44 protein-coding genes are annotated in these 55,625 nt (G+C 51.9%); 20 read left to right on the top strand and 24 right to left on the bottom strand.

Annotation, left to right across the window (positions count from 1 at the left end):
- Positions 1–127 precede the first annotated feature (127 nt).
- Both ACS5NO_RS13490 and ACS5NO_RS13495 read right to left on the bottom strand, forming a co-directional pair.
- On the bottom strand, positions 128–1,840 hold the full coding sequence (locus tag ACS5NO_RS13490; RefSeq protein WP_439415635.1) for an RICIN domain-containing protein: 1,713 nt from the start codon (positions 1,838–1,840) through the stop codon (positions 128–130).
- A 66-nt stretch (positions 1,841–1,906) separates the two neighbouring features.
- Positions 1,907–3,571, bottom strand: coding sequence for a hypothetical protein (locus ACS5NO_RS13495; protein WP_439415636.1), 1,665 nt, complete (start codon positions 3,569–3,571; stop codon positions 1,907–1,909).
- Positions 3,572–3,800: 229 nt separating this feature from the next.
- On the opposite strand from ACS5NO_RS13495, the gene ACS5NO_RS13500 reads away from it, so the two are divergent.
- Entirely contained in the window at positions 3,801–4,169 is a 369-nt protein-coding gene (locus ACS5NO_RS13500; protein WP_439415637.1) for a hypothetical protein, read from the top strand.
- Here the strand turns inward: ACS5NO_RS13500 and ACS5NO_RS13505 are convergent.
- The 4 genes from ACS5NO_RS13505 to ACS5NO_RS13520 all read right to left on the bottom strand — a co-directional run bounded on the left by ACS5NO_RS13505 (position 4,166) and on the right by ACS5NO_RS13520 (position 11,592).
- Positions 4,166–4,594 carry a hypothetical protein gene (locus ACS5NO_RS13505; protein WP_439415638.1) on the bottom strand — a complete coding sequence of 143 codons (429 nt, stop codon included), beginning with the start codon at positions 4,592–4,594 and terminating at the stop codon, positions 4,166–4,168. The two genes, ACS5NO_RS13500 and ACS5NO_RS13505, sit on opposite strands and share 4 nt — an antisense overlap.
- Positions 4,591–5,892 (bottom strand): caspase family protein, encoded by a 1,302-nt coding sequence (locus ACS5NO_RS13510; RefSeq protein WP_439415639.1) that lies wholly within the window; start codon positions 5,890–5,892, stop codon positions 4,591–4,593. Before ACS5NO_RS13510 ends, ACS5NO_RS13505 begins: the two co-directional genes overlap by 4 nt.
- 144 nt (positions 5,893–6,036) lie before the next feature.
- Complete coding sequence (locus tag ACS5NO_RS13515; RefSeq protein WP_439415640.1) at positions 6,037–9,726, bottom strand: WD40 repeat domain-containing protein; 3,690 nt, start codon at positions 9,724–9,726, stop codon at positions 6,037–6,039.
- 3 nt (positions 9,727–9,729) lie between these two features.
- Positions 9,730–11,592, bottom strand: a complete 1,863-nt coding sequence (locus ACS5NO_RS13520; protein WP_439415641.1) for a CHAT domain-containing protein — start codon at positions 11,590–11,592, stop codon at positions 9,730–9,732.
- Positions 11,593–12,100: 508 nt separating this feature from the next.
- On the opposite strand from ACS5NO_RS13520, the gene ACS5NO_RS13525 reads away from it, so the two are divergent.
- Positions 12,101–17,551: a family 78 glycoside hydrolase catalytic domain gene (locus tag ACS5NO_RS13525; protein WP_439415642.1), complete on the top strand. Its 5,451-nt coding sequence runs from the start codon at positions 12,101–12,103 to the stop codon at positions 17,549–17,551.
- Here ACS5NO_RS13525 and ACS5NO_RS13530 read toward each other — a convergent pair.
- Positions 17,540–17,746, bottom strand: a complete 207-nt coding sequence (locus tag ACS5NO_RS13530; protein WP_439415643.1) for a hypothetical protein — start codon at positions 17,744–17,746, stop codon at positions 17,540–17,542. The two genes, ACS5NO_RS13525 and ACS5NO_RS13530, sit on opposite strands and share 12 nt — an antisense overlap.
- Before the next feature lie 170 nt (positions 17,747–17,916).
- Between ACS5NO_RS13530 and ACS5NO_RS13535 the strand changes: the two genes are divergently transcribed.
- Complete coding sequence (locus ACS5NO_RS13535) at positions 17,917–18,852, top strand: alpha/beta fold hydrolase (protein ID WP_439415644.1); 936 nt, start codon at positions 17,917–17,919, stop codon at positions 18,850–18,852.
- Position 18,853: 1 nt separating this feature from the next.
- Positions 18,854–19,882, top strand: coding sequence for a glycoside hydrolase family 130 protein (locus ACS5NO_RS13540; RefSeq protein WP_439415645.1), 1,029 nt, complete (start codon positions 18,854–18,856; stop codon positions 19,880–19,882).
- Here ACS5NO_RS13540 and ACS5NO_RS13545 read toward each other — a convergent pair.
- Together ACS5NO_RS13545 and ACS5NO_RS13550 are read right to left on the bottom strand one after the other, a co-directional pair.
- A complete protein-coding gene (locus ACS5NO_RS13545; protein ID WP_439415646.1) occupies positions 19,879–21,162 on the bottom strand; it encodes an MFS transporter in 1,284 nt (427 codons plus the stop codon). The two genes, ACS5NO_RS13540 and ACS5NO_RS13545, sit on opposite strands and share 4 nt — an antisense overlap.
- Before the next feature lie 92 nt (positions 21,163–21,254).
- Positions 21,255–21,848, bottom strand: a complete 594-nt coding sequence (locus tag ACS5NO_RS13550) for a TetR/AcrR family transcriptional regulator (protein ID WP_439415647.1) — start codon at positions 21,846–21,848, stop codon at positions 21,255–21,257.
- Positions 21,849–22,265: 417 nt separating this feature from the next.
- Between ACS5NO_RS13550 and ACS5NO_RS13555 the strand changes: the two genes are divergently transcribed.
- Positions 22,266–25,262, top strand: a complete 2,997-nt coding sequence (locus ACS5NO_RS13555) for a S9 family peptidase (RefSeq protein ID WP_439415648.1) — start codon at positions 22,266–22,268, stop codon at positions 25,260–25,262.
- 87 nt (positions 25,263–25,349) lie between these two features.
- On the opposite strand, the gene ACS5NO_RS13560 is transcribed toward ACS5NO_RS13555, so the two are convergent.
- Entirely contained in the window at positions 25,350–25,730 is a 381-nt protein-coding gene (locus ACS5NO_RS13560; protein ID WP_439415649.1) for a DUF1573 domain-containing protein, read from the bottom strand.
- A 184-nt stretch (positions 25,731–25,914) separates the two neighbouring features.
- Between ACS5NO_RS13560 and ACS5NO_RS13565 the strand changes: the two genes are divergently transcribed.
- Entirely contained in the window at positions 25,915–27,198 is a 1,284-nt protein-coding gene (locus ACS5NO_RS13565) for a sensor histidine kinase (protein WP_439415650.1), read from the top strand.
- On the top strand, positions 27,195–27,884 hold the full coding sequence (locus ACS5NO_RS13570) for a response regulator transcription factor (RefSeq protein WP_439415651.1): 690 nt from the start codon (positions 27,195–27,197) through the stop codon (positions 27,882–27,884). The genes ACS5NO_RS13565 and ACS5NO_RS13570 overlap by 4 nt, the downstream gene beginning before the upstream one ends.
- 9 nt (positions 27,885–27,893) lie before the next feature.
- On the opposite strand, the gene ACS5NO_RS13575 is transcribed toward ACS5NO_RS13570, so the two are convergent.
- Positions 27,894–31,265 carry a chemotaxis protein CheB gene (locus ACS5NO_RS13575; RefSeq protein ID WP_439415652.1) on the bottom strand — a complete coding sequence of 1,124 codons (3,372 nt, stop codon included), beginning with the start codon at positions 31,263–31,265 and terminating at the stop codon, positions 27,894–27,896.
- Between the two features lie 130 nt (positions 31,266–31,395).
- Here ACS5NO_RS13575 and ACS5NO_RS13580 point away from each other — a divergent pair, with 130 nt between their 5' ends.
- On the top strand, positions 31,396–31,818 hold the full coding sequence (locus tag ACS5NO_RS13580) for a response regulator (RefSeq protein WP_439415653.1): 423 nt from the start codon (positions 31,396–31,398) through the stop codon (positions 31,816–31,818).
- Between the two features lie 78 nt (positions 31,819–31,896).
- Entirely contained in the window at positions 31,897–33,168 is a 1,272-nt protein-coding gene (locus ACS5NO_RS13585) for a lactonase family protein (protein WP_138992369.1), read from the top strand.
- Positions 33,169–33,257: 89 nt separating this feature from the next.
- Here ACS5NO_RS13585 and ACS5NO_RS13590 read toward each other — a convergent pair whose 3' ends face one another.
- Positions 33,258–33,554, bottom strand: coding sequence for a hypothetical protein (locus ACS5NO_RS13590; RefSeq protein ID WP_439415654.1), 297 nt, complete (start codon positions 33,552–33,554; stop codon positions 33,258–33,260).
- Between the two features lie 762 nt (positions 33,555–34,316).
- On the opposite strand from ACS5NO_RS13590, the gene ACS5NO_RS13595 reads away from it, so the two are divergent.
- From ACS5NO_RS13595 to glgX, 3 genes are all read left to right on the top strand, one after another.
- Positions 34,317–35,048, top strand: a complete 732-nt coding sequence (locus tag ACS5NO_RS13595) for a YiaD family glycine zipper/OmpA-like lipoprotein (RefSeq protein ID WP_500684147.1) — start codon at positions 34,317–34,319, stop codon at positions 35,046–35,048.
- Positions 35,049–35,109: 61 nt separating this feature from the next.
- The gene (locus ACS5NO_RS13600) at positions 35,110–35,565 is read left to right on the top strand and encodes a ferritin-like domain-containing protein (RefSeq protein ID WP_114405012.1); all 456 of its coding nucleotides are present in this window, start codon (positions 35,110–35,112) and stop codon (positions 35,563–35,565) included.
- Positions 35,566–35,762: 197 nt separating this feature from the next.
- Positions 35,763–37,865 (top strand): glycogen debranching protein GlgX, encoded by a 2,103-nt coding sequence (glgX, locus tag ACS5NO_RS13605; protein WP_439415656.1) that lies wholly within the window; start codon positions 35,763–35,765, stop codon positions 37,863–37,865.
- Positions 37,866–37,957: 92 nt separating this feature from the next.
- Here the strand turns inward: glgX and ACS5NO_RS13610 are convergent, their stop codons facing one another.
- The 6 genes from ACS5NO_RS13610 to ACS5NO_RS13635 form a co-directional block, all read right to left on the bottom strand.
- Positions 37,958–38,686, bottom strand: a complete 729-nt coding sequence (locus tag ACS5NO_RS13610; RefSeq protein WP_439415657.1) for a DUF3891 family protein — start codon at positions 38,684–38,686, stop codon at positions 37,958–37,960.
- A gap of 81 nt (positions 38,687–38,767) precedes the next feature.
- Positions 38,768–39,271 carry a pyridoxamine 5'-phosphate oxidase family protein gene (locus ACS5NO_RS13615; protein ID WP_439415658.1) on the bottom strand — a complete coding sequence of 168 codons (504 nt, stop codon included), beginning with the start codon at positions 39,269–39,271 and terminating at the stop codon, positions 38,768–38,770.
- A 370-nt stretch (positions 39,272–39,641) separates the two neighbouring features.
- Positions 39,642–40,046 carry a four-helix bundle copper-binding protein gene (locus tag ACS5NO_RS13620; protein WP_138992375.1) on the bottom strand — a complete coding sequence of 135 codons (405 nt, stop codon included), beginning with the start codon at positions 40,044–40,046 and terminating at the stop codon, positions 39,642–39,644.
- A gap of 86 nt (positions 40,047–40,132) precedes the next feature.
- A complete protein-coding gene (locus ACS5NO_RS13625; RefSeq protein ID WP_229312076.1) occupies positions 40,133–40,294 on the bottom strand; it encodes a DUF2188 domain-containing protein in 162 nt (53 codons plus the stop codon).
- Positions 40,295–40,604: 310 nt separating this feature from the next.
- Positions 40,605–42,068 (bottom strand): two-component system sensor histidine kinase NtrB, encoded by a 1,464-nt coding sequence (locus ACS5NO_RS13630; RefSeq protein WP_439415659.1) that lies wholly within the window; start codon positions 42,066–42,068, stop codon positions 40,605–40,607.
- A complete protein-coding gene (locus tag ACS5NO_RS13635) occupies positions 42,052–42,501 on the bottom strand; it encodes a response regulator (RefSeq protein WP_439415660.1) in 450 nt (149 codons plus the stop codon). The genes ACS5NO_RS13630 and ACS5NO_RS13635 overlap by 17 nt, the downstream gene beginning before the upstream one ends.
- Positions 42,502–42,819: 318 nt before the next feature.
- Between ACS5NO_RS13635 and ACS5NO_RS13640 the strand changes: the two genes are divergently transcribed.
- Positions 42,820–43,446 (top strand): porin family protein, encoded by a 627-nt coding sequence (locus tag ACS5NO_RS13640; protein WP_439415661.1) that lies wholly within the window; start codon positions 42,820–42,822, stop codon positions 43,444–43,446.
- A 59-nt stretch (positions 43,447–43,505) separates the two neighbouring features.
- Here ACS5NO_RS13640 and ACS5NO_RS13645 read toward each other — a convergent pair whose 3' ends face one another.
- A complete protein-coding gene (locus ACS5NO_RS13645; protein ID WP_439415662.1) occupies positions 43,506–44,954 on the bottom strand; it encodes a sigma-54-dependent transcriptional regulator in 1,449 nt (482 codons plus the stop codon).
- Positions 44,955–45,002: 48 nt separating this feature from the next.
- Positions 45,003–45,368 (bottom strand): response regulator, encoded by a 366-nt coding sequence (locus tag ACS5NO_RS13650; RefSeq protein WP_114405021.1) that lies wholly within the window; start codon positions 45,366–45,368, stop codon positions 45,003–45,005.
- 491 nt (positions 45,369–45,859) lie between these two features.
- Here ACS5NO_RS13650 and ACS5NO_RS13655 point away from each other — a divergent pair, with 491 nt between their 5' ends.
- The 6 genes from ACS5NO_RS13655 (at position 45,860) to ACS5NO_RS13680 (ending at position 51,834) form a co-directional block, all read left to right on the top strand.
- Positions 45,860–46,027 (top strand): lmo0937 family membrane protein, encoded by a 168-nt coding sequence (locus ACS5NO_RS13655; protein WP_114405022.1) that lies wholly within the window; start codon positions 45,860–45,862, stop codon positions 46,025–46,027.
- Between the two features lie 484 nt (positions 46,028–46,511).
- Positions 46,512–46,799 carry a YtxH domain-containing protein gene (locus ACS5NO_RS13660; RefSeq protein ID WP_114405023.1) on the top strand — a complete coding sequence of 96 codons (288 nt, stop codon included), beginning with the start codon at positions 46,512–46,514 and terminating at the stop codon, positions 46,797–46,799.
- 50 nt (positions 46,800–46,849) lie between these two features.
- Positions 46,850–47,179 carry a YtxH domain-containing protein gene (locus ACS5NO_RS13665; RefSeq protein ID WP_138992381.1) on the top strand — a complete coding sequence of 110 codons (330 nt, stop codon included), beginning with the start codon at positions 46,850–46,852 and terminating at the stop codon, positions 47,177–47,179.
- 748 nt (positions 47,180–47,927) lie between these two features.
- Positions 47,928–48,605, top strand: a complete 678-nt coding sequence (locus ACS5NO_RS13670) for a response regulator (RefSeq protein ID WP_439415663.1) — start codon at positions 47,928–47,930, stop codon at positions 48,603–48,605.
- 30 nt (positions 48,606–48,635) lie between these two features.
- Positions 48,636–50,051 (top strand): HAMP domain-containing sensor histidine kinase, encoded by a 1,416-nt coding sequence (locus tag ACS5NO_RS13675; RefSeq protein ID WP_439415664.1) that lies wholly within the window; start codon positions 48,636–48,638, stop codon positions 50,049–50,051.
- A gap of 97 nt (positions 50,052–50,148) precedes the next feature.
- A complete protein-coding gene (locus tag ACS5NO_RS13680) occupies positions 50,149–51,834 on the top strand; it encodes a proton-conducting transporter transmembrane domain-containing protein (protein ID WP_439415665.1) in 1,686 nt (561 codons plus the stop codon).
- A 73-nt stretch (positions 51,835–51,907) separates the two neighbouring features.
- Here ACS5NO_RS13680 and ACS5NO_RS13685 read toward each other — a convergent pair whose 3' ends face one another.
- Genes ACS5NO_RS13685 through aroQ form a run of 4 tightly spaced genes read right to left on the bottom strand, consistent with a single transcriptional unit; the run spans position 51,908 to position 54,409 of the window.
- Entirely contained in the window at positions 51,908–52,372 is a 465-nt protein-coding gene (locus tag ACS5NO_RS13685; RefSeq protein ID WP_439415666.1) for a pyrophosphohydrolase domain-containing protein, read from the bottom strand.
- Positions 52,373–52,390: 18 nt separating this feature from the next.
- Positions 52,391–52,954 (bottom strand): MarC family protein, encoded by a 564-nt coding sequence (locus tag ACS5NO_RS13690; RefSeq protein ID WP_138992385.1) that lies wholly within the window; start codon positions 52,952–52,954, stop codon positions 52,391–52,393.
- Positions 52,948–53,955 carry an aminotransferase class V-fold PLP-dependent enzyme gene (locus ACS5NO_RS13695; RefSeq protein WP_439415667.1) on the bottom strand — a complete coding sequence of 336 codons (1,008 nt, stop codon included), beginning with the start codon at positions 53,953–53,955 and terminating at the stop codon, positions 52,948–52,950. Before ACS5NO_RS13695 ends, ACS5NO_RS13690 begins: the two co-directional genes overlap by 7 nt.
- A gap of 25 nt (positions 53,956–53,980) precedes the next feature.
- Entirely contained in the window at positions 53,981–54,409 is a 429-nt protein-coding gene (gene aroQ / locus ACS5NO_RS13700; protein ID WP_114405031.1) for a type II 3-dehydroquinate dehydratase, read from the bottom strand.
- A 109-nt stretch (positions 54,410–54,518) separates the two neighbouring features.
- Here aroQ and xerD point away from each other — a divergent pair, with 109 nt between their 5' ends.
- A complete protein-coding gene (gene xerD / locus ACS5NO_RS13705; RefSeq protein WP_439415668.1) occupies positions 54,519–55,415 on the top strand; it encodes a site-specific tyrosine recombinase XerD in 897 nt (298 codons plus the stop codon).
- The last annotated feature ends 210 nt before the right edge of the window (positions 55,416–55,625 follow it).

Genomic DNA, 55,625 nt, shown 5'->3' on the forward strand with positions numbered 1-55,625 from the left:
GTGCCGGAGGTACGCAACTAAGCCTATATCGCGTACCTCCGGCACGCCTGGAGTGCTCAGAATACGCATTTGCTATTAACATCAGACCCCTCCGGGGTCAATAATCTCATAGTTCAAGTTAACTTAGTTATTTCTTCATAAACTTCATAACCCGCTGCGGTTTATTTTTCGACTGCACCCGTAGCAGATACATACCCGTTGGCAATTGCCGCACATCGATTAACCGCTTATTCTGCTGGATTTGAATCGGTAGAGTCAGGCTTGCTCCGTTAATGGTCGAAATGCTGATTTCGCTCTGTTCATAACCGGATGGCAGGTTCAGTTGCACCTGATCGGTTGCCGGATTGGGTTGTAAAGTTGGTAAAATACCTTCCTCAACCCTTTTAACCTGCGCAAGCTGCGAGGTCACACGAGCACCGTTAGGTTTTACCGGCTCAATCAGCCAGTCCTGATCGAGCTGATTATTGGCGGCATACGAGAACGCCCGCAAGATACTGTTTTTCGACGTTATTCGTTTGGGCGGTTTGGTTGCCATCATGGAAGTAAATGTAGACCAGCCATCCCCGCTGGGTGAAGCTTGAATCTTCCAGGATTGATTTAGGGCATCGAGTGGCTTGAAGAGGATCAATGGTGTGTCGTCAGCAGTTGAAGCACCATTTACATCAATATAGCGATTCGAAGGCACCGATTTTATCCGATAACTGCCATCGCCATTGAGCAGAAACTGCCAATAAGAATAGATGTTTAGAGGAGGCTCCATCTGATTTAAGCCGGTTCCATCGGCGGTCAGATACCGCAGATTTTGGCGGGACTTAATAGTATAGTATTTCCCTTCTTCTACTGGTGCATGAATGGCAAGATTAAAACTCCACCGAGTTTTTTCATCAAGTCTGACTTCATAGTTGAGCCTCACATTATTATACGCCCAGGTTTTCAATGCCAGCACATTATCGCCAATCGCGGGATTACCCGAAGAGAGAGAGGGGCCATTCTCGGTACTTCTTGTTTCTACTGGTCCTGTAGTAACATACTCTATAAGGCTACTTTCTTTTTTCCAAACATCCACGTAGGATTTGAGGTAAAGCAGCGTCGGTGGCGATGTCATCTCAAACTGGACAGCCTCATTGGGAGACCCGGCTAACTGGCTATATTCCGGAGCCAGCTGGGTAGTAGTTTCAGTATAGTAGTCAAACCGGTATTGATCGTCCGTGATCAGGGCACCTGGATAGGGCACCTTGCTACTGTTAAACACATAGGTGAAAGTCGCCGGTGAAATTTGTTGAGCATTTAAATTCCCCGATCGCGACAGGTAGATACGATTGGCGTTCAGATAAGCTTCAAAAAAAGGGTGGTAGGTATGCTGAATGGTGGACAAAGGTAAAATTCCATTCACTTTAAACCGGGTCGAATACCAACTTAAATTCGGCGTTTTCGATACAGTTAGAAGCCATTGATTAACTGGCACCGTTTCCTTCCCTTCAATCGTCACCGATGAAATCCCCAGGTGGTCATAAAAAGGCTCGTTTTTTATTTGATCCAAGTCTACAGAAATTAGGTTATCGTAGGTTAATTGGGATGGATCTATCGAGGTAGGCAACGCTACTTCAGTGGTATTTACATACTTATCAAAATAAGAAAAATCCGGGGTAATGGGTTTGACAGTTAAAAAGCTCTGCGGATAATTCTTGTCCCGCAAGGCCTTTAGCGCAGCAATACCCTGATTATTGGACTGGATCAACCGATCATAACAAAGCTGCACGTCTTTGTTGTACGGTTTGGGCACATTTCTGAGAATAACTCCTAAATCGGTCTGGATTGCTTTCTGAACCAACGCGGCCAAATCGTATTCTTCTTGATAATAGTCACTCAGTAGATAACGGTTGGAGCGCTTCGGAAGAGCCTGGTATTAATAGTCTAGACCCCGGTAAAAGTCCACGTATTTACGGTCTGCATTTTTGTAATAATACAACAATTGCCCCATGAGCTGAGCCGCTCGATTTACCCGGTCATGCAAGGTGTCGAGTTCGGCAGGAGCCTGCATGAAGTTGGTTTGATAAGCCAAATCCCTTTTACCACGGCCATTTCCCAATTCGTCCTCTGCAGCATAATACAACAGCGTTTGGGTGAAGGCTGACACTTCCGAACTGATGAGCTGAAAAGCGATCGGACCCAGGGATTTGATTATTTCTTTGATGGCGAAGTTGTAATCATTGGCCAGAGGCTTGGAATTAAAGTAAGCGAATTTACCAATACTGTTGATGGCATCGAGTAAAATTTGCCTGGTGTCCGGAAGATTAAAATTGGGATAGGAATCCGTCAGCGTCATCTGTTCCAATTGCCGGGCCAAAACCTCACTCTGAAAGGCAACTTTTTCAATGTCTGATTTGATAATCTCGTCCGATTTTTTAGCAAACACATCCTTGGTAAGCAATGTATCAAGTCGTAGACAAGTTTCGACTGTGGCAATGACTTCTGTAGGCTGAACAGGTGAATTGGACTTAATCCGGTTAGCAGAAGAACCAAGCTCCGTTCTGAGGGTCGTTAACATGGAATTCATCGCATTAGACGTATTCACAAGTGCTTTTCGGGCTTGTTCGGTGAGCGGAACAATAATCTTGCCCTTTTCCCATTCCTCTTTTTTAAGTTTACCCAGACAATTGTTGATTAATGAAGGAGTGATCTTATTTAATTTCTGAAAGACCTGATCTACAGGGATTCTTACATCTCCATTATAAATACCGATGGCCGTTCCCAGCACTCCACTGTTGCCAACGGGTAAGACCAGTGGTGCCCCTGAAGCACCCGGATATAATCCGGGGAATCTGTTTATTGCAAATTGTTGAGGATACTTCCAAGCTCCATTTTGATATTGCTCGGTCGACCGGGTCGAAATCTGCTGTGGCTTCGCATTAGCATGATGGATTACGTAGAGCGATTTGTAAGGATCAGCATTGAGTCGGGAGGTGGGAATTTCATCCAGGAATTGAACGGCATGCTGTAAAAATGGAATACCGATCATCCCCTCTTTCGGAACTTTAATGATGGCATAATCTTGCCAGTTGACTTCGCCTACCTTCGACGTCTTTTGGGAAACCGCTTCAGCTACAGTTACCGATAGCGGTCTGGAAGCACGTATTGTGTATTGAGTAGGATTCGTGCGGGCGCTGGCCTCACTGTTAAATGTTGTTCGAAAGTTAAAATCAAGATCCGTTAGTTCATTGGTTAAGGACCAGGGGAGATCGGTATAATCCAAAACATGCGCTGAAGTCAGCAGACAATAATGGTTCAGACTTGGATCTGTTATGATAAAAAAAGCAGAACCATGTGTGGGTCGGTATCGATTCAGGATGTCATCGTGCCTTCTAATAGCGGCTACACTTGAACTAGTCCAGTTGTGCATCGGTAAGGAAGGGCTGGCATCATTGATGTAAGGAACTTCGTTGCGCGCCAACGGAGTAGTATCTAAAACATATTGCCCCATGGAAGAGGTCGCGCTAATGAAAATGTAAAAAATAACCGTCAACAATAGCCGTCCAATACCGATCGGAAGCCGGTTGTAAATGAATTTCATGATGGTAGAAATAGAGATTTGTGCGATATGATGAGAATGCTGTTTGGACGGTACCCGATTGGGAAAGTCACTTTTGACAGGTAGAATGTCTGCCGACTTTTTCTTTTCTAAATTCTGCCGTGGATTAGCCGTTCTAACGTTCGGCAAATAGCACTCAAGTAAAAGTTGACTAAAACCGGTATCTGCGCTCTCAACCGGTCTTTGGTCTCAAACAGCAAACCCGTCCCTGATGCCACAGCAATACGCCCCAAACATCGAAAAACTAATCTGGAATGAGACTTTCCGGAAGTGGGTGTTGCAACCCACGCCGGAGAGCGATGCGTTCTGGTACATCTGGCAGGTCTCCAACCCCGACCGGGTTTCGGATCTGAAGCTGGCCCATACGGTGGTTGCGGCTTTGCAGGTCAACGATGCTTATTTGGCCGAATCTGAACTTCAGCAACTGATTTCGGAGACCATGACGCTCGCCAAAAAGACATCATCAACCTCCTTGCCGAACCCGATTTTCCGCTGGTTTCGGTGGCAGCCGCCGGGGTGGGCTGCTCTCGCACGGTTTTTCGTCCGTAAAGGACATTGGAGAAAAAAACGGCAGGTTTAGTCCTCCGGGTTGAGCGCCAGTTTTCCATCCGAGCCGAGGTAAATCCGGTAGCGCGATCCCCGGCGGACGGTGTATTTATTGCTCCGAACCGGGTCGGTTTTCAGCCGGACAAAAAGCTGGGTGCTGTTGGTGGGGTAAATGCTCACGTTGTTGGCCCTGATCGTAAAAGCCGTCCACTGCTTCATGTCCCGGCTGATTTCGAGCATCGCCGGTTTACCGTAATCATTCACCAGAATAATGCTTTTCTGGCTGTAGCTGATCGTCACTTTGCGGCTCGAATCGGGCACGGGGGCGTCGATAAAAAACACCTTGATGTAGCTCACTTCCAGCGTATCGCCCCTGGCCCGGCTGGAATCCGCCCAAACGCGGCTTCCCACCACCGGAAGGCTGCACCCCAAAAAGCCGATGAGCAAAAGCAGCTTCATTCCGATTTGACGGCTAACCGCAGTTTGCGTTTGAACATAAAATCCCCCGCTCCCGGCGTCGAGCCTTTGATGTGTCCATAAGTCGGTTTTTGCCGGATCTGGGTTCGGTTGTGAACCTCATTTTTCAGGCTGTCGAACAATTCCTCCGATGGCAGATACTCCTCCCCGTTCGTGGCCAGCCGTTTGATGAAATAATCCAGAAAGACACTGTTGTCGGGCACTTCTTCTAACGAGCTGCAACTCATGGCTTTGCGGCTTTTCTGGGTGTACTTTTCCTCCCAGGTCTGCAGTTTCTGGTTGGTCATCACCTGATACGACACCACCGTGGCTCCGTAACACGCGTCGACCACCAGCAACAGGTGCTGCGTGCGCATTTCGTTCAGAATTGACACCAGCGCGGCATTCGACAAATAGCTATCCAAATCTTCTTGTTGCGTATCCTGCAACGCCCAGAAACCGGTATTTTCGTCGGTACTGACACTGTGTCCCGCAAAGAAAATCAGCAGGTTATCATCGCTCAACAGCCGGTAAGATAGCGCCGTTAGCGTGTCTTTCACCATTTTTTTGGTGGCATTGGGCAGGTTGGTGATCGACGCAAACTCGTATTTCTGCCGCAACACACTGTCCAGCCGGGCGATGTCGCTGCGGGGGCGGTTGAGTTTGATCCGGGCATCGCTGTAATCGTTGACACCAATCAAAACTGCGTGGTAGCGGGCGGTTGCCATGGTTGGCCGTTTCACTTTGGCGGGTAGCGGATATTCGTTATTCCGTTCGGATTTTCGAATAATCGAAAGTTCCAGGTCATACTCCGCCAGCGCCATATTCGGGTTTGAAATGTAAACGAAAATGAATTTCAGACCCGCGTTATCCAGCGACAGTTTGTTGCCGGTGTTGTCGGTAAACGCAACGGTTGGGGTGATCGGCACTTTCAACGTTAACTCCTTGAGGGTGTCGACATTAGCAGATAAAACGGAGTAGGCCGTCGTCTTCGATCCGCTGGTGGCCCGCTCGTCGATGGTGCAATTTCCGTAACAATTTCGGATGGAAATAATCAGGTTGCGGTTGGATTTGATGGGGGTCACTTTCACCTGCAGCGTGTCGCCGATCCGTAGTTTGACGTTATCGACATCAATGGGATAAAACCGGTTGAAATGCCGCCCGGAACCCGTCACACTAAACGCCATCGCCGGAATCGAATCTTTCCTGAACTGAACGAGCGGCTCCACCACCGACTGCCCGCGCGTTGGCAAACATGCCACCCAAAGGCAAATCAAAACCAGGCCAACGAAGGGTTTCATAGGAATAGACAGATTTTCTGCGAATTAAGGTACGGAATCAGGCATTCGGATACAATGACTTTTGTGTAATTGGGCAATTTAGACCCGATCAAAGCGAAAGACGTTTACCCGGATTGCTCCCGAGAGATAGCAAGCTCACCGGTTTTACTCCCGGAATGATTGCCAGATGGCCTCCCAAAACGAGGTTTGCAGCCGGTATTGTTTTTTCGCACCGGCCAAAATCGTCTGCCGTTCCGCTTTCGGAATATGCTGGTCAAGCCATGCGGTGATAAAATTCGGGCCGGGCCAAACCAAAACCCGATGCCCCTGAATGGCGGAATAAAGAACCCCACTTTTTGAAAAACTGAACTGGTCCACGGTGCCTCGCCAGTCGAGTAGCCGCTGCCCGTCTGTACCCCACCAGAACGATTTGCCGTCGCCCTGAAACGTGGCGATGAGGGCCCCGTCCGGTGAAAATCCGGCGTTTTCCACTTCCTTGCTGTGCGTCAGCAAACTGAACGATTTCGCTTTTACATTCCACAAAAAGGCCTGATTTTCACCCGCCTGTGTAATCAGCGCCAGTTGACCGGAGGGCGACAGGGCAAAAGACCGGATTTCATACCCGGCGGTAAACCGCCCGGATTGCAGCGATTGTGACAGAAAGGACTGCCCCTGCTGATTCCAGCCCGACAGGGTGTCATTGTTGCCTTTGGTCAGGGCATAAACCGACGTTCCATCCGGTGAAATCGTGGCCTGCAGGTGGTTACCCGGCAACGCCATCAGCCGCCGGTCTTTGCGACTCCAGACGTGCATCTTGCCGCCCGTCGACCGCAGCGACCGGATCACCGCTTCCTGTCCATTTTCCGACAAATAAATGAGTTGCCCGATTAGATTCATCGGCAGGCTGTCGATTCGCTCGCCCTCGAAATTCCATAGATAGCCCTTCCCGGTTTTCGTGCGCGTCAGAAACGTAGTCCGGTCGGCCGAAGCCGTGACGAACTCACCAGTCAATGGCTTCATCCGCCTTTGGGTGCGGTTCCAGACCACGGCATTCGTGTCCGGAATGTCGAGCAACAGGTGCCGGGCGTCGACGGACGCCAAAACACTTACGGTTCCGGATGGGGCCAGCACCGAATCGATCGGCTGACCAGCCCGGTTCCAGAAAACCACCTGATCCGCAAAGGTTAGGGTTACCAGCGTCTGATCATCGGCCGAAACCGAAACGTCCAGAACGATCTCCTCGTGGGGCAATTCCAGCAACCGGTCATCCTGCCAATTCCAGAGAAACGCTTTACCGTCTTCCGTTCGGGTCAGAATCGATTTTCCATCGGGCGCAAAGGCCACCGTCGAAACGGCCGCTGAATGCGATAAAACGCCTTTAGATTGCTTCTCCCGATCCCACAGTTCGACCTCGGTCCCGGCAACAGTCAGCATCATCCGGCCATCCGGGGAGATTTCGATCGACTGCAATAGTTGGTCCACTTTCAACTTATCCACCAGTTTTCCTTCCGAATTCCACCAGTAAATGGCCTGACCGACACCCGCGGCCAGGGTATGACCGTCGCGCGAAAGTTTGAGATTGGGAAATTGAAAATCCCCGCCGGGTTGCTGCAGAGGGCGAATCTGTCGGGTTTTCCGGTCCCAGCGAAACACCCGGCCATCCTCGGTTCCGACGAGCAACAAGCGTCCGTCTTCAATCGTTTCGGCCCAAAAAATCCCATTCGGTAACCGAATCGAATCCAGCAGTCGTTTTCCCAGCGGGTCCCACAGCAGAATCTGGTTGCTCAGTTCCTTGTTTTCCTGCGCAACTTTCGGTTTCGGAAAACCCAGGATCATCGAACCATCCGGCGAATAAGCCGCCAGGGCCATCGGCGGAAGGGCCGTCAGCACCTCGGCCTTGCTGCCATTCTGCCTCCAGAGCGTCACCGTCCCTTCGCCGTTAACGGTCAAAATCGTCTGGCCATCCTTCGAAAATTCAGCAAAAAATACCGTGGAGTCCGCGCCGATCGGTTTGAGCGTTTTATCCCCGAAGTCGGCCAGAAAGACGTTCCCCGGCTCGGTCAGGGCCAGCACACGCCGGTTATCGGGAGCCAGTTCGACCGACAAATAAACACCGGGAATTTCTAACGCATCGACTTTCAGATCCTTCTGGCTCCGGTCCCAGCGGTGAACGAGGTTGCTCTCGGTGGTGGTCAGCACATACCGGCCATCCTCCGAAAAATCAGCATCCCGGATCGGCATGGCCTCCAGTTCCAGTTTCGACGCATACAGCCGGTGGTTGTAGAAATGGTTGTAGAGGGCTTTCCGGTTCAATTCGTTCGGATCCTGCTCATACGCGCCAGCCACTGTTACCAAAGCCTGCACGGGGTCCATCCCTTCGGCCTGCAAGACGATGCGGGTGCGGTTGGTTTTGTCCCACTGATTGACCGCAAACCAGACCGACGCCAGCGCCACCGCCAGAAACACCGACACAACAGCTACGGTACGTTTCAGCCGGGCATTTTTACGTTGCTGCTCTTCCAGTTCCCGGCGCTGTAGCCGCTTCTGAAAGGCCCGGCTGGCTTCGATATACGCCCATTTGGCATCACTTTCGGGCTTCTCCAGGCTGCGATCCAGTTCGTCGTGTACGGCTTTTTCGTAGAGCCGGATTTCAGAGAGCCGGCGCGAAGAAAGCAGCAAATCCTCCGCCTGGTTTTTCTCCATGTATTCCCGAAAGGCGTCTTTCAGCCGCCGGATGATGTCGTTGATTTGCCGCTGTTCGGCCGAACGCCCCTTGTCGATCACCTTGGCCAGACTGTCGTGGGCCAGTTCGTAGGTCCCTTCGTCCGGGCGAACCAGTCGCGTGCGTTCCAGTTCGGACAAAATTCGGAGGAGCAGCGGAACTGGCAGGCGCGTGGCTTCTTCGAGCGATGCCAGACGGTGTTCCCGGCGGGTGCCTTCGTAGGTCACAAAGGTTTCCAGCACCAGACTCACGGCGGGTTGTTCGTCCGGGGCCAGCAAATCGGTGACAGATTTCTTCTGTTCGGCCAGAAACAGCTCCAGCACATCGTCGATCCGGCCCACTTCTTCCACCAGAGCCGGGGTAATCCAGACCGGCGGTTCGGGTTCCTTTGCGTTTTCCATCCGCCATAGCCGATCCAGATACACCTGTAGATAAGGGAGTTGGAACGAATTGGCCGAACTGCGGTTGTTTTCCAGAATCAGTTTAACCGTTCGGGGTTCTTCCACCAGCCGAACCGCGTCAATCTGGCTGAACGTGCCGACAATTACTTCTTCCAGATTCCGTTCGCTCATCGGCTCCACCCGCATCCGAAAGTCGAACAAACCGGGCAGTTGGTCTTCGTACGTATACAGAAACGCCAAAAAATCTTCGCGCGTGACCAGAATCACTTTGCAGGCAATCGATGAATGTTCGATCGCTTTCAAAAAACCGGCAAACCACTGCTGTTCTTCCGCCGTGCCGCTGATGAAGAGTTCTTCGAGCTGGTCGAAAACCAGAAAAATCGGACGCAACGCATAGCGAATACATTCCGCCACGAGGGCCACCGGATCGGTCAGGGCGGTTTCTTCCAGCATACCGCTCAGGATTGTCACCAGCGTTTGCCGCAAATCGCCCCGACGCCGGATGGACACCAGAAAGTAATCAGTAGCCGGAATCGCTTTCGCCAGGCCACACTGCACCAGGCTGGTTTTTCCGGTGCCCGAAGGCCCGTAGACCAGCACCAGCCGGGACCGGAAGAGAAGTTCGACGAGCCTTTTCTGCTCCGCATGCCGGCCAAAAAACCGGGATTGATCGGCGGCTGTGTAGGCGTCAAGAAATTTAAACGGACTGCTTACGGACGGGTGGGCGGGCATGGTTTAGTCAGACAGAGAAAGCAGATCGATGTTGGTATCGGTATTTGAAGGGTTCGGTTCGTTTTCGGCGGTCGCCAGCGGATCGGGTAACGAGAGCAGCGCCAGCACGGTACTGAACTGTTCGCGCAGGGTCGTAAAATCCTGCTTCTGAAGCAGTTCGGTCTCGCTGGGCTTGAACGACACGCTTAACAGCGGATCTTCGGGCCGGGCGATGTGCTTGAACCGCAGCGTTCCGGGTTGGGACGAATGAAAACTATACGGATCGAAAACGTTGCTTTTGATATAGACATTCTGGTCGATCAGCAGGGGCGAAAGGTTCAGAAAATCAGCGACTTCGGTTTCGCCCGTGGCGATTTCCCGCCGGACTTTCACCAGCAGCACGGATTGCGACGCCCACGGATTGGTCAGGTTGATCTCCTGAAATGATTTGTCTTCGTACGGGTTCTGGGTGGTTCGCAAAACTGCCTTTTCGTGTTTGTATTCTTCCTGACGGTAAAAAAACCGCACGACCCGAATGTTTTTGTATGATTCAAGCTGGTAGTTCGCCCAGAAACCCAGCCGTTTACACAACTCCACCAGTTGATCTTCGCCCACCTGACAAAGCGACGGAATGTTGGCGACCCCGGCCTTGCCCGCCAGCCGTCGGCGCAAGTCATCGAAAAAGAGAAAGCATTCGTAAAACGTCTCCCGTTCATCGAACTGATGGGCGAGGTCCTGCATTTCCGGGACAAAAAGTTTGATTTGACTATCGGCCAGAAACTGGCTCAATTGTTGAAGGGATCGCTCCAGTTGGTGCGGTTCCAGGTTCGACCAGCCTTCCGTCACCAGCCGCTGCAAAAGGGCGGTGGTTTCCGCCGTCATCGGTGGCGCCACTCCTTCTTTCCGATACCGGATCAGCCGGTCGAGCACCTGAGCCAGCAGGGTAATCATCAGTAAATCAAAAGCGGATTCGAACAAGGCCGTGTAGTTCAGCAGCCGTTCTCGCGTACTCGGAATCGGCAACTTCTTGCCTTCCGGGCTAAACGGGGGCGTGAATAACCGGCGGAGCGGTTCGGCAATCGGATACGGCAGACGATTCAGAATGGCATCGTTGATCCAGAGAATCTGCGACTCCGGCGACTGCTTGCTGACCTGCATGAACTTGTCCCGCAAGCCCGGTTCGTATTTATTGAGGGCGTTGAACAGGGCATTGCGCAGGACCGTATTCGGCTTGTATTCGACGGCGGTTTGTTCGGCCGCCGTGGGTAGCTCCCAGCGGGCGGCTTCGTCGGACGGGCGGTGAAAATACCAGAGGTTCCGCGTAACTTCCTCTTCCGACAGGTCAATCATCGCGCGGTCAACCACCTGAATGGTCGTCGCTTCGCTGACCTGCAAGGTCAGTTGGGCCCTGTCCAGCGCTTCTTCCACCGAATGCTGATTGGCCAGCGCGCGGTAGAAAGTGAGGGCAAAAGCCGATGCGGCTTTGTCTTCAATCGGGGTGCTGGTGGCAATGATGGCCGCTTTTACGTTCTGGGCCGCCAGCAACCGGATGTGCTGGAGCGTGGAGCAGCCGTTCAGGAAAACCAGCCTGAGGTTGGGGCAACGGCCGAGCAACTGGGCAATGCCCACGCCCCGCGCCACGGTGTCTTCGAGTTGCAAAACCGTGCTGCCGGCATGACCGCTGAAATGAAACAGACTCAGCGTGTTCTGGTAGGTGACCAATTTATCGGCCACCGAACTGGTGGTCGCAAACGACTCCCGCACTTTTTGAAAGTGGCCTTTGCTACTCCGTAAATCCAGCAGCCGGTCGATGCCGTCGTCTTCATCCCGCAGAGACGGCAGCGGATGATCCCGGTCGTTGGCAAAACAAAAAAGCAGGGTATCCATCTCGGTGGTTACAAATGCGTAGCGAGAAGCGATTGGTCAACCCGCATCGACCCGGCAAGTTCCCGGTTCTGAACGAATTGTCCCCGGCGGAAAAACCGCTTCTATCGATTGGAAGGTAAGTAATAACTGCCTAGATTCAAAATAAGCCCCAAAACGCCCAAAAAGTACGGATTTTTACCGTCTGATAATTTAGTCAACCGAAGAAACGTTTATTCGTTCATTTAACGTATCATTGCCTAAATTAATCCCCTTATTTTCTCTGAAAAATACTACTTTTCAAGCTATAAAACCCGATCCAAGTGGATAGATGCGTGAAATTCAGGTAAATCCATTTGTCTGATAATTTTTGGAATAACTATTGATGTAACTTATATAAATAAAGAATAAACAATAAGTATTTGTCTGGTTAATATTTCAAAATCCGGCCCCTTGCGTGCCGGGTCCCACCCCGGTGGGAGAATTGTACGAACCGAATGCATCACCATCTTACGAATTTAAACGGAAGTCTATGAATTGGATTCTTTACGGACTAGTACTCTGCCTGTCGTTTCCCGCCCTGGCGCAGCGGAGCATCACAATCTCCGATCTCCACACCGAAAACCTGACCGATCCCGAAGGCATCACCGGCTCGTCTCCCCGACTGAGCTGGATTCTGACCAGCAATCAACGAAATCTGAAGCAGGACAAATACCAGATTCTGGTCGCGTCGACGCTGGAAAAACTCAACCGGAACGAGGGTGATTTGTGGAATTCCGGCCTGGTAACCAGCGACCGATCGCAGTGGGTTGCCTACGCGGGCCAGACGCTGAGCAGTCGCCAGAACTGTTTCTGGAAGGTTAAAATCCGGAGCAAAGATGGCGTCGAGTCCAACTGGAGTTCTCCGGCGCGGTGGTCGATGGGCCTGCTGCAAACCGCCGACTGGACGGCGCAGTGGATCGGCCTGGAGCAGGCTTTTGAGTGGGATGCGCCCAAAGCCGTCAACACCCGGCTGTCGGCCCGCTATTTCCGAAAACAGGCTACGCTTTCCAAACCCATCAAACAGGCCACGGCCTACATCAGTGGCGTGGGGCTGTACGAACTCTCGCTGAACGGCCGAAAAGTGGGCGATGCCGTGCTGGCACCGGGGCCAACGGAATACGACAAACGGGTTTTGTATAACACACTGGACGTCACGACCTACCTGCAATCGGGTGATAATGCGTTCGGGGTCACGCTTGGCAACGGCCGCTATTTTGCTATGCGGGTCGGACAACCCAAGGTGCCGGCAACGACCCACTACGGTTATCCGAAGCTGCGGCTACAGATCGAGGTGACGTATACCGACGGTACAACCGAAACAATCGTGAGCGATAACACCTGGAAAGTGACCGCCGATGGCCCCATCCGGGCCAACAACGAATTTGACGGTGAAGAATACGACGCCACCCGTGAATTAACCGGCTGGGATCAAACAGGTTACAATGCAAACAACTGGCTGACGGCGGCAACCGTCAACGCTCCGGCCAGTCGGCTCGAATCGCAAATCAATCCGCCCATCCGCGTGATTCAAACCCTGACGCCGGTTGCGGTTCAGCAACCCGAACCGGGAAAATACGTTTTCGACTTGGGGCAGAACATGGTGGGCTGGGCCCGGCTGAAGGTGCAGGGCACCCGCGGAACGCAGGTAACGCTGCGGTTTGCCGAAAACATCAAAAGCGATGGCACCCTCATGGTCGACAATCTGCGGACAGCCGAAGCGAAGGATATTTATACGCTGAAAGGCGGGGACGAAGAAATCTGGGAGCCCCGGTTTACGTACCACGGTTTTCGCTACGTCGAAGTGAGCGGCTACCCCGGCACGCCAACGGCACAATCGCTGGAGGGCCGGGTGGTACACGACGACCTGCCTCAGACCGGAACGCTGACCACCTCGAACGACCTGCTGAACCGGATTTACAGCAATGCCCTCTGGTCGGTTCGGGGCAACTACCGGGGCATTCCGACCGACTGTCCGCAGCGCGACGAACGGCAGGGCTGGCTCGGTGACCGGGCGACGGTTTCGACCGGCGAAAGCTTCATGTATGGCAACCAGAGTCTGTATGCCAAGTGGCTGGACGACATCGAGAGTGCGCAGAAACCGGACGGCGGTATTCCGGACATTGTGCCCAGCTACTGGAAATACGCAACCCCCAGTGTAACCTGGCCTTCGGCCTATGTCCTAGTCGCCAACATGTTGTATGAGCAATTTGGCGACGATGAACCGATTCGGAAGCACTATGCGTCGATGAAACGCTGGGTTACGTATCTCGAAAAATACAGCACCAATTACATTCAGCAGGCGGATGAATACGGCGACTGGGCCTTGCCGCCGGAGTCGATGTATCTGACCAAAACGGAAGACCCCACCCGCAGAACGGACGGAACATTGATGAATACCGCCTATTATTTTTACGTACTGAAACAAATGGAGCGGTTTGCAGTGATGACCGGCAACGAAGCCGACCGCGCGGCCTTCAGCAGCCGGGCGGCCCTGGTTCGGACGGCTTTCAACCAGAAATTCCTGAATCCCCTCACGAATCAATACGACAACAACACCGTGACGGCCAACCTCGTGGCGCTGGCCTGCGGGCTGGTTCCCGACGAGCTGCGGTCGGCGGTTTTCAATCAGATTACGGCGGTCATCGAAGGGCGATTCAACGGTCACATCAGTACCGGTGTCGTCGGAACCCAGTGGCTGATGCGAACCCTGACGGCCAACGGGCGCGCGGATCTGGCGATGCGGCTGGCAACCAATACCGGTTATCCAAGCTGGGGCTATATGGTGCAAAACGGTGCCACAACAACCTGGGAATTGTGGAACGGCAACAAGGCACCGGCTTTCATGAATTCGGGCAACCACGTCATGCTGTTGGGCGATTTACCCATCTGGATGTATGAAAACCTGGCGGGCATCAAATCCGGGGAAGCCGGCTTCAAATCCATCGTAATGCGCCCTGTTCCATCGGGCGATCTAAACCGGGTCAATTCAACGTTCGCTTCCGCTTACGGCACCATTGCCAGTGACTGGACCGTTACGAATCAGCAATTCCGCTGGAAAATAACCGTACCCGGCAATACAACGGCTCTGGTTTCAATTCCCGCCGACAATCTGGCGTCGGTTCGGGAGGGCAACCAACCGGCCGAAAACGCTACGGGGGTTACATTCCTGCGAATGGAAGAGGGTCGCGCCCTGTTTCAGGTGGGCTCCGGCTCGTATGATTTCCTGTCTTCCCCCGGCAATTATGAAAACCGGCCACCCGTGGCACCTGGCTTTAGCCCGCCTTCCGGCATCGTCAGCAAATCGTATACCTACACGGTTCCGGCGTTTACCGATCCTGAAGGCGGCACGGTGACCCACGCCCTCAGCGGCACCATTGCCGGTCTGAACTTCAACCCCACGACACGGCTGTTGAGTGGAACGCCCACCACGGCGGGGACGTATCCCCTGGTGATCGAAGCGACCGACACGGAAGGAGCTTCTACCACGGCCACGATGTCGATCGTGATTCATAACAACCTGAATGTCTACGACGGTTATCTGGATAAAGTCCGCTGCGACAGCATTACGGGCTGGGCCTGGAACCGGGACCGGCCCAATTATGCGGTAACGATCGAATTTCTGGAAGGGCCGACGGTGGAAACCGCCAGTCTCATAGGAACGGTCGTAGCCGATTATTTCCGGCAGGATTTGAAAAATGCGGGAAAAGGCAACGGCGCACACGGGTACCGGTTCAAGGTTCCGGAGCGTTTGAAAGATAACCAAACACACACGATCTGGGGCCGGGCCGAAGGTATCTATACCCTGAAATGGTCGCCCAAAACCTTGACGTGTGAAGGCACGGAAACACCCCCGCCCGCTAACATGCCCCCGGTTGCGCCCGCGATCGCTTCGCTGGAACTAACCAACGGGCAATCGTTTTCAACCACGCTGGCTCCTTTTACCGACGCTGACAGCGACCCGCTGACCTACAGCCTGACAGGTTCGGTGCCGGGTCTGGGATTCAATGCGACCACCCGCGTGTTGAGCGGCACGCCAACCACCAGCGGCACGTTCAGTCTAACGTATGCCGCCAACGACGGAACCGCATCGGTCGCGACAACGCTCAACGTGGTTGTCGCTAGTCCGCCAGTCGTGAATCAGCCGCCGGTGGCCCCATCGCCCATTTCGGTTTCGGCCACAATCGGGCAACTGTATACCACTACGCTGGCCCCGTTTACAGACCCCGAAAACGGCGCATTGACGTATGCCCTGTCGGGAACTGTACCGGGTTTGGGATTCAATGCTTCCACCCGCGTTTTGAGCGGTACGCCCACCTCGGCCGGGACGTTTAGCCTGATCTATACCGCAACGGACGCCCAAAATCTGGATGAACAAGTCGAGGTGACAGTGACGGTTTCGAATACGGCGACCGCTCCTGCGTTGAGTCTGGCGGGCTACGACGGCTATCTATCGACGGTCAACTGCGATATTTTTTCGGGCTGGGTATGGCACCGGGACAGACCCAATCTGCCGCTTACAGTCGAATTTCTGGACGGTCCGACGCTCGAAACCGCCCGGTTCGTTGACAAAATGGTGGCGGAAACCTTTCGGCAGGATTTAAAAAATGCCGGAAAAGGCAACGGGAATCACGGGTATGTTTTCACGGTTCCTCTAAGTCTGAAAGACAATCAGACCCACAAAATCTGGGCGCGGGTGGAAGGCTCGGCCTATGTGTTGCGGCTGTCACCCAAATCGTTGACCTGTGAAAGCACCACCACGCCCCCTCCCCCAACCAACCAGCCCCCCGTCGCCCCTTCCATCACGGCGCTGGCGTCCACGGTGGGACAAGGATTCACCACCACGCTGGCTCCCTTTACCGACGCCGACAACAACCCGCTGACCTACAGTGTTGCAGGAACGATTCCCGGCCTTGCGTTCAATGCCTCGACCCGCGTCCTGAACGGAACGCCAACGCAGGCCGGTTCTTTCAGTCTGACGTATTCGGCCAATGACGGCACCGTGACCGTTCCGATGACGGTTCGGATGACGGTTAGCAATGCAGCGCCAGCCAACCGTGCTCCGGTAGCCCCCTCTATCGCAGCCTTGACGGCCACGATTGGGCAGGCTTTCACGACGACGCTGGCGGCTTTCTCCGATCCCGAAAATGGGTCGTTGTCCTACGCCGTGACGGGTTTGCCGACCTGGCTCGGTTTCAATCCCGGCACCCGCGTCCTGAGTGGTACTCCCAATGCCACCGGCACCCACACGCTGACCTACTCGGCGACGGATAACAAAAATGCCAAAACCAGTCTTACCGTAACATTAACCGTCAATCCGGTTCCGGTTACCGGCAACTTCGAAGGGTATCTGGATGTGGTCAACTGCTCGACGATCTCCGGCTGGATCTGGAACCGGGATCGGCCCAATGCCGTCGTTACGATTGATTTTCTGGAAGGCAGTACGGTCGCAACGGCGCAGGTTGCCGGGACGGTTTCGGCCGATATCTTCCGGCAGGATTTAAAAAATGCCGGGAAGGGAAATGGCATTCACGGCTACGCGTTTACCGTACCGCAGAACCTGAAAAACAACCAGACCCGCACCATCTGGGGTCGGGTTCAGGGCGGCAGTTACATTCTGATCTGGTCGCCCAAAACCATCAACTGTGCTCCCGGCCAACGGATTGGAGCGGGAGCCGACAGCGAATCGCTTTCGGGATTGTCCCTGACGCCCAACCCCACCACCGGACGGGTAACGGCCCGCTTCCATCTGGCCGAAAATGAAAAAGCCCGGCTGAGTGTGACGGACTTATACGGCCGAACGCTGCACCAGCAGGACGTGTTGGGAACCGGGCAGCCCCAGGAAGAAACCGTCGACCTCAGTCAAAACGCAGTCGGCATGCATTTTATTCACCTCAAAACCGATCAGAAAACGCTGAGCGGCCGGGTGCTTTTACACCGGTAAGGCCTTGGAACCGGCCTGTCCAATCGACACGCCGGTTCCGGGTTCCGTATCGTCATCGTCGGGTTCGAGCGTATCGGTCTCGTCTTCCCGGGGCGAATCGGCGGGGTTCACCAGTTCGGGTTTCATTTCCAGGCCAATGGCGTCCCGGTGGATTTCTTCGTCGGTTTTCGGCAGTGCAGAATCCTGGTTGTTCATGGGGTCAGATTGTGGTGATTGTTCAGGAAGTAACCCTGCCCCGCCCGGAATGTTTGCGCGTCTTTCCCCGGCAGCGCATTTTCTATCCTCTCAAACCCGTTTTGAAACGAATCGTTGCGTAAAAACCGTGCTTCATAAAACCTCTACGCATCGGCGTTCGTTATATAAGCATGAAGTTATTTTTGCGCGTCCTCCGTTGGACATTACTCATCATCGTTATCGTATGTGCCGGCTTATTAACCGCAGCCCATTGGGTCGAATCGCGGGACAGTGACGAGGAACTGGCCGAATCGTTCCGCAATAACCCCGTTCAGACCGCGGTGCATCGGTACAAAATAAAAGACCGAACTATCCGCTATCTGGAAACTGACGAGGCCGGTCAGGACACCCTGCCCGTGGTTCTTTTCGTTCATGGGGCACCGAGTTCGCTGTCTTTTTTTAAGAAATTTTTCAAAGATACGACCCTGCTCAACCGTGCCCACCTGGTAGCCGTCGACCGCCCGGGCTACGGGTATTCCGATTTTGGCCGCGTCGAAACCTCGATTGTCAAACAGGCCCAACTGCTTCAGCCGCTGATCGACCGATACCGGAAAGCGTCTTTTCTAATGCTGGTCGGATCGTCCTACGGCGGTTCGGTGGCGGCACGGCTGGCGATGAACAATCCTGATTTAGTCGATCAGGTGGTGTTTGTATCCTCCGCACTGGGGCCGGGTCTGGAACGCACTTATCCTATCAGTCATTTTATCGACAAACCGCCTTTGCGCTGGCTGATACCGCCACTCCTGCTGCTGGCCAACGACGAGAAACTGGCCCACCGCAAAGCGTTGACCGAAATTCTGCCCGACTGGTCGAAAATCAAAGCCGGGGTGACGTTTCTGCACGGTCAGCGTGACGAACTGGTGTATCCGACCAACGTCTCATTTGGGCGTTCCCACCTCGTCAATGCACCCTCCAAGGAATTTCTGTTGCCCGAAAACCGCCACGACATCGTATTTAACAAGCGGGAATATATGACGGAGATTATTGTCAATATTCTAACGACCTATGCCCATTCGATTAAACCGGAAAAGGAACAAGCGAAAGAGTACATGACAGCCAACCCCTGAGATGAAAAGCTATCAACTCCGCCGGTTGTCGGACCAACCCATTCTGACGGCGGCCGATGTCAAACCGTCGCATCCGCAGTTTCGGGTGATGGGTGCCTTCAATCCGGCAGCCTGTCGGTTTGGCGATGAAATTCTGCTATTGCTGCGCGTGGCCGAAGCCGTCGACCCCAAACCGGGTTTCATTCAGGTGCCGGTGGTTCAGCAACAGGCGGGGCTTTTTCAACTGGTTGTCAAAACCTTTCCCGAACCGGCGGGCGATTACGATCCGCGCGTCGTTCAAATCGGTGATCAGGCCTATCTGACCTCGCTGAGTCATTTACGACTGGCCCGGAGTAAAGACGGGATTGCGTTTACGGTGGACGAGAAACCGTTTATTTTCCCGGAACGGGCCGACGAATCGTTCGGCGTGGAAGACGCCCGGATCACATTTCTGGACGACCAGTACTGGATTACCTACACGGCGGTTTCGGAAAACGGCCCCGGTGTGGGATTGATTATCACGAAAGACTTCGAGACCTTCGAACGGAAAGGCATGATCATTCCGCCCCCGAACAAGGACGCCTGTCTGTTTCCGCAGAAGATCAACGGTTTTTATTATATGCTGCATCGGCCCATGGTTTCGGATATCGGAAAACCGTCGGTCTGGCTGGCGCGGTCGCCGGACGGCGTGCATTGGGGCGACCACCGGTTTTTGTTCGGAGCAGCCGGGACGCCCTGGGAACACCTCAAAATTGGGGCCGGTCCCGAACCTCTGCTCACCGACGAAGGCTGGCTGGTTTGCTACCATGGTGCCAGCGTCGACCACGCCTATTCCCTCTCCCTGGCTCTCCTCGACCGCGACGACCCCACCCGCGTTCTCGACCGCTCAACCCAACCCTTGATGGTGCCGGAGCTGGAATGGGAGAAAACCGGTTTTTTTCCGAATGTCGTTTTCACCAACGGCTGGGTCCGAATGCCCGATGGCCGGATTCTGGTGTATTACGGTGCGGCCGATTTTTGCGTGGGGGTGGCGGAACTGGTCACGGATTAACGCGTTGGTACCGGTTGCCCCCCCACTACGGACGAGCCTTTTGCCGCTTCAGCCGCCTGTTTCTTCACGACATACTGGTTGATGAAATACATCATCACAATTGTTATCGCCATCGTTACGGCCACAATGTAACCCAGCATATCGTATCGCCCCAGCGAACCATCCTTGCCCTGCACCACGATGAGTCCGGCAATCAGGGAGGCAATACCGCCCGAAATCTGTTGCACCGACGAGTTAATGCCCATGTAGGCCCCGCGATCCTGCGGGTCGGGAATGCCCGAAACCAGGGCCGACGACGAAACCATCCGGGCCGAAATCCCGGCAAACAGCAGCACGTTGATGACCATGATCTGCCAGAGGGGCGTTATGCCCAGGTTGCAATAGACGATGACGACCACCATTCCCCAGATTGACGCGTACGTGAACAGGGGGAATTTGCCGATTTTGTCGCTCAGCCGTCCTGCAAACGGGCCGATGATCATGGCCGAAATGCCGGTGACCATGTAGATCAGCGGCAGGTCGGTTTGCGGAATGCCCAGGTTATGAATGGCGAAGGCACTCCCGAACGGCATGAGCATAAAACCGCCCGTGGCCAGCAGTGCGGTGCTGGCAAAACCGCGCAAGTAGCTGGAACGGGAAACCGTATGCTGCAAATGCTGGAACGGATTCCGCTCCGATTTGAGTTTCAGGTGGGCCGTGATCGGCTTCATGTATACGACAATCGCCAGCCCGACCACCACACTAACGCCCACAATCAGCAGAAAAGGCGAATGCCAGCCCAGCGAATTGGCCAGATACAAGCCCACCGGAATGCCCAGCACCTGACTGGCCGCAAACGCCGATTGAACGACGCCCATCACCCGACCCCGCATCTGAAAGGAAAACAGATCGGTGATGATCGCAAAGCCAATCGATCCGATGACACCCCCGAAAATCCCGGTGACGATGCGGGCCATGAGTAAGAAGTGGTAGTCCGGGGCAATGCCGCACAGGAGCGTACCCAACACAAACCCGGTGTAAAAGAACAGCAGCAGTTTTTTCCGGTCGTAGCGGTCGGCAAAACCGGCGGTCAGCAAACCGGCGATCCCGGCACTGAAGGCATAGGCCGACACCACCCAACCAAACTGGGCCGTCGTAATGTTCAATTCCATCATCAGTTGGGCTCCCAGGGGTGAGAGCACCATAAAATCGAGAATAACCGTAAACTGGATGAAAGCCAGCATCGCAATGATGGCTTTTTCGTAGTTCGTAAAGGGCGTTGTTGGTTGGGCCGTAGTCATATCGTTTGATTTCGAGGGTAATTTAGTCTTCTGAGGTTAATTCAGGATTAAAACCGGGTGCGGTTTCACCTTCATTTCTAGAACGTAAGCAATCAGGGCTTCAGGGCTTTCAGAACCAGTTCCAGTGTTCTTTCCAGCGTTTTTTCATCGAGCACAAACTTTCCCCAGCCCGGCATACCGGTTTTGGATTGATGAAATTTAATCAGCTGATACAAAGGCGCATAAGCAACCGACCAATAGACTTCAAGCGGTAGTTGGATCAACTCCTTTCGCTCGATGGCATTCAGCACAAACGTTTTCATGGCGGCCGAAAATGGATTCCGGGCATCGCCCTGAAACTTTTCGTGGAACGGTGAATGGCGCATCTGTTCCATAAAATGCATCCGCAGCGGGTATTTCAGGCAGTACCGGGCGCGGTTCATCCACTGCACGCGCATGCCCTCCTCGAAATGCATCCCGGGATCAAAACCGGCGAGCGTTTCGGTGCTCATGGCCAGCATTTCCTCGTAATAAATCTGCCGGATCAGATCTTCCCGGTCCTGGAAATAGATGTAGATCGTAGCCGGTGACACCCCCGCAGCCTTCGCCAGTTTTTGCATGCTCAGGCCGTCGAATCCCTCCCGCACGATCATCTCGATGGCTTTTTCGCGGATGGTCCGCTCTTTCGTTTCGTCTCGTAACCGCATAATGAGAACAAAAATAAACGAACGTTCTTTTATTTAAAAACAGATTGATGTTTTTTTTCTAAACATCAAAGGAGGCTGAACGCCTGATTTCTGTCCCCATCCATCATCCCGCCCCAGAAAAAAGCCCAACGGGCTGCCATCATTAGCCCCGGATGCAATCCGGGGTAGGAAGAACACACACACGATGCCCGAACCCTGAAAGGGTTCAATACGAATACCCGACCTGGATTCAACCCTTTCAGGGTTGGTGCGGTTCGTTGTGGTTCCCCGGATTCCGTCCGCCCCCCCGGATTCCGTCCGGGGCTAATGATGGCAGCCCGTTGGGCTTTTTTGGACTGCGTGGAATTAAGGGGGGAGTTTTCCGCTTGTTATGACCGGTATTTGCTTAATTTAGTACGTTGTTAACCCACTCGAACCATGCGTCGCTGCACTTTTCTTTTCGTTTGTTTTATCCTTCATTTTCAAACATTCCTGCTCGCACAATCGCCCAAACGGCCGCTCACCCACGCCGACTACGACCGCTGGCAAACCGTTCGCTCCGAAAAGCACGCGAACAATGGGCAATGGCTGAGTTATCAGATTGATCCCCAGGAGGGCGACGGGGTGCTGGAATTGATCAAAATTGGCGGTAAAGCCCCCGCCCAGGCTTCCGAAAAAAGTGCCGAGACCGTGGAGGCTAAATCCGGGCCAAACGCCCCCACAGACCGCCCGACGACTGCGTTCAACCCGCTGAACTCAAAAAAATACACGTTTGCGCGGGGCTACCTGGCACAGTTTACGCCCGACAGCCGGTTTCTGGTGATGCGGTTAAAAGCGCCTTTCAAACTCACGCGGGAGGCCAAAAAGAAAAAAGTCAAAGCCGACCAGCTTCCGAAAGACAGTTTGCTGGTGTTCAACCTCGAAACCGGCAGCCGCATCGGGTTTGCCAATGTTAAGTCATTCACCTTGCCCAAAGAGCGCGGTTCGTGGGTGGCGGTTTTGCAGGAACACCAGGAGGTGAAAGGAGTGAAAAAGGATTCAACCACCACCAAACCGTCCAGCCGGGGTCGGGCATCCGCTTCGGCAAAAAAACCGAAAGGCGACGATTTGATTCTGCTGAATCTGGAAACCGGCGCTACGCAGTCGTTTCGCTACGTGACCTACGTGACGGTCTCGGATAACGGAAACACCATTTTTTATACCAAAGATGCTGTCAATGATACGCTGAAAAAAGCCGGGGTGTTTGCGTTTGATACCAAAAAGCAGAACGAGATGCTGATCGATACCAGCTCGAAACACCGGCTTTACAAAGGATTGGCGGTTGATAAAACCGGCTCGCAACTGGCGTGGATGGCCACTGCCGACAGCGCCGAAGCCGATGTCCGGGCGTATGCGCTGTATTACAAACGCCTGGCCTCTCCCCCGGCCCCTTCATACCGGAAAAAGAAAACCGCCGTTTCCTCCTTTTCCGAACGAACGGCGATGCGGACGGTGGTGCTGGCCGATACACTCACCAAAGCCTATCCCAAAGGCTGGAATGTAAACGAATACCGGACGCCCTCGTTTTCGGAAGATGGGAAACGGCTGTATTTCGCCACCTCGATTCTTCCCCCCAAACCCATCAAGGATTCGACGGTGCTGGATGAGGAGCGCGTCAAAGTGGACGTCTGGAGCTGGAACGACCCGACCATTCAGCCCATGCAACTCAAGCAGTTGAAGCAGGAAAAAGAACGCGGTTTTCTGGCCGTTTGCGATTTGACCACCGGCAGCATTACGCAACTGGGAAACCGGGATATGCCAAATGTCCAGATCGACCCCAAAACCGATCAGCCGTATTGGCTGGGACTGAGCAATTTGCCCTACCAGATCAGCAGCATGTGGGACCCCGGCCAGACGGACCTGTACTTGATCGATGCCAAAACCGGGCAGAAAAAACAAATCGCCAGCGAAGCACGGGTTTCGTACGCCCAGTTGTCGCCGGGTGGCAAATACGCCTGGTGGTATGACGAACAGGATTCGCTCTGGCGGGCGTGGTCGATTGCGGAGGGAAAACGGATCGACCTGACGCGCGGGATTCCGGCCCGGTTTTTCGACGAAGAACACGACACACCCGATTTGCCCGGCAGTTACGGAGCCGCTGGCTGGAGCCGCGACGACCGCTATGTGCTGATTTATGACCGGTTCGACCTCTGGCGCATCGATCCGACGGGGCAGGAAAAACCGGTGAACCTGACGGCGGGTTACGGTCGTAAAAACCGCATCCGGCTGCGACGCGCCAACCTCAATCCTGACGAAAAAGTCGTTCCGCTGACGGGCGATCTCTGGCTGACGGGTTTCTGGGAAAGCAATAAAGCCACCGGAATTTTGCGAAAACCGATGGAAAAGCCGGCGGCTGAACCTGTGATTCTCACCAAAGGCGATTACCGGTTTTCCGGTTTATCAAAAGCCAAAAACGGCCCCGCACTGACGTTTTTGAAAGGCAATTTCCGGGAGTCGAACAACCTGTATCTGACCGACACCACCTTTGCCGAACCGCAGCCACTGACCCGGATCAATCCGCAACAGGACAGCGTCCGCTGGGGAAACGTCGAGTTGGTGAATTGGGTGGGCAACAATGGCGTCCGGCTGGAAGGGCTGCTTTATAAACCGGACGATTTCGATCCGAAGAAGAAATACCCGATGCTGGTGTATTATTACGAACGCAACGCCGAAACCCTGAACGATTACAAAGCCCCGGCGCCCAGTCGCTCAACCATCAACATGGCGTATTGTGTGTCGAACGGGTACCTGGTTTTTGTTCCCGACATCCTCTACACCACCGGCATGCCGGGCCAGAATGCCTACGACTGCATCGTTCCAGGCGTGTTGAGCCTGATCGAAAAAGGGTTCGTAGACCGCGATCGCATCGGGTTGCAGGGCCAGAGCTGGGGTGGGTATCAGACCGCTTTTCTGGTGACGCGGACAAATCTGTTCAAAGCAGCGATGGCCGGTGCGCCGGTCGTCAACATGACCAGTGCCTACGGCGGAATCCGCTGGGGAACAGGCATGAGCCGGATGTTTCAGTATGAAAAAACACAAAGCCGCATCGGCGGAACGCTCTGGGACAAACCGATGAATTACCTCGAAAGCTCGCCCCTATTCTACGCCAACCGCATCCAGACGCCCCTGCTGTTGATGGCCAACGATCAGGACGGTGCGGTGCCCTGGTACCAGAGCATCGAGTTTTATTCGGCACTCCGGCGACTGAGCAAACCAGCCTGGCTGCTCGTTTACAACGGCGAAGACCACAACCTGACTCAGCGACACAACGCCAAAGACCTCAGCATCCGGATGTACCAGTTTTTCGATCACTACCTGAAAGACGCCCCCGAACCCGCCTGGATGAAAGACGGCCGGTCGGCGGTGGAAAAAGAGCTGGGGGTGATGAAATATTAAATGAATGGGAACACAGATTGGACGGATTGAACGGATTTTTTATCCAATTTATCCGTAAAAATCCGTTCAATCCGCGTTCCCATCAATCTACTGAACGACTTCGCCCCGAATCGACAATACTTTTGTGCCGCCCTCGGCGTTGGATTCCACGGTAACGGTTTTGTTGAACGTTCCGACCGCAGCGGCATTGAACGTCGCTTTGATCTTGCCGGCTTTTCCGGGCAAAATGGCTTCTTTCGGGTACTCGACACCCGTACATCCGCAGGAACCGCGAGCGTTGCTGATCACCAGCGGAACACCGCCATTGTTGGTAAAGGCAAATTCGGCCACCACCGGTTTGCTCCGCTGGATTTTACCAAAATCATGGGTCGTTTCGTCCCACTTAAAAACCGCTGACAGCGAATGGGCAATCAGAACACTGGCGGCAACCAGCCACAGGCAGGATGCGATCATCAGGATGCGTTTCATGAAGTTTGTGTTTAATGGTGAAGCGTTGGAGAACCCAACGGCACAAAAGTATCTTCCTGAAAGACAGCAGGCTGTTAACGGATAGCGAACAGTTGTTAACGAGATGTTAATGAGTTGATTTTTAGCCGCCGGAAGCCGACTTTTGGCTTTCAATTCACCCTTTCCCAGGAAACCACGAGCGATCATGTCCAGACGCGTTTTCCGCATCCTGATTATTTTGTCGGTCATTTCGATCATCGGCATCATTACCGTACAGATCGTCTGGGTGCGCAAAGCCTACGCGCTGCGGGAACGCCAGTTTCGGCAAACCGCTTTCATTGCCTTGCAGGACGTGGCCGACCAGGTGGGCCTGCTCAACGGAATTACGCAAAGCTGCACGGCGGTCACCCAACTTTCGCCCGATTATTTTATCGTGAACACCGACTCGCCGGTCGATCCGGGCATCCTCGAACATTATATCCAGAACTCGCTGCGCAACCACAACCTGATCACGGACTTTGAATACGGTATTTACAACTGCGAAAGCGACCGGATGATCTACGGCGCGTTTGTCAGCCTGAACGCCAATCCCCAAACGGTGCAGGCCAGCCGGAACCTGCCCAAATTTTCGCGCAGTCCGTACTACTTCGGCATTCACTTTCCGAGCCAGTCCAGTTTCATCGCCGGTCATCTCGACGGCTGGATTGCCTCGTCGGCTGCGGTGTTGCTGGTGGTTCTGTTTTTTGGCTATACGCTGGTGGTGGTGTTGCGGCAGCGAAAACTCACCGAAGTGCAGCGTGATTTTATTAATAACATCACCCACGAGCTGCAAACGCCGGTGGCCACTCTCCGCATTGCCGCTGACGTGCTGCAATCCGACGCCATTCTTGACCAGCCCGAACGCCATCGCCAATATGTCCGGGTGGTGCAGGAAGAGAGTCTGCGGCTCCAGAAACAGGTGAGCAGCGTTCTGCAACTCGCCCGCTCGGAACAAATGCAGTTTACCATCAATCCGACAGAGATCAACCTGCATCAACTGTTGACGGAAGCCGCCGAGGTGTTTCGACCACACGTTAGCCTGGAACTCTGGGCCGAAAACGCCATGATCCAGGGCGACCGGTATCACCTCGAAAACGTCATCAACAACCTGATCGACAATGCCTTGAAATACAATACCGCTACGCCACACATTATATTAGAGACTCATAATGACGGAGACCGGCTGGTGTGGTCGGTGCAGGACAACGGCATTGGCATCGCGCCGGACCACCAGCCTTACATCTTCAACCAGTTTTACCGCGTCCCGACTGGGAATGTTCACAACGTGAAAGGATTCGGATTGGGGTTGTATTACGTCGGCAAGGTCGTCAAAGCCCACCGCTGGCAAATTTCCCTGCAAAGTATACCCGGTTCCGGGAGTATCTTTACGGTAAAAGCCCGAACGACCAAGCCAACCGCCTTTTTTTCTAAACTGCCGACTGTGCGATGAAACCGCTTTTGCTGTACGTCGAAGATGACGTAAACCTGGGTTTTGTCACCAAAGATAATCTGGAACTGGCGCAGTTTCGGGTGGTTCACTGCACCACCGGCCCCGAAGCCTGGCGTTGTTTCGAACAGCAGCCGTTCGACCTGTGCATTCTGGACGTGATGCTGCCGCTGACCGACGGTTTTACGCTGGCCCGGCAAATCCGGCAGATCGACGACAAGATTCCCCTGCTGTTTCTGAGTGCGCGGGCCGACAAAGACGACCGGCTACAGGGGCTTCGGCTGGGAGCCGACGACTACATCACCAAACCGTTTAGCATTGAAGAACTGATTCTGAAAATCAACGTGTTCCTGCGCCGGAGTAAGCCCCCGGTTTCTGCGCACAGCGGATCGGTACAATACATCGGATCGTATCAGTTTGATTTTCAAAATCTGACGCTGGAAATAGACGGTCACTTGCAAACGCTGACCCACCGCGAAGCCGAAGTGTTGCACTACCTGATGGCGCGACCGAATACGCTGATCCGGCGTGACGAGATTTTGAAAGCCATCTGGGGCGACAACGATTATTTTATGGGCCGCAGTCTCGACGTGTTCATCTCCCGACTGCGGAAACGGCTGGGGACCGATTCCTCGATTCGCATCGAAAATCTCCACGGCATCGGATTTAGGCTGTTGCTGCCGGGCTGAGAAAACCGCTTAGGGAATCCGGACCGGATTAAACTGCCTGAAGGGAAGAATAATGTGAAAGGCGGCTCCGTCCGTTTCGGTTGCCTCGACAAAAATTTCGCCGTGGTGGATCTCGACAATTTTCTTGCTGAGCGATAAACCGATCCCGGTTCCCTGGTACTGTCCGGGTTGGTTGAGCCGCTGAAAAAGTACGAAAACCTGCTGCCCGTATTTTTGCTCGAAACCGATACCATTGTCTTTAAAAATCAACTCGCAATAGGTCATCGACGGGTTCAAAGTCGGATATTGGCTAATGATTTCCGGGGTCAGAAGGTGCGACGAAATAGCCAGAGCCGGTGGGGTTCCTTCCCTGGAAAATTTGAGGGCATTGCTGATCAGGTTGTAAAAAAGCTGATTCATCTGCAAAGGAATCGCTTCAATAGTGGGCAGCAACCCACTCGTGATGAAAGCTTTTTTCTGCTCAATCAGCAGTTCAAAATCACTCAGCACATTTTCGAGCGTTACGCCCAGATCCGTCGGAGCAAATAGCTTTTCGTGGTTGAGGAGTTGGGAGTAATTGAGCAGATCCTGGATCAGTTTGCTCATCCGCACCGACGCCCCGGCAATTTTACTCAGGTAGGCTTTGGCTTCCAGCGAAAACTCGTCTTCGTGTTTCTCCTGCAACCGGTTCGAGAACGTAACGATTTTGCGCAACGGTTCCTGCAAATCGTGACTGGCAGCATGGGCAAACTGCTGCAGTTTTTCATTCGTTAGCTGTAGATCGGCCGTTCGTTCTTTTACTTTGATTTCGAGGGCTTCCGAAAACGTCTTTAGTTTTTGCTCCGCCACTTTACGTTCGGTAATGTCTTCTATGGCGAGCAGAATCAAGGGTTCCACGGCATGTTCGTTGGCCACCTGCCGGGCATTCAGCAGCATGGTCCGTTCTCCGAGCACCGGGAAGGGCAGGGTGATCTCAAAATTCTCCAGTTTGACTCGCTGCGGGATGATTTTTTCGAGCTGTCCCTGCAACCCCGGATCATCCCACTGGTGGTTTTGCAATTCATAAAACAGCTTATCTTCCGTTTCCAGCTCCGTAAAATTAAATTTTTTGTAGAAAGCCAGGTTGGCGGTTTTAATGCGCAAGGCCTTGTCAAGAATCACCAGCGGTTCGCGGATGGAGGTAACGATGGATTCGGAATACAGGCGGGCACCGTTGAGTTGCTCCTGTTTGTCGAGCAGTTCCTGATTCAGAATCACCAGTTCCTCGTTGCTCGACTGCAGTTCTTCTTTCGACGTTTCCAGTTCTTCATTCAGGCTCTGCATTTCTTCACTGCTGCTCTCCAGTTCTTCGCTCGTGCTTTGGAGTTCTTCGTTGGCCACTTCCTGGTCTTCGATGATGCTGCGCATGTCCTCGCGGGTTTGCGCCAGCTCATTTTCCAACTGTTGAATCCGCAAATGAGATTCGTTCGTAATCGCGGTAGTCGGGTCACCCGCTAAAGCCAGAGCGGTTTCGGTTTCCTTTTTGGTAAACAGAACCATAAAATGGGGCTCGACGCTGCTGGTGAGCAACAAAATTTCGATGGTCACCAGGTATTGCACTCCGTGAATCCGAACCGGAATGCCGGTTTTGATCACCGCGCCCGGGCTGGTTTTGGCTTTGTGCAACGCATTTCGCAGCTCGAACCCCAGGCCCTCGCGCGCCATTTTGAACAGGTTGAAGGTCGGTTTGCCGGGCGGTGGTTCCAGAAACGGCGCAATGGCGCCATGAATGTGAACCACATCCATCAGATCATTCACAATGACACTGGCCGGGGTGTATTTGGCAAGCAGAATGGCCTCCGCCGTTTTGCGGAAGTCGGTTTGCAGGGTATCGGGCTTGGCCGCTTTTTTGTCTTTTTTTACGAAAGCGTCCTCCCGTCGTCCGGTGGCAACGGGCAGAAACCGCCCCGGAACCGACTTGCGGGTATAAATCTTTTCGGTGCGGATAAAGGACGCAAACAAATCGGACACCACGCTGGTCGTTTCGGATTTGCCGAGCAGCAGAAAACCGCTTTTCCGAAGGGCGTAATGAAAGGTCGACAGGGCTTTTTTCTGCAAAAAGCTATCCATGTAAATCAGCACATTGCGGCAACTGACCAAGTCGATTTTAGAAAATGGCGGATCTTTCAAAAAATTCTGAACCGCAAAAACGCACAGATCCCGGATGGTTTTTACCACCTGGTAGTTGCCGCTGGTTTTCGTAAAATACAGGCTGAGCTGCTCATCCGAAAGCGTTTGCACTTCGGCTTTGGTATAAATGCCCGCGCGCGCTTTTTTGATGGCGATCTCGGAAATATCAGACGCAAAAATCTGAATCTGCCGGGTGGTTGACTGGTCACCCAAAAACTCGTGCAGGCAAATGGCCATCGAAAACGCTTCTTCGCCGGTGGAGCAGCCGGCAATCCAGATTCGGACGGGTTCTTCGGCCGCTTTGTTTTTGAACAAAACCGGAAGAACCTTTTCACGCAGGGCTTCAAACGTGTTCGGATCGCGAAAAAAAGAGGTCACCGGAATGAGCAGATCCTGAAACAACGCCTGTTGCTCGGTTTTATCCCCCATCAGAATGTTCAGGTAGTCGGCCAGCTTGCCCACTTTGCCAATCGCCATTCGCCGGGCAATTCGCCGGCGAATCGTGTTCTGTTTGTAATACGTAAAATCAACCCCGCTCCGCTCCTGAAGCAGGACGATCAAGGATTTGAAAGCGGTTTCATCTTCTTTGGGTATCTCCTCCTGCGTATTACCAATGGTACTCTTCTGGTAGTCCCGCACAATTTCCCGGAGTTTATCCGGCATTTCTTCGGGCGGCAAAACAAAATCCACCACCCCGGCGTTCACGGCACTTTGCGGCATATCGCCATAAGCCGCCGTTTCCTGATCCTGCGCAAAGGAAACCCCTCCGTTCTCTTTAATGGCTTTCAAACCCAGCGTGCCATCGTCGCCTTTACCGGACAACACAATGCCAACCGCCAGTTCTTTGTGAACGTCAGCCAGAGAGGTAAAAAAAACATCGATGGCCAGATTGGTTTTTATTTTATCCCGGGGCGTCAGTTTCAGCACCCCATCGAAGGCCGTCAGGATTTTGTTGGCGGGAATAACGTAAATGTGATTGGGCGTCAGGTGAATATCGTCCGTAATCTCCGAAACCGGAATGGCCGTTATGCGGGATAGGATTTCGGGCAAAATACTTTCGTGCAGAGGATCCAAATGCTGCACCAGCACGAACGCCATGCCCGAATTGTCCGGAATCGCCTTGAGCAGTCGCCGGAACGCATCCAGCCCGCCCGCAGACGCACCAATGCCGACCACCGGAAAGTCCTGCGGGGTAGCAACGGGCGGAACTTCCTTTTTTTTGTCGGATGACATTGTTTTTCAGGGGGGGTAGCTAAAGGTACGGAAAAGGTTTACAATACCGGGCGGATTTGTATTTAGTTTGCCATTATCGTACATCTACCGCCTAAGTTGTTTACCTTGCTTATCACTACCACCGATCAAGATGAACCGTATCCTGACCTTTCTGCTTGTAGACGACGATGCTGACGATTGCGATTTTTTTCGGGAAGCGGTGCGGGAAATTGATGCCACATCGATTTGTTACACGGCCGAAAACGGCGAAGATGCCCTGGTGAAACTTCGCAATGGACTCCAAAAACGTCCTGACTTCATTTTTCTGGATTTGAACATGCCCCGCATGGACGGCAAACACTGCTTGGCCGAGCTGAAGAAAGATCCCAAACTGAGAGATATTCCGGTGATTATTTATACGACCTCCTCTGCACCGGAGGACATCGAAGAAACCCACCTGCTGGGTGCGTCGTACTTCCTGACCAAACCCTCCGATTACCAGAAGCTCCTGAAAGATCTGTTTTTTGTGATGGGCCGGGATTGGTCACAACAACCCCAAATGCTTCGTTTTTAATTTCCGACCAGGTATTAAAATTGCGGCTTTCGGCTATATTTGTGTAATATCCAAAGCTATAACCCTTCTATTTGCAGCATGAAAAAACAGAGTTTGGTTGCCCTTGCCTCTTTATTGACCACGGGGGTCTTCGCCCAGCAGGAACCCATTCAGTTTACGGCCAAAGGAATTGTTGTTCTGTCCGATGCCGATATGGCGGCTTCCGCCCTGGCCGACGGCAACTTGTACAAAAGCAAAACCAGCCGTGACGCACTGACGATCGTTAAATTTCCTCTCGACCGAAATGGGCAAAACATTACCACCGCCCCCATTTCCAACTCCTCGGCGCTGTATGACAAAGCCGCTGTTGTGACCCCCAACGGGCGCTTCGCGTATGTGCTGGAAGGACGCGGCCAACTGGGCGACAGCGTCTCCACGCTGAAAGGCGGTGTGAAAGAGATGCCGGCCGCAGCCCGAATGTTTATTGTCGACCTCGCACCGGCCAAACCGACTGCGAAAGTGGTCAGCGTCGGCAACCTGCCGACGGCCATCACCATCAACCCGCAGGGCAACACCCTCGCCGTGGCTTCGGGTGATGCCGGTAAAGAAATGCGGTTGATTGAAATCGACAATACCGGTACGCCCAAGCGGGTGATCACGGCCCCTTCCCCGGTTCCGGGGGCACGCATTACGGATCTGGTGTGGAGCCCGGCCGGTGACTTCCTTGCCTACGTGATTGAAGATACGCAGGAAGTTGGCTTGATGAAATATTCACTCGATGCGGCCAAAAAACCGAATATCGTTCCCCACGGCAAACCCATCAAAGTAGGTGGTTTGCCAGCCACCGGCAAATTCTCGCCCGACGGTAAATTCTTCCTGGTTTCCGACATCAAGAAGGGAGCCAACGCGCAGGGAGCCGGCAAAGGTGAGTTGTTTGTGGTACAGTTCAGCACTGAGGATACGCCGGGTGAACACAAAGTGGTTTCTCAAACTGCTTCGGGCGAAAGTGCCGAAGCCCTGACCATCAGCCCCGATGGCTCTATGGTGATTGTGGCCAATTCCGGGCAGTCCTACCAGCCGTTCGGCCATGCAGGGGCCGGAAAAAGCTCCCTGTCGGTGTATGGACTCGACAAGGAAGGAAAACTGACCCTGGCGAATGAGTATCCGTTTGAAGGCATCATGCCCCAGAGCGTCGAGTTCGACAAGAGTGGCAGTGCCATTGCCGTGGCGGTTTCCGAATACCTCGATTATGGCGACCGTTCCGGCGGTATCGAGTTCTGGAAAGTGACCAAAGGCGACAAACCGTCGCTGGAGAAAATGCCGGGCAAAATCAGTGTCGCCCGTGGCAGCCACACGGTACGGGTTTATTAGTTAAGAGTTAAGAGTTAAGAGTTGGCTAACTCTTAACTCTTAACTCTTAACTCTTAACTCTTAACTCTTAACTCTTAACTCTTAACTAATTATACCCTCTCCCAGCGGAATTGCTTTTTGACTTTCTTCTGTTTTCCGTTGCTTTTATCCTTTTTCAGTCCTTTGCGGTCACTCGCCATGGAGGAAGAGGCTCCGGCTCCTTTGCGGTTGGAGAACCACCAGGTCGGGCTGTGCATGGTTCCCAAAACCGTTCCTCTGTACACGCGCCCGCCGTGCTGGTGTTCCATTTTTACGTGGCAACTTTTAATCGGGCAATGGGATGCCATACATCCCGTCAGGAGCCAACTACTCACTAAGCTCACCCACAATCCCTGAGGTAGTTTCATCTCGGTATCGGTCTAAAGCAGAAGGGGTGAAAGTAGAAAAAGTTTTGCTCTTTTTCCACTTTCACCCCTTCTGCCTTTTGTAAGGTCTTATCTTCCGAAAGCCAACTCATACCCGGCGTTTACCAGATATTCAGCCACCCGTGGCCGAACGACCCAATAAACCCCGTTATCTCCGCGCAAAATCCAGTGGTCACTTCCCTTTACATAGCGATTATTCGCGCAATCAATTGCCTGCATCAATGTCTTAAATTCTGATTGCCGTGCTTCTTTCAACATCTCAGCAAGGCGCGGAAAAGCCACGCTCCGCCGTAACCGTAACGTAATTGTTGAATCTCGAGAATACATACACGTAGAGTAAACAGTTCACTATGGGTTGTCTACTTGCACAAATCAAGCCAATTATTTTCCTTTTGTAACCGTTTAGTAAAATAAGACAATATTAATGAAATAATTGAATCGGCAATCTACCAAAAACTAACATTTTTTTATGATAAACTGAGTAATTATTCTTTCCATAAAAATATGATTATGTTACTATTTGTATACAGTATTGTGTAGAAAGACTTCCCCAGCCACCAGCTTGTGTAGCCCTGATTCCCCACAGACAGCTGACCTGCTGTACGGCTGAGCGGCAAACTAGCCATAAACACAATTAACTCATTTTCAGCAACTTAAATACTTTAAAAACGTGATAGTGACCCCTATTTTTACAAGTGGTACGGCTTTTGGCCTTGGTGCGACGAACCAATGTTTCAATTTACCATGATCAAACACAGCCATTCTTTACAATTGCGTACAATGAGAGCGGTGGCACTGGTAGTAGCCGGGAGCATGCTTGCGGCTGGTACAATGACAGGATGTAAATCAATTCGAAAAAACACGAATAATACCCAGCGCGGTGCCATCATCGGAGCTGGTGCGGGGGCAGTTGCGGGTGGCCTTATTGGCCGGAAATCAGGCAATACCGCCGTGGGTGCGATTCTGGGTGCTACGGTGGGTGGCGCAGGGGGGGCATTGATCGGCCGTCAAATGGATAAGCAGGCGGAAGAACTTCGCCGGCGACTCGAAAACGCCCGCATCGAACGCGTGGGCGAGGGGATCAAAATCACCTTTGACTCCGACTTCCTGTTCGACGTGGATCAATATAAACTGAAGTCTGCGAATCGGGAAAACATGACCAAACTGGCCGAGACTCTGAAGAAGTACAACGATACGGAAGTCTTGATTGAAGGCCATGCCGACAATACCGGTTCCGACCAGCACAACCTGAAACTGTCGGAACGCCGGGCCAAAACTGTAGCCAGGCTGCTACAGTCGGAAGGCATAAAAGCCAACCGTTTGACGGAGAAAGGCTATGGTGAAAGCCAGCCGCTGGCCGACAATGGCAGCGTTTCAGGCCGTCAGCAAAACCGCCGGGTCGAGGTAGCCATCTATGCAAACGATAAGCTAAGAAAAGCCGCCGAACGCGGAACAATTGGAAATATAAACAGTTAAACCTATACGCCCGGTCCGTCAGGGATCGGGCGTATGCTAATCACTTTTCTTTTTAAACGTTATGGAAGTAGGAAACACACACAGCGAAATTCTAGACCGGTTGAACACGCTATTGACGCGTACACGTGACGGAGAACGAGGCTATCAGGAAGCCGCTGAGAATGTAAAAGATGCTGAACTGAAGAGTTTGTTTCTGACACAGTCGCGGCAGCGCAACGAATACGCCACGGAGATCGACCGCGAAATCCGCACTCTGGGCGGAGATCCCGAAAACAGCACGAGCCTCACCGCCGATCTGCACCGCGCCTGGATCAATATCAAAACCACCTTTACCGGCAACGACGACAAAGCCGTGGTGGAAGAATGCAAACGCGGAGACGGACAGGCCCTGGAAGATTACCAGGAAATTCTGCAAAGCACCAGCCTGGCGGCCAGCACCCGCGAACTGCTGCTGCGTCAGAAAGAACGGATCGAATCGGCCCATGCGTCGATGGCCCGTCTGGCCAATGTTGTATAACCTTTCCAGGTGAAAGGTAAAAAGTCCCGGATCCAGTGGATTCGGGACTTTTTTTTGTATCCAAAAACAATCTAAATCCACGAATTGTTGATCAATAGGCCGGCCAGCCCTTGCCAGGATTGACTTAAAAACCGCACAAGCATTTTCAAAACCGCAGCGGAACCTGATTCAATGGCCCCGGAAACTGAATTAATATTATGGAAACCACCAATACTGTAGAAAACCCGGATGAGATTCATTCCAGACCGGGAAAGCCTTACCCACTGGGCGCCACATGGGATGGCGAAGGCGTTAACTTCGCCCTGTTTAGTGAACACGCAACCGGCGTTATCTTATGTCTGTTCGACGCGGAAGACCCGGCCAAAGAAACCCGGCGAATTCCGCTGACGGAATGCACCGAACAGATCTGGCACATCTACCTGGATGCCATCCAGCCCGGCCAATTGTACGGTTACCGCGTGGAAGGGCCGTTTGAACCCACCCAGGGTCTCGTGTTCAATCCGAATAAACTGCTGCTGGATCCGTATGCCAAAGCCATCAGTGGGCCTATTGAAAGCAACCTGGCTCAACTGGGCTTCGATCCGAACAACCAGGATGAAGACCGGTTTTCGAAACCGCAGGAAGACGACAGCGCCCCTTTCGTACCGAAGTCGGTGGTGATCGACTCCACCTTCGACTGGGAAGATGACCAACATCCGGACATTCCACTCAATCGCTCCGTGATTTACGAATTACACGTGAAAGGGTTTACGAAACTGCACCCTGAATTACCGGAGAAAATCCGCGGAACTTACGCCGGTCTGGGTCGTCCCGAGGTTACGGAGTATCTGAAATCGCTGGGAATCACGACGGTGGAGCTGATGCCGGTTCACCAGTTTACGGGCGAAAGTTACTGGGGTTATAACTCAATCGGGTATTTTGCCCCCCATAGCGAATATGCCTCGAAAGATAAAATCGGCCACGCCGTCAATGAATTCAAGGAGATGGTAAAGGCCTTGCACAAGGCCGGTATCGAAGTTGTTCTGGACGTGGTCTATAACCACACCGCCGAGGGCAACCAGCACGGGCCGACACTGTCGTTCCGGGGCATTGATAACCCGGCTTACTACTGGCTCGTGGAAGGCAATGAAACCTACTACATGGATTATACCGGCACGGGCAATACGCTGAATATGAATCACCCGCGTACGCTGCAACTCGTGATGGACAGCCTGCGCTACTGGGTAAACGAAATGCACGTCGACGGTTTCCGGTTCGATCTGGCCACGGCTCTGGCGCACAGCCTGACGGCCGCCGGTCAGTTGTCATCCTTCCTGGAAACCATTCAGCAAGATCCGGTTCTGTCGCGCGTCAAACTGATTGCCGAACCCTGGGATGTGCAGTCGTATCACGTCGGCAATTTTCCGGTCAACTGGTCGGAGTGGAATGGCAAATACCGGGATTGCGTTCGCGGATTCTGGAAGGGCGACACTGGACTGGCCGGCGAACTGGCCGCGCGGTTTTTGGGAAGCCCCGACCTCTACAACGACGGTCGCCAGCCTGCCAACAGCATCAACCTGATTACGGCCCACGACGGTTATACGCTTAATGACCTGGTGAGCTACAACGACAAGCACAATGAGGCCAATGGAGAGGATAACAAGGATGGCGCCAACGATAACCTGAGCTGGAATATGGGCGCAGAAGGCCCGACCGACGACGAGACCATTGTTCGGGCGCGTGAACAGCAAAAACGAGCGTTTTTAGCGACCCTTCTCCTGAGCCAGGGAACGCCGATGCTGGTGATGGGCGACGAATGTGGCCGGACCCAGCAGGGCAACAACAACGCCTATTGTCAAGACAATGAAATTAGCTGGTTCAACTGGGAGTGGACGGCCGATCAACAGGCTTTGTTCGATTTTACCCGCCAGCTTACCGCCTTGCGTCGGGAACTGCCGCTGCTGCGTCGCCGGAAGTTTTACCGCACGGAGGAGATAACCTGGCTTCGCAACGACGGAAAACCAATGACCGACCAAAACTGGAACGATGGTATTACCCGCTGTCTGGGTTTGCTGATCGATGGCACCAAGGTGGATGAGCAGGACGAAAACGGCGATCCGATTGGCGAAGGCCGGTTGTTGATCCTGTTCAACGCGTTCTGGGAACCCTTGTCGTTCCAACTACCGAAACCCGGCCGGAAATCCAAATGGCAGGTCTTGGTGAATACGGCTACCGATACGCCTGTTCAACAGGAAGTTTCCGCCCGTGAGCCCTTCGAAATTCAGGGCCGGTCGGTGGTGTTTCTGAAGCTGAAAGAGTGATGAATGATGGGTGATGAATGATGAACGATGAATGGTCGACGGCAAAGCCCATTCATCGTTCATCATTCATCACCGCGTGGGCGGCCCCGCCATCATTCGTTTTTAAAACGCCATTCCTTCTCTTCAATCGATGCTTTCTGAATGCAGTCGTACAACTCGGCGTCGTCTTTGTAACTGAGTTGCTGCAATTGGTAGGCTTCGATTTGCAGTGAAAATCCCGGACTCTCGAAGGGCCAGGGATCAACGCATACGGTTTGGTCAGGACGTTGAAAAATGTAGTAGATAACACCATCCGGGCCGGGACTGATTTCCAGCCGACGGCCATATTCCGGAATCAGGCCCTGACAAAGAATGAGCGACAGGGCATCGCACCACTGAATGAAGGCATATGCATAGTCAACCTCCTTTTTAGAAAGTTTCATCTGCCGCAGCCACGTCTTCTGGTTCTGTTTCTGCTGTTCCAGAAACGCGTTCAGCTCCGCGCTTTGATCAGTTAGGGACTCATAGAGAAAGGTGGCATGTTTCGACACCATCAGGGCATTCCATCGGCTTTTTTCCAGTGCGATTTCAACCATTCGCCGGGCCTGACCCACGGCGTATTCTTCGATCCGAAAATCCATCGGTGCGCCCGCTGCCGTGAGGTGATTCCGACCTTCCCAGGGTTCCTGCCCATCGTCGTGTTCGGTCAGGGCTACGAGCGTTTCCACCCATCGTTCCGGTCTTTTGGCCGGGTTCCAGTGCATCGCAATCTTGACCGCCAGCAACCCATGGGCCTGCTGGTGAATCAATTCCCAACCAAAATCGGTGTTTTTAACAATCATATCGGGTATGTTTTCAAAGGGCAAAGCAAAAAAATGCCGGTCTCTTCAGACCGGCATTCCGCTTTTTTATAGAGTAATAGATTATCGGTTTTCAACCAGTTTGTTTTCACCTTCCTGGTAGGTGTCACCGGTCAAAGCTGCCCGGGCCATTTCAAAAAGCCGCACCATCCGGCTTGAACTGGAATCCCAGTACTCAGCCGTTTCGGTATGCACTTTCAGCAGGGACAACGACGGGTCATCTTTGCCTTCGGGAAACCACGGTTTGGCCATAGGTGACCACAGTTCTTCAATTTTTGCCCGATCCTGCAATTCCTGTGCCGTGCCGCTCACGGACACATACGAGGCATCCGACACGTTGGCAAAAGCGACATTCACCTGGTAGTTCTGGTCGATCTGATCGGTTTTTGGGGAGTTTTCTTTCGTTAGAAACCACAAATCACCGTTTTCATCGACCTGCATCACGGCCATCGGACGACTTACCAGCTTGCCGCTTTCGTCCTGGGTGGTCAACATGCCAATCCGAATGTCGTTGATCAATTTGCTAACCTTCTCCATCCCCGCACTCCGTTCTTTTATCGTTTCCATATTGTTGTTGATTTAAGGAAGAATAAAAGCCGGTTGTAATTTAGCTTTCGCTAAAACAACCGGCCCATCACTTTTGAATATCTATAACGGTGTTGATGACCAGTTCAGGGTCTTCATCGGAATGAACGTTTTAGAAGGGCTGGCGCAGCTTTCGTATAGCCAGTTTCTATGTGTTTTCTGCACCGGGGATTCACAATCTGTTTTAACGCGTCCACTTTTGTTTCCCACCTGAACGTATGTTGTCTCATTTGCCACTTCCATACTGCTCACAACGACTCGTTTACCGACAGAATTTCCCGATGGCCGATGGCCCGGCTGGTTGAAATACCAGCACCGTTTTTGTTACCAGTTGTGCCAGTTTCCTGACCAGCTAGTTATAGAGCATTTCCTGACGGCCGAGCGCAACAAACAGCGTACGTGACGTCTCAGTTTCTGTATCGGGCCGGAGGGTCATCTCCAGAATGGTCATGCAAACACGGATGCACTGACGGCAGGTTGTGGCAATCTGGCAGGCGCGTTCGGCACTCATCCGTTCACATTCTTCAGCACACTTTTCGCATACTTCGATGCAGGTTCGGGCCAGAAGCCGCGTGTTTTCGGAACCCCGGACGTATAAAACCGCCACCTGACGACAGAGATCCGAGCAATCCAGACTCAGGAAAATACAGCGATAGAGCTCCTCAATGTCCTGCTGACGCGACAATTCCGTGGCGTATTCATCGCAAGCCGTCGCACAGCCTACCAACGTGTCGTAAATGTTTTTCTTCCAGATCATAACGCTTCAATTTTCCTGGGTTAAACGACTTCTACAAAATGAACTGTGATTAAAAATAATGGTGTGGAGTACGAATCGCTTTTACCTTAGGCCACCTGACGGGATTCCATAAACCGTTGGCGCGCCCAGGCGCGGGCTTCGTAGATACTGGTTGAAATCGCTTCTTTCTTGTCAGGCACTTCCTGTTCCAGAAGCGAGTTGGCAATCTCAATCGCCTTGGCGCGAACGCTGGGCGGTAGCGAACGCATTGCTGCGGGGAAATGGGTTTGATTCCAGACCATGTTCTTTATCGCTTGTTGATGCCAATTGTATTGAGATAATTATGCCAGATTGAATTCCCCATTAGACGATCAATTTCCCTAATCCTACCGCACTGATAATCAATCATATTCAAGAGAAAATTCTTGATAAAACACAAAATTCCGCCGTGCCACTTCCGGCGGTTTGTAGAAAATGGTTTCCTCACTGTGTATGAAAATCCACAGCTAAATCCATAAAAAATGGCCTCCGAATTTCTCAGAGGCCACGGGTACTTTGCGTTGTCGGTTTACACTTTGATCACTTGGGGAAAATGAGTCGAAATGTTGTCCCCTGCCCTTCCTGACTTTCGACCTCAATCGAACCCCGGTGGCTGTTGATGATATTTTGTGTTGTTGTTAAACCCAGTCCCATACCGCCCTGTTTTCCGGTAAAAAACGGATCGAAAAGCCGTTGGCGATTGGCTTCCGAAATCCCAGAACCGTTGTCTTCCACACAAACCATGATGGCCCGTTCATTAATGGGAATGGTTTTTACCGTCAGCACCCCGGTCATTTCCTTCATCGCTTCCACAGCGTTGATCAAAATATTGAGCAAGGCGGTTTTAAACTGTTCTTTATCGAGCGGAACGGCACAGTCTTCGGTGGTGAAATCAGTCACCAGTTTCATGCCTTTGAGTTGCAGCCGGTCATGAACCAGATACAACGTATCCCGTACAGCATCGTTCAGGTTGTGCGACGTCAATTCCAGATCGCGCGGTTTCGACGAGTTGAGCATCTCGGTGATCAACTGACCGATGCGCTCGGCATTTCGGCGGATGATGTTGATGTAGAGTGATAAGCCCGGGTCATCGGGGGGTAAATCTTCTTTCAATTGCTCAAGGGCCAGGTGCAGGTTGGTCAGCGGATTCCGCACCTCGTGGGCAATGCTGCGGGCAATCTGGCCGGTCATGCTCAGCTTTTCGGCAATCAACAGATCGCGCTGGGCTTTCTTTTGCTGGGTAACATCCCGCACGATGGCCTGATACCAGTTGGTAACGCCCCCCTTGTCGGGTATGGCAACGACCGAAAGCAGGCAGTCGATCCGTTTTCGGTCTTTGCTGACCAGCACAATCTCGGTATCTTTCACCTGCTCCGACTCATCAATTTGTCGGCGCAACTGCTCATACACCTCTGCTTTATCAAACAGTTCACTAACGTTCATTTTCCGCAGTTCCTCGTCCGAATACCCCGTCAGTTTTTCCAGGGAAGGGTTGATCTCCTGAAACTCAAAGTTGCGGTCGGTAACAAAAATGGCATCGATCGATCGTTCGAACAGCGAACGGTATTTATTTTCCTTTTCGGCCAGTTCGCCCACCACATTGGCCTGCCGCAAGGCATAGCGAATGCTTCGGCCGAGCAGTTGGGCGTCGATCCGGCCTTTCACGAGATAATCGGCTGCACCCAGTTTGAGGGCCGAATAATCCACTTCCAGATCATCCTGCCCCGTCAGCAATATCATCGGCGTCTGGCATCCGGCCTTAAACGCTTCGTGAATCAGCTCAATACCGGTTCGTTCGCCCAGGCGGTAATCGACCAGATACACATCGTAGGCATTTTGGTAAATATGCTCGAGTGCCGAGTTAAAATCACTGACCCAATCGAGGTGGATGTTGGCATTGTCGCGGGTAGAAACCAGGGATTTCGTCAGGACAAAATCGTCTTCATCATCCTCAACCAGCAGTACCCGGATGGGTTTTTCCGAGAGTTCATCGGGTTGAGTCATCAGGTAGGGAAACGGTGTCAATCCAGTATTTTTTTATGGTGGTTGTGATGTCGAGTAACGTACTAAAATCAAACGGTTTGGAGATGTAGGAACTGACCCCCAAATCGTAGGTTCGCAGAATATCTTCTTCGGCCGTCGAGGTTGTTAATACAACGACCGGGATTTGCCGGAATTGCTCGTTAGCCTTGATTTCACGCAGTGCCTGAATTCCGTTTTTTCGGGGCATGTTCAAATCGAGCAGAATCAGGCTGGGGCGCAGAGCCGATGCATACGGCTCCCGCTGGTACAGAAAATTCATGAGTTCTTCCCCATCTTCCACAAAGTGTAATTCCGATGTCAGGTTACATTCCCGAAACGCCTGTTCGATCAGAAGGCGGTCATCGGCATCGTCGTCAGCAATCAATATGCTGGTATGCAAAGATTTATTAGTCATTTGAGTGGATATCGAATGAGATCACAGGGTCTTTGTCCCAATAAAGGCAAAAGTGTACCTACTTTCCTCGTATAAAGAAACAAGTTTCTATTTCTGGTGTTTTTCGAAACGGGCAAATCTTACTTCCTGTCTTCTACACTTTGAGTAGGATCTTCCACAAAAACCGCTTCCCGCCCAGGTTCAAACCAGTTGTAACCAAATTCAACAATAAACTAAATATAGCTGATTGTCAACCCATTACTGATAAACCATTCACCACTTTGTGCTTTGGCATAAAATTGTCAACAACTGATGCGTATAACAAACCTATTATATGCCATGAAAATCCCGATTGTTAGAATGTTAGTTGCCTCTGTTCTGGTTAGCAGCCTATCGGTTTTAAAAATCTCGGCCCAGACAACACCCCGGACCGGAATTAAAGGCGGCTTGAATGCCAGCACACTCTACCTGGACAACGTCGATGATCGCAATGAACGAATTGGTTTTCACGTCGGTCTTTTTACTCAGATCCCGGTAACCTCATTCTTCGCCATTCAGCCCGAACTTCAATATACTACCAAGGGTGTTTCGGCCAATTATAACCTGCTGGGAAATACCGGCAAGAACAATTTTAACCTGAATTACGTGGAACTGCCGGTTCTGGCCACGTTTAAGCTGGGCAATTCCGTCGATCTACAGGCCGGACCGTATGCGTCCTATCTGGTAAGTTCGAAGGTAACGACAGACGGTGACTTCGGTTCTGACTATCGCAACATCAACCGTGACAATTTCAACACCCTGGATTATGGTATTGCCGGCGGTTTGAATATTTACTTCGGAAAAGCCCTGCTGGGATTGCGCTACGGACAGGGTCTGCAGCCAGTGGCGAAAGATGGTGCGGCCCGTTTGCTCATGGGAAAAGCGAAAAACGCCGTTGGCCAGGTTTCACTGGGTTTTGCGTTCTAATATATCCCGATTGCCCCTGTATCCGCTGACGGATCGGATGCAGGGGCAAAACGAGCTTATCACAGGTGAATATCGTACGCTTTTAGCTTGTTATAAAGGGTCTTACGGTCAATGTTCAGCACTTCGGCGGCTTTGGTTTTGTTGTAGCCGGTTTTCTCTAGAACTTTGATAATGGCCGCCCGTTCGGCATTTTCCGACACGGATTTAAGATTGTTGGCGGGAGCAACGGTCGAAACTGCCGAACCGTTTTCTTCCATCACATAGGTAGGAGAGATAATCTCATAGGGCAGGCAATCCAGCGTAATGAAATCGCCCTGTGACAGCAGAACGGCCCGCTTCACAACGTTCTGAATTTCACGCAAATTACCGTGCCAATAATATTCTTTTAGTTTATCTTTCACCTCATCGTCGAAGCCCAGGACATTTTTCTCCAACTGTTCGTTGGCGATTTCCAGAAAGTGGTCAGCAAAAAGCAGAATGTCGGCCTTGCGTTCACGCAGGGGAGCCAGCTCGATGCGGAATTCGTCCAGACGGTGGAAAATATCTTCCCGGAAACGGCCCTGCCGAACGGCTTCGCGAAGGTCTTCGTTGGTAGCAACCAGAATGCGGACATCGACGACAATGTCGGTATTACTACCAATCCGGCGTATTTTTCGCTCCTGCAAAACGCGCAGGAGTTTGATCTGATTCTCATACGAGAGATTGCCAATCTCATCCAAAAACAACGTACCTCCGTTGGCATATTCGAAGCTGCCCATCTTATCAGACATCGCGCCCGTAAAAGCACCTTTGGTATGGCCAAACAGTTCACTCCCCGCCAGTTCTTTGGACAGGGCTCCGCAGTCGATGGCGACAAACGGTTTACCGGCCCGCTTGCTTTTCTGGTGGATGGCATTGGCGACAAACTCCTTCCCCGTTCCGGTTTCGCCGGTGATGATCACCGACATGTTGGTAGGCGCAATGAGGTCGATGTGTTTCTGAAGCATTTCGGCCGACCGGCTTTTTCCGAAGATAAACCGTTTGCCACCACTGACGAGGGTGGCGGTTTTGGCGGCCCGGGCGGGCGGTTTTACCGGACTTGTTTCGGGCGTATCGTCCCCGTCGTCGGCAGAGGCAACGCCGATCGACCGGGCATCGGTCTTTTGGCTACGCCGGTCCAGGGCACTTTTGATAGTATACAGGATTTCGTCCGGAAAAAGCGGTTTGGTAACATAGTCATATGCACCGTGCTTCACCGTTTGCACCGCCATTCGAACGTCGGAGTATCCGGTGATGATGATAACCGCCGTGGTAGGGTCGAGGATTTTTATCCGGCGTAACATTTCAAGACCATCGACATCGGGGAGCTTGAAATCGCAGATAACCAGTTCGAACGGGTCTTTTCGCAGCAGAGTCAAGGCGTCATCTCCTCGTTGAACAGAAGCCGTCTTATATCCTTGTTTTGACAAAAATCGTTCTAAAAGCAGGCATATATCCGTATTATCGTCAACGATTAAGATTCTTTCCATAGAGGGACAGTTACAGCGCCCAGTTACTTAATGAGGGGATAAAGTTAACTAAACTTGGATATATTGTAAAGCTTGTTCGATGGTCTTGCGATTAAAAGGTTTCCCGATAAAATAATCGGCTCCTTCCTGCGAAGCACGTTTGCGTTCCGCAATCCCATCAAAAGCGCTGATCATGATTACTTTCGTGTTGGTTGTGCTCGTTCGGATGTGAGACAACAATTCGAAACCAACGCCGTCGGGCAAACTCAAATCCAGAAATACCGCATCGTAAGCCTGTTGGGCCAATCGTTGACGACCCTCTTCCAGAAAGTTCGCGCAGGTCGGCTGATAACCCATTCGCTTTAATAAACCGGAAAGCAATAGACAAATATCCGCTTCGTCGTCGACGATAAGTACTCGTTTCGTATTCGTCATATTTGATAATACCGGCTTATATTGACTCCCGGTTTGCCAGCCCCTCATGCTCTCCACAGTTTTGTCCCGTTTTCCATATTTCTACTATTACGTCGGATTAACCTATAGATAATAATGTGCCTAAAATTCACACATCTTATCAAATCCCGCTCAGCAGTCCAATTTAACACAAAATTAATGCTTAGGTAATTAAAAAATAGCCAACCATTCCTCCAAAACGCCTGAATAAATATTTTCCGGTTTTGCAATCAGATGTTTTTTTTCTACACTAATTTCTACACCTGTAGATTTTTCTCTACAACCGATCTTTTCCGGCTCTGATCTATACGAATCAACAGGCAATCATTTTTCGAGGAAAGTTCCTACAAATCAATCAATTCTTGTATTTTTTGATGATAGTATATTTCGAACGAAGCATTTGGCATAAGATTTTCATACAAAGCAAGCAGAAGCATCGATTACTTAAACATTTTGACCTTGAACCGAACGCTATGGGAAACTTACTTTACACAGTCGCAGTAATATTGATCATTATCTGGGCTTTGGGTTTTTTTGGCATACTCGGTACCGGCATTGCAGGCAATAATTTAATCCACATCTTACTCGTAATAGCAATCGTTGCAATCCTCCTCCGCGTTATCCGCGGCAGGGGAGTCTGATATTCTCACATCATTTAAAAACGCCGTTGGCCTTTGGGCCAATAAAACATCGATACAATCGCTTCAAAAAGTACGGGAAGCGATACGTTTAGGTTTAGGTGGTTTCATTTTAGGTTAAGTACAAGTTACGGTGGGTACGGAATCCCTGCATCAGATTTGAGTGCAGGGATTTTTTGTTATTTCCATTTCCGACCTCCCGCTCAATGCCGAATTTAATCCGTCACGTTCCGGGCCGAATCGACCAGCCTCACAAAACGTTCGGGGTCAAGCAGCAATTGGTTTCTACAGTTTGTAGAAATTATTCCTCAATATCCCGAAAATGAGCTATTTTGAATAAACTCGAAAATAAAATTAAATTATACTGGTAATCAATCGCTTAACTTATTATTTTAGAGCTAGCGATGCAGTGTGGTACGAATTTTTCTATAAAGGCAATGTTATCCGCCGTGAGCGGTAGTTTTTCACTTAAACCGTTTGAAAGGTTATGAAACCGAACTTCAGTGGACTGGTCGTTGCGATATTGACAGGTGCAGCCTTGGGTCTTTTATTGGCACCGCGCAGTGGGAAAGATACCCGCAAGAAAATTACAAATGATTCTGATAAATTTCTGAAGGATCTACAGGACACCATCGCGAATGGATTCAACAGCATTCGCAATCAGTATGACGATGCCCGGGATAACCTGTCATCAAAATACAATGATGCCGTAGATACGGTAGCTTCCCGGACGAAAGGCGCGGTTGAACGGGTTGAACGCAATTCTAAACATTAATTACTTAATTTGCTACCTTCATACGTCGCAAACATAAATTAGGAAACACCATGAAAAGTTCAAGAGATTTTCTGTTAGGGTTCATCACAGGCGTAGTAGCAGGCATTTTGACGGCCCCCAAGAGCGGCCAGGAAAGTCGGCAGTGGATTCAGGATGAAGCTGATAAACGCACGAAAGATCTTCAGGATCAATGGAACAAGGGCGTCGAGCAGGTGAAAACCCAGGTTGAGCAGGTGAAATCACAGGTGAACCAGTGGACCGGGAAACTGCAGGATGAAAGCGAAACCAAAAAAGAAAAGTTCAACGACAACGTCGACAACCTGGCCAACAAGGCACACAGTGGTGTAGATTCTGCCAAGCAGTCGCTCAAAGTCGACTAAGTGGACTGTTGGCCACGGGTTCAAACCGGGGCTTCCATCCCACTCATTTGATTTACTCAACGCTATGAAATAGAGCGAAACGTCGGTAATCCTGACGTTTCGCTTTTTTGTTACTCAATTTATCTGCAACTTGTGGTTGTCAATTCACCGGCAGATTTTGCCAAATGCCTAAAAAACGGCATTTCTACCAGCAGAATCGCGGTTTTCCAACAAAATCAAACTGGTTTCAGGGGAAGCCAGAAAATAACTAAGTAGTTTTCTTTGATTTTTTGGAGAAATTTTAATGTCTATGCTGTAAACAACTATTATATTTGCATACTAATTGTAGAAACAACATATTAAAGATATAGACCCGGTTGCTGATCGGGTCGCAACCAAAAACAGCCTAAGCCTGAACGGGCGGCTGTTTTTAAATGGTGTGGATATAGTCGGAAAGCTATTCGGGCAGTCTCGGATAGCTTTTTTGTTTTATATCCGTCCGGCTTTTCACCTGATTTTAACCTGTCTTTAACTTCGGTTTAATCTACCCCCTCTACTTTTGACCATCAAATTTCCGCTGTAAGTCAGCTAGTTTCTTACAACAGGGAGGTTGAACTTCAAAGCTGATGCGAATTAGCTTTGAATGGTGTGGATAGGATGAAAAAAGCTGCCTGAACATATATTTCGGGTAGCTTTTTTGTTTTATTGCGTTATATATGGTATTTCGACCTTGATTTATTCACTTCGGGGTAAGCTAGTCTCAGCAAGTATGAAAATTCTGGTAGTAGAAGACGAGCCTAAACTCGCTTCGTTCGTAAAAAAGGGCCTGGAAGAACAGTCGTTTGAGGTTGATGTGGCATTTGATGGGCAAATTGGACGAACGATGGCCCTGAGCAACAGTTATGATGTGATTGTCCTGGATGTGAATGTTCCGAAAATAAACGGCTACGACCTGGCAAAATCGTTACGCTCCGAAAACATCAAAACACCCATTCTGATGCTGACGGCAATGGGTTCGCTCGATAATAAAGTGGCCGGTTTTGAAGCGGGTGCCGACGATTATCTGGTTAAACCCTTCGAGTTCCGTGAACTGCTGGCCCGGCTGCGCGCCTTAAGCAAACGAATGATCGACACGAGCCAGCAGTCGAACCTCCTGAAAGTAGCCGATCTGGAGCTGGATCTGAACGAAAAAATTGCCCGGCGGGGCGGCAAGCGAATTGAACTCACCGCCAAAGAATTTGCGTTGCTGGAATACCTGATGCGCAACCGGAGCCGGGTTGTTTCCCGAATCGACATCGCCGAAAAGGTGTGGGACATTCACTTCGACACCGGCACGAACGTCATCGATGTGTATGTCAATTTCCTGCGCAAAAAAGTTGATAAAGACTTCCCGGTCAAACTCATTCATACCGTCATCGGGATGGGATATATGTTAAAAGAGGAATAGCGACCCGCAGTCTCCTTTCGCCTAACTGCCATGAACATCAGAACCCGGCTAACTGTCCTTTTTGCGCTGCTGGTTGGTTCCATCATCCTGCTGTTTTCTCTCACCATTTATTATTTATTCGATCAGTACCGCGAACGGGAGTTTTATGACCGTCTCCGACAGAATGCGTTTGCAACCGCCCAGTTGTTGGAAAATGTAGAGGTAAGGGGCATTACTGACAAAATGCTGCAGCAGATCGAACTGAATTACATGTCGCTCTACAAAGGACACGTGACCATCTTTTTGCCCGATAACCGGATTCTGCACTCGACCGATTCCAAACGGGAGGTAGTTTCTCTCCAATTTCTGGAACAGGTTCGGAATGGCAAGGAAATTTTCAGGCGCAACGGCATGGTGGAAACCCTCGGCGTCCGGTTTACCGACCGCCACAACCGCATCCTGGTGGTGGTGGCAACGGCCATCGACCGCTACGGTTTTACCAAAATTGAGTGGCTGCGGGATATTCTGGTCATTAGCTGGATCGTCAGCATGGGCATCGTGCTGCTGGCGGGGTGGTTTTTTGCCGGCGATGCACTCAAACCAGTTTCCGACATCATCGATCAGGTCAACGATATTTCAGCCACCAACATCTACGCCCGGCTGCGCATCGGAAGTCCCAAGGACGAGCTGGCCAAATTGGCGGCAACGTTCAATGAAATGCTCGAACGACTGGAGCAGGCGTTTATTCTTCAGAAAAACTTCGTTTCCCATGCCTCCCATGAACTGCTCACCCCGCTGACGGTGATGATGGGTCAGGTCGATGTGGCACTGATGCAACCCCGCAAGGAATACGAATACAAACAGGCCCTGGAAAGTGTGCTGGAAGAAGGCAAAAAAATGAACAGCCTGGTCAACGGTCTGCTCGAATTGGCGCGGGTGAATGCCGACGCAGCCACGCTGTCGTTCAAACCGGTGCGGATCGACGAGGTGCTCTGGCAGGGGCGCAGCCGGTTGTTGCAAAAGAATGAAGAATACCGGATCGATATCGAATACGAAAAACTCCCCGGCAACGAAGAAGAACTGATTGTGATGGGCGAAGAATCCCTCCTGCAAATGGCTTTTCAGAACCTGATCGAAAACGGCTGTAAATATTCGAAAGACCGGCACATGGTGGTGACCCTAAACGCGGGCGAAGACGACATCAGACTGACGTTTACCGACCACGGATACGGCATTCCGCCGGAAGACATTCCCCATTTGTTTGAGCCCTTCTTCCGTTCCGAAACCACCTCCGGCATCATCGGACACGGCATCGGGCTGGCCCTCACCCACCGCATCATTACCATCCACAAAGGCCAGATTCGGGTAGAGTCGGAAACCGGAAAAGGCACCTCCGTGGAAGTAACCGTACCGGTTCGAAAGATCATTACAACCGAAAAACCGGTAGCTTTTGAACTCGACGAATAAGCACAACGGGCCAATTTAACCCGTTTTTAACTTGACCTTAATTCACTTTTAACAGCGTTTCGTCACCTTTGACTTCAGAGTTACAAGCCACTTGTACATGGAGTCTGCTGTTTTCATCCTTACTGCTACAAGTAGCCTGGGCGTCTTTTTGTTCCGGGGGCAGACGAAGTATTACTTCAGCCTGTTTCTCCATATTCTCCTCATTGTTACGGCTTCTTCCTGGGCTTTCCGCGCACTGTCGGCCGGTAGGCTGATGCAATTCAATCTGCTGGAACGGGCCGGTTTGCTTTTACCCGTCAACATCGATAGCCTGTCGGCTTTTTTCCTGGGTGTCATCAGCCTGACCGTACTCATGGGCGTGCTGTATGCCAACGGCTATCTGAAACTGTATCGGCAAATCCAATCGGACTGCCAACTGTCGTTTCATCACCTGGCACTCCTGTGGCTCCATCTGTCTATGATTCTGGTTTGCACCCTGCGTGGCGGAACCGCATTTCTGGTTTCCTGGGAGCTGATGGCCGTGGCCGCATTTGGGTTGGTGGTTTTCGAGGGCGAACGGAAAGATATTTTAAAAACCGGTTATGCTTACCTGCTCCAGATTCAAATGGGGTTTGTGTTCATCCTGATGGCCTTGCTGATCGCCGGTTCGCAGGCGCATTCTTACGGTTTCGATAGCCTCAGTGCTTATTTCATGACCCACAAGCCATTACCGGTTTTTCTGCTGTTTTTTATCGGATTTGGCAGTTACGCGGGGTTCGTTCCCATGCATAGCTGGCTCCCTCAAACGCAGTTAACAGCACCATCCCACGTTTCAGCCATTCTATCCGGCGTACTGACCCAAATGGGCCTTTACGGCATTCTGCGGGTGCTAACGTATATCCATACCGATCTGGCTCCCATTGCCTTCTTCCTCCTTGGTTTTTCGCTCCTGTCGGGGTTGGTTGGCAGCCGGAACGCCTTTCTCCAACACGATGGCAAGAAATTGCTGGCCTACAACAGCATCACCAATACCGGAATCATCGGAATCGGAATCGGGGCCGGATTGGTGGGCATTGCTTTTAACCTTCCCGCCCTGGCAGCACTGGGGTTTACGGGGGGTATCTTACATATCGCCAACCATGCTTTGTCCAAGTCGCTGCTGTTTTTTGGCATCGGCTCCATTTACCGGGCTACGCACACCCGGAATATTGACCAGTTAGGCGGTTTGATCCGAACCATGCCGAAAACGTCGTTCCTATTCCTCCTCGGTGTGCTGGCGCTCTGCGGCTTGCCGCCCTTCAACGGTTTTGTGTCCGGATTTCTGATTTATTGGGGGCTGATCAAGGGCCTTACCCTGCATACCGACATGCTGAATCTGACGATCTGGGCGGTTTTTGCAGGGCTTATTCTGATCAGCGGCCTCACCGTAATGGGTTTCAGGAAAGTCTTTGAAACGGCATTTCTGGGGACTTCCCACTCCGAATCCGCAGCGCACGCCAAAGAAGTACCCGATGACCTGCTGGTTTCCCCGTTGCTGGCAAGCCTTTCCATTCTGACAATCGGCATCTGGCCCACGTTTTTCCTGAAACTCACCGGCAACGTAGCCGCTCTGTACGTCACCGAACTCCAGGCCATCGACGCGGCTGTTCCCATGCTGGCGTATACCGGCAGTATGGGGGCCACACTGATCGGAGCCACGCTTTTTATCCTGTGGATTCGGACAAAACTGCAGAAGCCTATCCGCATCGATTATCATTCGCCCAACTCGTTTCGCAAACCCAAAAAAGAACACGAGTTTGGGTAACCCTCAATTATCTGTAATTTATTTAGGTTATTTCAGGTTCAGGCCGGTCGATTGACCGGCCTGACTTTTTTACCTATTTCAGAAACCCTTCCAGTGAGGCTGGCGAATAATTGACGTTTTTCAGTGTTTTGTTGTCGGCTGTGCGATATACCAGGTATTTGCCGTCCGACTCCACGTAGTGGCAGTCTACGCCTTTTGCCTGGTAGTGCTGAACGGTTGCTTCGGCCTCGGGCACCGTCAGACAGGCTTTGCTGAGGTTCGAACGCTGGACTTCGTCAAACAAGGCTTTGAAGCGGTCGCCCAGCCCGAATTCCAGAATGGCACCAGCCAGCACATACTGCAAATCGCAGAGCGCATCGGCCACTTCCACCAGGTCTTTTTCCAGAATGGCAACTTCCAGTTCTTTCAATTCCTCGGCCAGTAGCGCAACCCGGAGCTGACAGCGGGTTTCGGACGGAATCTGAGGGGTTTCTAAAACCGGGTGGTGAAAAGTCCGGTGAAATTCGGCAACAGCGTTTAATGAATCGGGCGTTTGCATTGACCTGGATGACAGTGATTAAAAATTATTTTTGATGAGTTTGATCGAAATTGCCAGCAAAATAATGCCGAAAACCTTCCGTAGAATATTGATTCCACCCGGCCCCAGCCGGTTTTCAATCCAGGCCGATGACTTCAGAACGGCGTAAATCAGCACGAGATTGATCAGAATACCAACCAGAATATTGGCGGTTGCATACTCCGCTTTCAGCGACAGGATGGTCGTCATGGTCCCGGCTCCGGCAATGAGCGGAAAGGCGATGGGAACGATGTGGGTGGCACCGGCCCCGTGATCATCGGCTTTGAAAATGTTCCGGCCCAGAATCATTTCCAGCCCCAGCAAAAAGATGATCAGCGCACCCGCCACCGCAAACGATGACACATCGACGCCGAACAGCTTCAGGATGGACTCCCCTACAAACAGGAACGCCACCATCAGCAAAGCCGACGCCAGCGTCGCTTTCTCCGACTCAATTTTGCCGGTTTTCTTCCGAAGATCGATGATGACCGGCAGCGAACCAACCACATCGATAACCGAAAACAGAATGAGCGTGACGGAAATAATTTCTTTGAAATTCAGCATAGGTAGCCCCGCAAAAACTGTTTTAACGCATCTATTTCCCATGCCTCAATGGCCGGGAAATTGGCAATCCGGAAGGTGTTCGATTTCCAGTCGCCATACCCATTGCCAAGGGTAATCCCGGCTTTTTGAGCAGCGGTTTTCACGGCCCGGATGGCTTCTTCACTCCCCTGAACAGCAATCACCGTGTCCGACCGCAGCTCCGGATTCGTGATCAGCAGTTCCCAGGTGGTTTCTTTTTCGATCAATTCGTACCAGTCAGCCGCCCGGCTGCGCACCAGGGTATCGACTTCCGAAATGGGCGAAACCTGCTGCAATACTCTCATTAACAGATAAATACCCAATCCGTTTGGGGTAAACTGCGTCTGGTATTTTGCGATATTTTCATGGATGAACAACAGACTGTTGTAATACTGCCGATCGGCGATAATCTCTGCCTGTTTGAGCGCATCAGGCGAGTAAATCAACACGGCCAGACCCGCCGGCAAACCCAGGCACTTCTGCACCGAAGCAAACCAGACATCGGCCAGCGACCAGTCGAACACGAGACCGCCCAGCGATGAAACCGCATCAACGGCAATCAAACCACTGAATTCCCGCCGAAACTGCGCCAGGGTGTCCATCCGCACCTGCGTTCCGTTGGAGGTTTCGTTCTGCACCACACACAATACATCCGCTTCGCCGGGCAAAATCATCGGTTTGATCCGGTGGGCATATTCCATCCATTTCTTCCCGAAAGCGCCCCCGTACGGATGCAGGCTCGTGGTCACCGTCAGCGATTGGGCAACGATTTCCCAGCACTCTGTGGCCGATGAGACAAACGCAATGTGATAGTCCGCCGGAATTGCCAGTTTTTCGTGCAGCAACCGAAGCGTTTCCTTCACAATTTCCATAAAACCGGCAGACCGGTGATTCAGACTCACGACGCCCGACCGAATGGCCTCCTGCGCATAGTCGGCCACCTGCGGATACACTTTGGACGGACCGGGATAAAAGGTAATCATTGCTACTTTACTGAATTATAGATTCTTATTTTTCCAAACTCAGCAAATACCGCACCGCCAGATCGTACCCCAATAATCCCAGTCCAAGAATAACACCCTTGCACTTCGCTGACAAATAGCTGTGGTGCCGGAACGATTCGCGGGCGTGGACATTGGAAATGTGCACTTCGACCGCCGGGGCCGGAACCGCCGACAGTGCATCGGCCAGGGCGATGGAGGTGTGCGTATAAGCCCCGGCATTGATCACGATGCCGTCGATGGTAAAGCCCAGTTCGTGAATTTTATCGATCAGTTCGCCCTCGTGGTTGGATTGAAAATACCGGATTTGCACGTCAGGAAACGCCTGTTCGATGGTTTCCAGGTAGTCGACAAAGGTGCGGCTGCCGTAAATTTCGGGTTCACGTTTCCCCAGCAGGTTGAGGTTAGGGCCGTTTAGAATCAGAATCTGTTTCATGGGTAAAAGAGTTGAGCCGCCGGGCGACCCATTACAAATTACGGACGCCGATGATTGCGGTTCCGGGAATTAAACCGTAATTCGCAATCTGTACTCCGTCGATGATACTGTGTGGCAAAGTTACATTAACGCTTTCAAAAACTACCTGAAACTGGAACGTTCGCTGGCCGAAAATTCCGTTGAAGCGTATTTGCATGATATCAGCAAATTACACGAATTTCTGGCGTTAACCGGCGACCCGGTTGCGCCGACGCAGGTTACGGAAGACCTGATTTTCGATTTTCTGGCCTATCTGACCGATCTCGGCTTGTCGGCCCAGTCACAGGCCCGGATTCTTTCCGGTTTGAAAGCCTTCTACAAATTTTTGCTGCTGGAAAACGAGATTCAAACCGACCCGACGCAACTCATCGACGGCCCCAAACTGAGCCGAAAACTGCCAGACACCCTGAGTTTTCCCGAAATCGAAGCCATTCTGAGTGCCATTGACCTGTCCACGCCCGCAGGCACCCGCGACCGCGCCATGATTGAAGTGCTGTACAGTTCCGGGCTGCGGGTTTCCGAACTCCTGGATTTGCGGCTGACCAGTTGTTATTTCGAAGTCGGTTTTATCCGCATCAGCGGGAAAGGCAACAAAATGCGGCTGGTGCCGATTGGTAAAGATGCTATCAAACACACCACCCTTTACGTCGACCACGTTCGGAGTCAACTGGAGATCCAAAAAGGGGCCGAAGATACGGTTTTCCTGAACCTGCGGGGGAGTTCACTGTCGCGGGTGTCGGTATTCAAAACCATCAAAAAACTGGCCCTTGCGGCCGGTATTCAAAAGGAGATCAGTCCGCACACGTTCCGGCATTCGTTCGCGACGCATTTGATCGAAGGCGGGGCCGATTTGCGGGCGGTGCAACAGATGCTCGGCCACGAATCCATCACGACCACCGAGATTTACACCCACCTCGACCGCGATTATTTGAAGCAGATCATTACAGATTTTCACCCCCGATCCTAGAAAATTCCCAAGCCTGGAAAACAAAAGTACCCGCCATCAAAAATAGCGGGTACTAATCTCGTCGGTTAACCCTAACCCAAATCACATTAAGTAGTTCGACTCAATTATTTTAGATTAAAGGGACTGAACTTGATACTCAACTGTTGGCCCACATTGGCCAGGCATTGATGAACGGCATAAAACAAGGTTTCTTTTTCGGCGTAATCCTGA

This window comes from Larkinella fluvii (genome assembly GCF_051857545.1).
GTDB lineage: Bacteria > Bacteroidota > Bacteroidia > Cytophagales > Spirosomataceae > Larkinella.

Coding starts and splice junctions, on each gene's coding strand:
- ACS5NO_RS13615 (WP_439415658.1), bottom strand. CDS start 39,271: ATGGAAACGATAAAAGAACGGAGTGCGGGGATGGAGAAGGTTAGCAAA.
- aroQ (WP_114405031.1), bottom strand. CDS start 54,409: ATGAAACAGATTCTGATTCTAAACGGCCCTAACCTCAACCTGCTGGGG.
- ACS5NO_RS13505 (WP_439415638.1), bottom strand. CDS start 4,594: ATGAAGCTGCTTTTGCTCATCGGCTTTTTGGGGTGCAGCCTTCCGGTG.
- ACS5NO_RS13675 (WP_439415664.1), top strand. CDS start 48,636: ATGAACATCAGAACCCGGCTAACTGTCCTTTTTGCGCTGCTGGTTGGT.
- ACS5NO_RS13685 (WP_439415666.1), bottom strand. CDS start 52,372: ATGCAAACGCCCGATTCATTAAACGCTGTTGCCGAATTTCACCGGACT.
- ACS5NO_RS13510 (WP_439415639.1), bottom strand. CDS start 5,892: ATGAAACCCTTCGTTGGCCTGGTTTTGATTTGCCTTTGGGTGGCATGT.
- ACS5NO_RS13610 (WP_439415657.1), bottom strand. CDS start 38,686: ATGATTGTTAAAAACACCGATTTTGGTTGGGAATTGATTCACCAGCAG.
- ACS5NO_RS13555 (WP_439415648.1), top strand. CDS start 22,266: ATGCGTCGCTGCACTTTTCTTTTCGTTTGTTTTATCCTTCATTTTCAA.
- ACS5NO_RS13645 (WP_439415662.1), bottom strand. CDS start 44,954: ATGGAAAGAATCTTAATCGTTGACGATAATACGGATATATGCCTGCTT.
- ACS5NO_RS13665 (WP_138992381.1), top strand. CDS start 46,850: ATGAAAAGTTCAAGAGATTTTCTGTTAGGGTTCATCACAGGCGTAGTA.
- ACS5NO_RS13520 (WP_439415641.1), bottom strand. CDS start 11,592: ATGGATACCCTGCTTTTTTGTTTTGCCAACGACCGGGATCATCCGCTG.
- ACS5NO_RS13650 (WP_114405021.1), bottom strand. CDS start 45,368: ATGACGAATACGAAACGAGTACTTATCGTCGACGACGAAGCGGATATT.
- ACS5NO_RS13630 (WP_439415659.1), bottom strand. CDS start 42,068: ATGACTCAACCCGATGAACTCTCGGAAAAACCCATCCGGGTACTGCTG.
- ACS5NO_RS13660 (WP_114405023.1), top strand. CDS start 46,512: ATGAAACCGAACTTCAGTGGACTGGTCGTTGCGATATTGACAGGTGCA.
- ACS5NO_RS13595 (WP_500684147.1), top strand. CDS start 34,317: ATGATCAAACACAGCCATTCTTTACAATTGCGTACAATGAGAGCGGTG.
- ACS5NO_RS13585 (WP_138992369.1), top strand. CDS start 31,897: ATGAAAAAACAGAGTTTGGTTGCCCTTGCCTCTTTATTGACCACGGGG.
- ACS5NO_RS13635 (WP_439415660.1), bottom strand. CDS start 42,501: ATGACTAATAAATCTTTGCATACCAGCATATTGATTGCTGACGACGAT.
- ACS5NO_RS13515 (WP_439415640.1), bottom strand. CDS start 9,726: ATGCCCGCCCACCCGTCCGTAAGCAGTCCGTTTAAATTTCTTGACGCC.
- ACS5NO_RS13535 (WP_439415644.1), top strand. CDS start 17,917: ATGAAGTTATTTTTGCGCGTCCTCCGTTGGACATTACTCATCATCGTT.
- ACS5NO_RS13680 (WP_439415665.1), top strand. CDS start 50,149: ATGGAGTCTGCTGTTTTCATCCTTACTGCTACAAGTAGCCTGGGCGTC.
- ACS5NO_RS13690 (WP_138992385.1), bottom strand. CDS start 52,954: ATGCTGAATTTCAAAGAAATTATTTCCGTCACGCTCATTCTGTTTTCG.
- ACS5NO_RS13625 (WP_229312076.1), bottom strand. CDS start 40,294: ATGCGTTCGCTACCGCCCAGCGTTCGCGCCAAGGCGATTGAGATTGCC.
- ACS5NO_RS13525 (WP_439415642.1), top strand. CDS start 12,101: ATGAATTGGATTCTTTACGGACTAGTACTCTGCCTGTCGTTTCCCGCC.
- ACS5NO_RS13560 (WP_439415649.1), bottom strand. CDS start 25,730: ATGAAACGCATCCTGATGATCGCATCCTGCCTGTGGCTGGTTGCCGCC.
- ACS5NO_RS13640 (WP_439415661.1), top strand. CDS start 42,820: ATGAAAATCCCGATTGTTAGAATGTTAGTTGCCTCTGTTCTGGTTAGC.
- ACS5NO_RS13530 (WP_439415643.1), bottom strand. CDS start 17,746: ATGAACAACCAGGATTCTGCACTGCCGAAAACCGACGAAGAAATCCAC.
- glgX (WP_439415656.1), top strand. CDS start 35,763: ATGGAAACCACCAATACTGTAGAAAACCCGGATGAGATTCATTCCAGA.
- ACS5NO_RS13620 (WP_138992375.1), bottom strand. CDS start 40,046: ATGATCTGGAAGAAAAACATTTACGACACGTTGGTAGGCTGTGCGACG.
- ACS5NO_RS13670 (WP_439415663.1), top strand. CDS start 47,928: ATGAAAATTCTGGTAGTAGAAGACGAGCCTAAACTCGCTTCGTTCGTA.
- ACS5NO_RS13500 (WP_439415637.1), top strand. CDS start 3,801: ATGCCACAGCAATACGCCCCAAACATCGAAAAACTAATCTGGAATGAG.
- ACS5NO_RS13575 (WP_439415652.1), bottom strand. CDS start 31,265: ATGTCATCCGACAAAAAAAAGGAAGTTCCGCCCGTTGCTACCCCGCAG.
- ACS5NO_RS13540 (WP_439415645.1), top strand. CDS start 18,854: ATGAAAAGCTATCAACTCCGCCGGTTGTCGGACCAACCCATTCTGACG.
- ACS5NO_RS13590 (WP_439415654.1), bottom strand. CDS start 33,554: ATGAAACTACCTCAGGGATTGTGGGTGAGCTTAGTGAGTAGTTGGCTC.
- ACS5NO_RS13550 (WP_439415647.1), bottom strand. CDS start 21,848: ATGCGGTTACGAGACGAAACGAAAGAGCGGACCATCCGCGAAAAAGCC.
- ACS5NO_RS13695 (WP_439415667.1), bottom strand. CDS start 53,955: ATGATTACCTTTTATCCCGGTCCGTCCAAAGTGTATCCGCAGGTGGCC.
- ACS5NO_RS13570 (WP_439415651.1), top strand. CDS start 27,195: ATGAAACCGCTTTTGCTGTACGTCGAAGATGACGTAAACCTGGGTTTT.
- ACS5NO_RS13600 (WP_114405012.1), top strand. CDS start 35,110: ATGGAAGTAGGAAACACACACAGCGAAATTCTAGACCGGTTGAACACG.
- ACS5NO_RS13545 (WP_439415646.1), bottom strand. CDS start 21,162: ATGACTACGGCCCAACCAACAACGCCCTTTACGAACTACGAAAAAGCC.
- ACS5NO_RS13565 (WP_439415650.1), top strand. CDS start 25,915: ATGTCCAGACGCGTTTTCCGCATCCTGATTATTTTGTCGGTCATTTCG.
- ACS5NO_RS13495 (WP_439415636.1), bottom strand. CDS start 3,571: ATGAAATTCATTTACAACCGGCTTCCGATCGGTATTGGACGGCTATTG.
- ACS5NO_RS13580 (WP_439415653.1), top strand. CDS start 31,396: ATGAACCGTATCCTGACCTTTCTGCTTGTAGACGACGATGCTGACGAT.
- ACS5NO_RS13655 (WP_114405022.1), top strand. CDS start 45,860: ATGGGAAACTTACTTTACACAGTCGCAGTAATATTGATCATTATCTGG.